46 protein-coding genes, 2 tRNA genes and 3 rRNA genes (2 of these 51 running past the window's edge) are annotated in these 57671 nt (G+C 37.3%); 18 read left to right on the top strand and 33 right to left on the bottom strand.

Annotated elements, in window-relative coordinates:
• Window positions 1-1550, bottom strand: partial view of a S9 family peptidase gene (locus LC814_RS05805; protein ID WP_226065668.1) — the 5' portion only. 592 nt of this gene lie to the left of the window's left edge; 1550 of the gene's 2142 nt are visible here — the first part of the coding sequence; the start codon lies at window positions 1548-1550; the stop codon falls past the left edge of the window.
• A 105-nt stretch (window positions 1551-1655) separates the two neighbouring features.
• Window positions 1656-2372, bottom strand: a complete 717-nt coding sequence (locus LC814_RS05810) for a phosphatase PAP2 family protein (protein WP_226065670.1) — start codon at window positions 2370-2372, stop codon at window positions 1656-1658.
• A 112-nt stretch (window positions 2373-2484) separates the two neighbouring features.
• On the opposite strand from LC814_RS05810, the gene LC814_RS05815 reads away from it, so the two are divergent.
• The gene (locus LC814_RS05815; RefSeq protein ID WP_226065672.1) at window positions 2485-2994 is read left to right on the top strand and encodes a YceI family protein; all 510 of its coding nucleotides are present in this window, start codon (window positions 2485-2487) and stop codon (window positions 2992-2994) included.
• Between the two features lie 72 nt (window positions 2995-3066).
• On the opposite strand, the gene LC814_RS05820 is transcribed toward LC814_RS05815, so the two are convergent.
• Together LC814_RS05820 and LC814_RS05825 are read right to left on the bottom strand one after the other, a co-directional pair.
• Window positions 3067-3669: a hypothetical protein gene (locus LC814_RS05820; RefSeq protein ID WP_226065674.1), complete on the bottom strand. Its 603-nt coding sequence runs from the start codon at window positions 3667-3669 to the stop codon at window positions 3067-3069.
• 21 nt (window positions 3670-3690) lie between these two features.
• Window positions 3691-5319, bottom strand: coding sequence for an acyl-CoA carboxylase subunit beta (locus LC814_RS05825; RefSeq protein ID WP_226065676.1), 1629 nt, complete (start codon window positions 5317-5319; stop codon window positions 3691-3693).
• A 320-nt stretch (window positions 5320-5639) separates the two neighbouring features.
• On the opposite strand from LC814_RS05825, the gene LC814_RS05830 reads away from it, so the two are divergent.
• Together LC814_RS05830 and LC814_RS05835 are read left to right on the top strand one after the other, a co-directional pair.
• Window positions 5640-6536, top strand: a complete 897-nt coding sequence (locus LC814_RS05830; protein ID WP_226065678.1) for a DMT family transporter — start codon at window positions 5640-5642, stop codon at window positions 6534-6536.
• Window positions 6533-7615 (top strand): putative type IX sorting system protein PorV2, encoded by a 1083-nt coding sequence (locus LC814_RS05835; RefSeq protein WP_226065680.1) that lies wholly within the window; start codon window positions 6533-6535, stop codon window positions 7613-7615. Before LC814_RS05830 ends, LC814_RS05835 begins: the two co-directional genes overlap by 4 nt.
• On the opposite strand, the gene uvrC is transcribed toward LC814_RS05835, so the two are convergent.
• The gene (gene uvrC, locus LC814_RS05840) at window positions 7612-9408 is read right to left on the bottom strand and encodes an excinuclease ABC subunit UvrC (protein ID WP_226065682.1); all 1797 of its coding nucleotides are present in this window, start codon (window positions 9406-9408) and stop codon (window positions 7612-7614) included. The genes LC814_RS05835 and uvrC overlap by 4 nt on opposite strands.
• 102 nt (window positions 9409-9510) lie before the next feature.
• A complete protein-coding gene (locus tag LC814_RS05845) occupies window positions 9511-11325 on the bottom strand; it encodes a hypothetical protein (RefSeq protein WP_226065684.1) in 1815 nt (604 codons plus the stop codon).
• Window positions 11326-11516: 191 nt separating this feature from the next.
• On the opposite strand from LC814_RS05845, the gene hutH reads away from it, so the two are divergent.
• Window positions 11517-13016 carry a histidine ammonia-lyase gene (gene hutH / locus LC814_RS05850; protein ID WP_226065686.1) on the top strand — a complete coding sequence of 500 codons (1500 nt, stop codon included), beginning with the start codon at window positions 11517-11519 and terminating at the stop codon, window positions 13014-13016.
• A 58-nt stretch (window positions 13017-13074) separates the two neighbouring features.
• A complete protein-coding gene (locus tag LC814_RS05855) occupies window positions 13075-13641 on the top strand; it encodes a hypothetical protein (protein ID WP_226065688.1) in 567 nt (188 codons plus the stop codon).
• 151 nt (window positions 13642-13792) lie between these two features.
• Here LC814_RS05855 and LC814_RS05860 read toward each other — a convergent pair whose 3' ends face one another.
• The 3 genes from LC814_RS05860 to LC814_RS05870 are packed head-to-tail and all read right to left on the bottom strand — an operon-like array spanning window position 13793 to window position 16330.
• Complete coding sequence (locus LC814_RS05860) at window positions 13793-14791, bottom strand: MlaD family protein (protein ID WP_226065690.1); 999 nt, start codon at window positions 14789-14791, stop codon at window positions 13793-13795.
• Window positions 14792-14795: 4 nt separating this feature from the next.
• Window positions 14796-15545, bottom strand: a complete 750-nt coding sequence (locus tag LC814_RS05865) for an ABC transporter ATP-binding protein (protein WP_226065692.1) — start codon at window positions 15543-15545, stop codon at window positions 14796-14798.
• A gap of 2 nt (window positions 15546-15547) precedes the next feature.
• Complete coding sequence (locus LC814_RS05870) at window positions 15548-16330, bottom strand: MlaE family ABC transporter permease (protein WP_226065694.1); 783 nt, start codon at window positions 16328-16330, stop codon at window positions 15548-15550.
• Window positions 16331-16533: 203 nt separating this feature from the next.
• On the opposite strand from LC814_RS05870, the gene LC814_RS05875 reads away from it, so the two are divergent.
• Window positions 16534-16920 (top strand): hypothetical protein, encoded by a 387-nt coding sequence (locus LC814_RS05875; RefSeq protein ID WP_226065696.1) that lies wholly within the window; start codon window positions 16534-16536, stop codon window positions 16918-16920.
• Between the two features lie 152 nt (window positions 16921-17072).
• On the opposite strand, the gene LC814_RS05880 is transcribed toward LC814_RS05875, so the two are convergent.
• Entirely contained in the window at window positions 17073-17477 is a 405-nt protein-coding gene (locus tag LC814_RS05880; RefSeq protein ID WP_226065698.1) for a hypothetical protein, read from the bottom strand.
• A 361-nt stretch (window positions 17478-17838) separates the two neighbouring features.
• Here LC814_RS05880 and LC814_RS05885 point away from each other — a divergent pair, with 361 nt between their 5' ends.
• Entirely contained in the window at window positions 17839-20274 is a 2436-nt protein-coding gene (locus LC814_RS05885) for a PIG-L family deacetylase (protein WP_226065700.1), read from the top strand.
• A gap of 329 nt (window positions 20275-20603) precedes the next feature.
• Entirely contained in the window at window positions 20604-22268 is a 1665-nt protein-coding gene (locus LC814_RS05890; protein WP_226065702.1) for a sodium:solute symporter family protein, read from the top strand.
• A 49-nt stretch (window positions 22269-22317) separates the two neighbouring features.
• On the opposite strand, the gene LC814_RS05895 is transcribed toward LC814_RS05890, so the two are convergent.
• The 8 genes from LC814_RS05895 to gcvH all read right to left on the bottom strand — a co-directional run bounded on the left by LC814_RS05895 (window position 22318) and on the right by gcvH (window position 30697).
• Complete coding sequence (locus LC814_RS05895) at window positions 22318-23166, bottom strand: DUF2911 domain-containing protein (protein ID WP_226065704.1); 849 nt, start codon at window positions 23164-23166, stop codon at window positions 22318-22320.
• Window positions 23167-23651: 485 nt separating this feature from the next.
• Window positions 23652-23759 (bottom strand): 5S ribosomal RNA (gene rrf / locus LC814_RS05900).
• A gap of 183 nt (window positions 23760-23942) precedes the next feature.
• A 23S ribosomal RNA gene (locus tag LC814_RS05905) occupies window positions 23943-26708 on the bottom strand.
• A 509-nt stretch (window positions 26709-27217) separates the two neighbouring features.
• Window positions 27218-27291 (bottom strand) — tRNA-Ala (locus tag LC814_RS05910).
• A gap of 89 nt (window positions 27292-27380) precedes the next feature.
• Window positions 27381-27454, bottom strand: a tRNA-Ile gene (locus LC814_RS05915).
• Between the two features lie 185 nt (window positions 27455-27639).
• A 16S ribosomal RNA gene (locus LC814_RS05920) occupies window positions 27640-29156 on the bottom strand.
• The 16S, 23S and 5S rRNA genes sit together here with 2 tRNA genes alongside, the layout of an rRNA operon.
• Window positions 29157-29967: 811 nt before the next feature.
• Window positions 29968-30294: a VanZ family protein gene (locus LC814_RS05925; protein ID WP_226065706.1), complete on the bottom strand. Its 327-nt coding sequence runs from the start codon at window positions 30292-30294 to the stop codon at window positions 29968-29970.
• A 25-nt stretch (window positions 30295-30319) separates the two neighbouring features.
• Complete coding sequence (gene gcvH / locus LC814_RS05930) at window positions 30320-30697, bottom strand: glycine cleavage system protein GcvH (protein ID WP_226065708.1); 378 nt, start codon at window positions 30695-30697, stop codon at window positions 30320-30322.
• 225 nt (window positions 30698-30922) lie between these two features.
• Between gcvH and LC814_RS05935 the strand changes: the two genes are divergently transcribed.
• Window positions 30923-32209 (top strand): aldehyde dehydrogenase family protein, encoded by a 1287-nt coding sequence (locus LC814_RS05935; RefSeq protein WP_226065710.1) that lies wholly within the window; start codon window positions 30923-30925, stop codon window positions 32207-32209.
• Window positions 32210-32322: 113 nt separating this feature from the next.
• Window positions 32323-32739 (top strand): FEKKY domain-containing protein, encoded by a 417-nt coding sequence (locus LC814_RS05940; RefSeq protein WP_226065712.1) that lies wholly within the window; start codon window positions 32323-32325, stop codon window positions 32737-32739.
• Here the strand turns inward: LC814_RS05940 and LC814_RS05945 are convergent.
• Together LC814_RS05945 and truA are read right to left on the bottom strand one after the other, a co-directional pair.
• Window positions 32736-34478, bottom strand: coding sequence for an ABC transporter ATP-binding protein (locus LC814_RS05945; RefSeq protein WP_226065714.1), 1743 nt, complete (start codon window positions 34476-34478; stop codon window positions 32736-32738). The two genes, LC814_RS05940 and LC814_RS05945, sit on opposite strands and share 4 nt — an antisense overlap.
• A gap of 91 nt (window positions 34479-34569) precedes the next feature.
• On the bottom strand, window positions 34570-35301 hold the full coding sequence (gene truA, locus LC814_RS05950) for a tRNA pseudouridine(38-40) synthase TruA (protein ID WP_226065715.1): 732 nt from the start codon (window positions 35299-35301) through the stop codon (window positions 34570-34572).
• Between the two features lie 375 nt (window positions 35302-35676).
• Between truA and LC814_RS05955 the strand changes: the two genes are divergently transcribed.
• Entirely contained in the window at window positions 35677-36168 is a 492-nt protein-coding gene (locus LC814_RS05955) for a metallophosphoesterase family protein (protein ID WP_226065716.1), read from the top strand.
• An 11-nt stretch (window positions 36169-36179) separates the two neighbouring features.
• Here LC814_RS05955 and LC814_RS05960 read toward each other — a convergent pair whose 3' ends face one another.
• Both LC814_RS05960 and LC814_RS05965 read right to left on the bottom strand, forming a co-directional pair.
• On the bottom strand, window positions 36180-37064 hold the full coding sequence (locus tag LC814_RS05960; protein ID WP_226065717.1) for a Ppx/GppA phosphatase family protein: 885 nt from the start codon (window positions 37062-37064) through the stop codon (window positions 36180-36182).
• 8 nt (window positions 37065-37072) lie between these two features.
• Entirely contained in the window at window positions 37073-37552 is a 480-nt protein-coding gene (locus LC814_RS05965) for a cytidine deaminase (protein ID WP_226065718.1), read from the bottom strand.
• A 310-nt stretch (window positions 37553-37862) separates the two neighbouring features.
• Here LC814_RS05965 and LC814_RS05970 point away from each other — a divergent pair, with 310 nt between their 5' ends.
• Complete coding sequence (locus LC814_RS05970; RefSeq protein WP_226065719.1) at window positions 37863-38420, top strand: DUF892 family protein; 558 nt, start codon at window positions 37863-37865, stop codon at window positions 38418-38420.
• A 139-nt stretch (window positions 38421-38559) separates the two neighbouring features.
• On the top strand, window positions 38560-39606 hold the full coding sequence (locus tag LC814_RS05975; protein WP_226065772.1) for an NADH:flavin oxidoreductase/NADH oxidase: 1047 nt from the start codon (window positions 38560-38562) through the stop codon (window positions 39604-39606).
• A 75-nt stretch (window positions 39607-39681) separates the two neighbouring features.
• Here the strand turns inward: LC814_RS05975 and hemL are convergent, their stop codons facing one another.
• The 3 genes from hemL to LC814_RS05990 all read right to left on the bottom strand — a co-directional run bounded on the left by hemL (window position 39682) and on the right by LC814_RS05990 (window position 43275).
• Window positions 39682-40965, bottom strand: a complete 1284-nt coding sequence (hemL, locus tag LC814_RS05980) for a glutamate-1-semialdehyde 2,1-aminomutase (RefSeq protein WP_226065720.1) — start codon at window positions 40963-40965, stop codon at window positions 39682-39684.
• A 62-nt stretch (window positions 40966-41027) separates the two neighbouring features.
• A complete protein-coding gene (locus tag LC814_RS05985; protein ID WP_226065721.1) occupies window positions 41028-42077 on the bottom strand; it encodes a glucosaminidase domain-containing protein in 1050 nt (349 codons plus the stop codon).
• Window positions 42078-42369: 292 nt separating this feature from the next.
• Window positions 42370-43275, bottom strand: coding sequence for a 1-aminocyclopropane-1-carboxylate deaminase/D-cysteine desulfhydrase (locus LC814_RS05990; RefSeq protein WP_226065722.1), 906 nt, complete (start codon window positions 43273-43275; stop codon window positions 42370-42372).
• A 112-nt stretch (window positions 43276-43387) separates the two neighbouring features.
• Between LC814_RS05990 and LC814_RS05995 the strand changes: the two genes are divergently transcribed.
• Complete coding sequence (locus LC814_RS05995) at window positions 43388-44128, top strand: hypothetical protein (RefSeq protein WP_226065723.1); 741 nt, start codon at window positions 43388-43390, stop codon at window positions 44126-44128.
• Window positions 44129-44227: 99 nt separating this feature from the next.
• Here LC814_RS05995 and LC814_RS06000 read toward each other — a convergent pair whose 3' ends face one another.
• Window positions 44228-44560 (bottom strand): hypothetical protein, encoded by a 333-nt coding sequence (locus tag LC814_RS06000; protein ID WP_226065773.1) that lies wholly within the window; start codon window positions 44558-44560, stop codon window positions 44228-44230.
• Window positions 44561-44599: 39 nt separating this feature from the next.
• On the opposite strand from LC814_RS06000, the gene LC814_RS06005 reads away from it, so the two are divergent.
• Together LC814_RS06005 and LC814_RS06010 are read left to right on the top strand one after the other, a co-directional pair.
• Window positions 44600-44797 (top strand): C1orf53 family protein, encoded by a 198-nt coding sequence (locus tag LC814_RS06005; RefSeq protein ID WP_226065724.1) that lies wholly within the window; start codon window positions 44600-44602, stop codon window positions 44795-44797.
• Window positions 44798-44846: 49 nt separating this feature from the next.
• Window positions 44847-45380 (top strand): DUF4136 domain-containing protein, encoded by a 534-nt coding sequence (locus LC814_RS06010; protein WP_226065725.1) that lies wholly within the window; start codon window positions 44847-44849, stop codon window positions 45378-45380.
• 296 nt (window positions 45381-45676) lie between these two features.
• Here LC814_RS06010 and pafA read toward each other — a convergent pair whose 3' ends face one another.
• Window positions 45677-47317, bottom strand: coding sequence for an alkaline phosphatase PafA (pafA, locus tag LC814_RS06015; RefSeq protein WP_226065726.1), 1641 nt, complete (start codon window positions 47315-47317; stop codon window positions 45677-45679).
• 278 nt (window positions 47318-47595) lie between these two features.
• Window positions 47596-48522, bottom strand: coding sequence for a malate dehydrogenase (locus LC814_RS06020; protein ID WP_226065727.1), 927 nt, complete (start codon window positions 48520-48522; stop codon window positions 47596-47598).
• Window positions 48523-48823: 301 nt separating this feature from the next.
• On the opposite strand from LC814_RS06020, the gene epsC reads away from it, so the two are divergent.
• Window positions 48824-49639: a serine O-acetyltransferase EpsC gene (epsC, locus tag LC814_RS06025; protein WP_226065728.1), complete on the top strand. Its 816-nt coding sequence runs from the start codon at window positions 48824-48826 to the stop codon at window positions 49637-49639.
• Between the two features lie 57 nt (window positions 49640-49696).
• A complete protein-coding gene (cysK, locus tag LC814_RS06030) occupies window positions 49697-50626 on the top strand; it encodes a cysteine synthase A (RefSeq protein ID WP_226065729.1) in 930 nt (309 codons plus the stop codon).
• Between the two features lie 52 nt (window positions 50627-50678).
• On the opposite strand, the gene LC814_RS06035 is transcribed toward cysK, so the two are convergent.
• From LC814_RS06035 to dnaK, 5 genes are all read right to left on the bottom strand, one after another.
• Entirely contained in the window at window positions 50679-51413 is a 735-nt protein-coding gene (locus LC814_RS06035; RefSeq protein ID WP_226065730.1) for a hypothetical protein, read from the bottom strand.
• A gap of 230 nt (window positions 51414-51643) precedes the next feature.
• Window positions 51644-54415, bottom strand: coding sequence for a T9SS type A sorting domain-containing protein (locus LC814_RS06040; protein WP_226065731.1), 2772 nt, complete (start codon window positions 54413-54415; stop codon window positions 51644-51646).
• 748 nt (window positions 54416-55163) lie between these two features.
• A complete protein-coding gene (locus LC814_RS06045) occupies window positions 55164-55826 on the bottom strand; it encodes a phosphatase PAP2 family protein (RefSeq protein ID WP_226065732.1) in 663 nt (220 codons plus the stop codon).
• 214 nt (window positions 55827-56040) lie between these two features.
• Window positions 56041-57054: a nucleoid-associated protein gene (locus LC814_RS06050; RefSeq protein WP_226065733.1), complete on the bottom strand. Its 1014-nt coding sequence runs from the start codon at window positions 57052-57054 to the stop codon at window positions 56041-56043.
• Window positions 57055-57235: 181 nt separating this feature from the next.
• Window positions 57236-57671, bottom strand: partial view of a molecular chaperone DnaK gene (gene dnaK / locus LC814_RS06055; RefSeq protein WP_226065734.1) — the 3' portion only. 1463 nt of this gene lie beyond the right edge of the window; only the last 436 of its 1899 coding nucleotides appear in the window; its start codon lies off the right edge, out of view — the gene reads right to left on this strand; the stop codon is at window positions 57236-57238.

A 57671-nucleotide genomic window follows, 5' to 3' on the forward strand; every position in this document is an offset into this window, starting at 1 on the left:
TACCACAAATTCCCTGAAGCCGGAAAACTATCGGTTACCAACTGCGCGTGCGGACCATTATACAAATACACAATTACCGGATATTTTTTGTTCGCATCAAAATCGGTTGGCAGAATAATTTTACCGTATAAAGGTGTTCCGTCATCTGCTTTCAAAGTGACATTTTTTATTTCCGGTCTGTCGTAATTTTTTAACGGATTTTCAGCACTCAGAATGTTTCTGGTTTTCAAGGTATTGGTGTTGATAACATTTACGACTCGGGGCGTAGTGGCATTGCTGTAAAAATCATACAGTTGACTACCATCTTTACTCAATATTCCGGTATGCATTCCCACACCTTGGGCAAGTCGCTGGGTTTTAAAATTCGTCCAGTCCACTTTATAAAGATGTCTTTCGAGCGGCGATACTTGTGTAGAAACATAATAAATTTCTTTTTTCTTTTCATTAAATCCGAGCACTTCGGTTACGACCCAATCACCTTTAGTCAGCTGCGCGACCAAACCTTTATCTACATTATAGTGGAAAAGATGATTGTATCCGGTGCGCTGACTTTGCCAGATAAAATCGGTATTTGAATTGGGGAAAAATAATAAGGGATGTTGAGGTTCCACATATTTATCAGACTGTTCCTCGAAAAGTTTTTTGATGAAGTTTCCCGACAGTGCATTATACTGATTCATTTTCATATCATTCTGATCCCGATTTAGCACGCCTACAAAAATAGATTTAGAATCGGGACTCCAAGTTATCGCAGTAAGATACTGTTCGGGGTCCCCTTCGATATTTAAAAATCTCTTGGTATTGCTTTTAATATCGTAAACTCCTAAAGTTACATGGTGAGATGGTGTTCCCGCCATTGGATATTTAATATTTTTATTCACCGCCGGAACCACGCTCCAGTCGATAATCGGATAGTCGCCTACCATAGTTTGATCCATTCTGTAAAAGGCGATTTTAGAATTATCCGGGGAGATAAAAATTCCCTTTTCAATCCCAAATTCCCGTTGATGAACCGCTTGTCCATTTACAATATTCTCCTCACTGTCATCGGTGATTGCAACAATTTTTCCATTGCGGTTGAGGTATAAATTATTTTTAACAGTGTACACAAATCCTTCGTTATCACTGAGCATTTCTATATTCTCCGCTTCCTTATCGATGTTAATCCAATCACGAACTTTCCAATCTTTACCCGAACGTTCCACCCAGAAATAATTGGAATCCTGCGTAAAATATCCTTTGTCTTTGGTGATAAAAGTAATTCGCGGAAAAGTTTTTAATTTTTTGTCAAGATCTAAATTTTTATTCAGCTGATAGAGCGAAACCAATGTGTCGCCTTTATGACTCGCGAGATCCGTAACCATATAGGCGTTTTTTGCCGACTGATAGTAGGATTTGCCATCATCAGCCCAGGAAAACTGCGAAATGTTTTTCACGGCAAGATTGCTTCTTAACCCGTTTACGGCTTCAGCAATAGTAAATTTTTGATTTTGCGCGAAAAGAAAACTTCCAAGAAAAAGAAATAATAAAGAGAGTTTAGCTATTTTCATGTGTTTTTAATAGGGTTTATAAATCAATGATACAATCTGTAGATATATTAAACATTATAGATTGCATTACAGGACGTTAAAATTAATAAATAAAATTGGTATTTTTTAGTTTCTTATTTTTGCCGAACTTTTGTACAGTACAGCCAAAGGATCTTGATCAGATTTGGGTTTATTCCATTGATACTGATGCGTCCAATACGCGACTTTCATTGAAAGAATTCCTAATCCTGCGCCAAAAAGCACATCAGAAATATAATGCTTATTATTTGCCATTCGCATAACGCCCACCGATGTTGCAACGCCATAAGCAACGTAAGGCACCCACTTATGGTTTTTGCCATATTCTATCGAAAGCATCGTTGCACCTGCAAAAGCATTCGCAGTATGGCCTGAAGGAAAAGAATATGCGGTGCCGTCAGGACGCGTTTCTTTAAGAGTTTTCTTAAGGATATACACTAAGCCCAAATTGAGGATCTGTCCTTTAATTAAGATTGCAGTACGGTTTTTCCAGTCCGTTTGCGCTTTCATGCCCAGTGCTTCAAAACCATAAATAGCTACTAAGGGAGAAAATTGAGCGTAATCATCAAGGTGATTTGTAAAACCGAACAGATGCTCGTTTCGCTCTTCTACAACTTCATTTTTTAATGATTCCTGGCCTCGGCCATCAGCAACAATTCCCGATATCATTAAACCTGCGGGAACGTATAATTTTTTATACTGGAAGTCGAAAGGTTTATCTTGGATTACCAAAGTAACCTTTCTCTGCGCCGGACTCAACATTACAAAAAAGCAGTAGACCCAAAAGAAAAGTATTTTTTTCATAAATAAAAGAATGAACAAATCTAAAATTTAAATATTTATTATCCTACATCAACATAATTAGCATGTGAGTAACCTAAATTTGCATTATCATTAACACCAAAAAATATTAAATATGGCAACTCAATGGAATTTAGATCAAAGTCACAGTGAAATCACTTTTAAAGTACGTCACATGATGATTTCTAACGTTAAAGGTTCTTTTACAAACTTTAACGCAACAATGGAAGCGGCAGATGATACCTTTAAAACCGCTAAAGTAAATGCGACTATTCAGACAGATTCTGTGAATACCAATAGTGCAGACAGAGATACGCATTTGAAAAGTGAAGATTTTTTCAACGTAGAAGCAAATCCACAAATTACATTTGAAACTGATTCTTTAAATAACGAAATCACGGGAAATCTTACGATCAATGGCGTTACGAAACCGGTAAAACTTGATGTAGAGTTTGGTGGAATTAACGTAGATCCGTGGGGAAATACAAAAGCAGGTTTTTCATTCGAAGGAAAAATTAAACGTAGTGATTTCGGTTTAAACTGGAATGCAGCCTTGGAAGCAGGTGGCGTTATGGTTTCCGATGACGTGAAAATCGCGGGCGAATTACAGTTCGTTAAAGCATAATTACCAGCTTCTAAAAAAACAAAAGTTCACCTTTTTGAGGTGAACTTTTGTTTTGAGGAATTTTGTATATAATTAATAGGTAATCCAGAAATAGGATTGATAGTCTGTTACAATTCTTCTTGTGCATTGTACTGAACTCACTATTAATTCTACTTTTACAATGGGCATCTGTGCGGAAACTTTAACCTGCGGATTTATTTCCTTTGAGGTCTGTTTTGTACCATCTCCGTAAAAAATGGTCCAATCATAAGAATAGGCATGATTCGTTTCTGATGGTTTAAATACAATTATTCCTTCGGGATTTTTAACAAAACTGAAAGAAGAAACTTCAATTTTACATTTTTCAGAATTGAGGTAAAGTTCTTTTCCAGCGACTACTTCGATGGTTTTCTGGCATTTCAGAACTCCTTCAGCTGATTTTACATTCAAAGATAAAATAGCGTTACCAGGAACTGCTCCTTTGATAATTAAAGAATCACGTTGCGTATTCCCTTCCAAAATAATCTTCTGATCGCCGTGTGCCCATTGGAAACAATCGGTACAGTTTGCAGGTTTTTCGGCAATGGAATAAGCTTGTTTGTCGCCAATCTGCAGTTGTGCCGGTCCTTTAATAGTACATTGTGCCGCCCCAAAAATAAATAGGATCAGCGCAAAAAGAGTGTAAGTTTTTTTCATTTCAAGAGTTTTTAATGAATTTTAAACCTGAATAACTCCAAGATTAAATTTCTCTGTAATAGGTGCGTGATTTGCGGCTTCAATTCCCATAGAAATCCATTTTCTGGTATCGACCGGATTGATGATCGCATCCGTCCACAACCGCGCCGCCGCGTAAGTGGGCTCGGTTTGTTTTTTATATCGTTTCGAAATGGTATCTAAAATTTCCTGATGCTCTTCATCTGAAATTTCTTTCCCTTGTTTTTTTAAGGTTGATTCCTGAATTTGTGCCAATACTTTCGCCGCCTGAGTTCCACCCATTACCGCTAGTTCCGACCAAGGCCAAGCTACGATTAATCGCGGATCATAGGCTTTTCCGCACATGGCATAATTTCCGGCACCATAGGAATTTCCTGTAATTACCGTAAATTTCGGAACTACGGAATTGGCTACTGCATTCACCATTTTCGCTCCATCTTTGATAATACCGCCATGCTCAGATTTACTACCCACCATAAAACCGGTTACATCCTGCAGAAATAAAAGCGGAATTTTTCTCTGGTTACAATTGGCGATGAAACGCGTCGCTTTGTCAGCAGAATCAGAATAGATAACGCCACCAAACTGCATTTCTCCTTTTCCGCTTTTTACCAGCTTTCTTTGATTCGCTACAATTCCTACGCTCCAACCATCGATTCTTGCGGTCGCGCAAATAATGGTTTTACCGTAATCTGCTTTATATTCTTCGTATTCAGATTGATCAACCAAACATTTAATAATGTCAAATGAATCATACTGATCACCTCGCGAAACCGGCATGTGACCGAAAATATTTTCAATGCTTTCTTTGGGTGGAAAACTTTCCGTACGATCGAAACCAGCTTTATCATAATCGCCTATTGATTTCATAATCGTTCTGATTCTGTTCAGCGCATCCTTATCATCTTTAGCTTTGTAATCGGTTACACCGGAAATTTCACAGTGTGTAGTTGCTCCGCCCAAGGTTTCATTATCGATATTTTCGCCGATTGCAGCTTTTACCAAATAACTTCCTGCAAGGAAAATGGATCCTGTCTTATCAACAATCATTGCCTCGTCACTCATAATTGGTAGATAAGCTCCACCAGCTACACAACTTCCCATGACTGCAGAAATCTGAATAATTCCCATAGAACTCATTTTTGCATTGTTCCGGAAAATACGTCCAAAATGCTCTTTATCCGGAAAAATTTCGTCCTGCATTGGCAAGAAAACACCCGCAGAATCGACCAGATAAATAATTGGCAGTCTATTTTCCATTGAGATTTCCTGCGCACGAAGATTTTTTTTCGCTGTAATCGGGAACCATGCGCCAGCTTTTACCGAGGCATCATTGGCAACAACCAAACATTGCTTCCCCGAAACATAACCCATCACAACTACAACACCACCGCTGGGACAACCGCCTTGCTCCTCATACATTTCATATCCGGCAAAGGCTCCAATTTCTATAGAATCAGAATTTTTATCAAGAAGATAGTCGATGCGTTCGCGCGCCGTAAGTTTTCCTTCATCTCGCTGCTTCTGCAATCTTTTTTCGCCACCACCTTTTTTGATTTCACTCAATAAGCTGTTGATAGCGCCTAATTTTAATTTATTCTGATCTTCTCTTTTGTTAAACTCTAAATTCATAAGGTGAAAAAATTTGGTTTAAAGGTAAGATTTTTAATTATAATAGTTGTAAAAAACGAGACTACGAGTGCTGATTTTTAACTCAGTGAACATTTAGCATTTTTTAACATTATAGAAAAAAATAAAGACTAAAAATTTACGTTTACCCTTTAGAAGTTGAAGTTATTCAATTCCTAGTTTTATTTTTTTAATAGTTTATTATTTGAAGGACCCTAAAAGTTGTAGAGATTTTTAGGGTTTTTCGCTTCTGAAATGCATATTTTACGCAAATATCTAAATGGGATTTGTAGCTTTGCAAGAAGTATAAAAAAATAAAAATAGTGGTTCAAAAATCTGCCCTCTTTCGTCTTCATCTTATCGTTTTTTTATGGGGTTTTACCGCAATTTTAGGGAAACTTATTCATGCCGATGCCAGCATTCTGGTCTTCTACCGTATGTTTTTCGCTGCGCTCTTTCTGTTTATTTTCATCCGTTTTTTTAAAAAAGAGAGTTTGAAAATTTCAAAGAAGTTATTTTTGCAGTTAAGCGTTATCGGGGGTTTTATGGCGTTTCACTGGCTCTGTTTTTTTTATTCTATTAAAGTTTCCAATGTTTCAATTGCATTAAGTTGTCTTTCGCTTTCAACGCTCTTTGCGTCTGTTTTAGAACCTTTGATTTTCAAAAGAAAGATTGATGTTTCTGAAGTTATTATGGGCGTAGTTATTTTAATCTGTATGGGATTAATCTTCAAGACCGAATTTCAGTATAAAGAAGGTATTTTTTATGGAATTTTAACAGCTCTTTTCGGAACTATATTCTCTGTATTTAACGGCAAAATATTTGGTAAAACAAGCTCTGGAAATATTATATTTTACGAAATCTTTTCTGGGTGCGCCATTCTCACTGTTCTTTACCTCTTCACCGGTCAACTTTTTCAACTTCACGAAATAAGCATGCGTGACCTTACTTTAGTGCTCATACTGGCAAGTTTTTTTACCGCGTATCCAATGTTAGAATCTGTAAATTTGATGAAGTATATTTCCCCATTTACATTGATTCTCACCGTAAATTTAGAACCAGTTTACGGGATTATCCTTGCTTTTTTTATCTTTGGTGAATCTGAGCAGATGAGTCCAATATTTTATGGCGCTTCTGTGGTTATGATATCTGCGATTATCGTAAATGGGGTGTTAAAGGCTCGAAAAAGTACGGCCGCCAAAAAAGTACAGGATTCATGATAAAAATATTATTTGCTGCGTTTTTGTTTTTCGGATTTATTTCTGAAGCGCAAATCGTGCGGAAATATTCAAATGAATTTCTAAGTATAGGTGCTGGTGCGAGAGGACTCGCAATGGGTGGTGCCGTAATTTCCAGCCAGAATGATGTGTATTCTCCCATGTGGAATCCTGCAGGTTTAATTGGAGTAGAACGTGATTGGCAGGGAGCGGCAATGCATGCTGAATATTTCGAATCTATTGCCAAGTATGATTACCTTGCTTTTGCAAAACCAGTGGATAATAAAGGCGGCGCGTTCGCAATTTCAATTGTTCGTCTCGGTATTGATAACATTTTGAATACCACTCAATTAATTGATCCCGAAGGAAATATTGATTATGACAAAATCACCAGTTTTTCGCAGTCGGATTACGCAGCTTTGGTTTCTTACGCATTTCATCCAGGAGGAGATCAGCGGTTAGATTTTGGTGTGAATGCAAAACTCGTTTATCGAAATGTAGGTAAATTCGCCAGTGGTTATGGTTTTGGATTTGATTTAGGCGCGATTTACCACGCCGACTCAGGCTGGAACTACGGCGCCGTTTTAAAGGATGCCACAACAACCGTAAACTTCTGGACGGTCAATCAAAAAGAACTTTCAGCGGTTGTAAATGGTGAAGAATTTAATCCTGCGCCCAAAGATAAAATGGAGCTTACCATGCCCAAACTTAATTTAGGACTCAGCCGAAATTTCGAACTTAACCGTGATCTGGAACTTCTTCCCGAAGCCGGAATTAATGTAGATTTTGCAAAAACAGCAGCGGTCATTTCAACAGATTTTGCCAGCATAACTCCTTATGCGGGTGCAGAACTGAAATTTCAGGATATGGTGTTTGTGCGTGTTGGTGTGAATAGATTTCAAAACATTACCGATATTGAAAATTTAAAAAGAAAAATTTCCTTCCAACCAAGTGCTGGAATTGGGATTAAATATCAGGGTTTAACATTGGATTATGCCATTACAAATTCAGGAATTGGCGGATCTAATTTCTACTCCAACTTTTTTTCTTTGAAGCTCGACATGGGCGATTTCCGAAACTAAGAGCCGGAATTAAAATATTCCCAGACCATTTTACCTTTCGATTGCCCCAGTATTTCCTCTAAAGTTTCCAAATTAGATTCCTTTACCCTTTTTACCGATTTTAGTTTCTGCAGCAACATTTCAATCGTCTTCACCCCAACACCCGGAATTTCTTCAAGTTCAGATTTGATGGTTGAATTTTTCCGTCGCGTTCGGTGATGTTTTACGCCAAAACGATGGGATTCATCTCGAACTCTTTGTAAAATTTTCAGCGTTTCAGATTTCTTATCCAGATATAATGGAATGGAATCTTCCGGGAAATAAATTTCTTCCAGGCGTTTTGCAATCCCGATTATGGTGATTTTACCATAAAGACCAAGAAGTTTTAAACTTTTTACGGCAGAAGATAATTGGCCTTTTCCACCATCAATTAAAATAAGTTGTGGCAACGGTTCAGCTTCATCTAACAGCCTTTTATAGCGGCGATAAATAACTTCTTCCATGGTTTTATAATCGTCTGGACCCACTACTGTTTTCGGATGAAAAATTCGATAATCTGCTTTGCTTGGTTTTCCATCTTTAAAAACTACACATGCTGAAACTGGATTTGTCCCCTGAATATTTGAATTATCAAAACCTTCAATATGACGCGGTTCTTCAGGCATTCGCAACAACTTTTGCATCTCAGCCATAATTCTGTTCGTGTGTCTTTCCGGATCTATAATTTGAACCTGCTTCAGTTTTTCAATGCGGTATTCTTTCGCATTTTTTTCCGAAAGTTCTACAATTCGCTTTTTGTCGCCCACTTTCGGTACGATCAATTTTACATTCGGAATTTCTAATGTTAAATGAAAAGGAATTAAAATTTCTTTAGAATCAGAATTAAATTTCTGGCGGATTTCAATCATGGCTTCTTCCAACATATCTTCGTCAGATTCTTCCAGAATTTTTTTAATTTCTGTAGTGAAACTCTGTATAATATTTCCGTTCTGAATTTTAAAATAATTAATATAGGCGGCGGTCTCATCACTCGTCATTCCAAAAACATCAACATCATTAATGCTGGGATTTACTACCGTATGTTTTACCTGATAATTATCCAGCAAATCCATCCTTTCTTTCACCATCTGGGCATTTTCAAATTCAAGATTCTCGGCGAAGCTCATCATTTGATTGACCAGATATTCCTTCGCAATACGGAAATCTCCTTTAATAATACCCCGAATAGCTTCAATCTTGCGGTCGTAACTCTCCTTCATTTCCAGCATTTCGCAGGGACCTTCACAATTTTTGATGTGATATTCCAGACAAACACGGTATTTTCCCTCCGCAATTTTAGCGGGAGCCAGATTTAAATTACACGTCCGGATTTTATAAATATGTTTAATGGTATCCAGTAGAAACTTGGCGGGACGCACTTTCGCATAAGGTCCAAAATATTCTGAGCCATCTTTAATTTTATTACGAGTCATGAAAACACGCGGGAAATCTTCATTTTTAATGCAAATCCAGGGATACGTTTTATCATCCTTCAGCATCACATTATAAAAAGGTTGATGCTCTTTGATGAGATTATTTTCGAGCAGAAGCGCGTCGTATTCACTATTTACAACAGTCGTTTCCAAGCGAAAAATTTTAGCTACCATGATTCTGGTGCGGTAACCAGCCTGGTTTTTATTGAAATAAGATAAAACTCTTTTCTTTAAATTTTTCGCCTTTCCGACGTAAAGAAGCTGATTTAATTTGTCATAATACCGATAAACACCTGGGTCTGATGGTAAAGTTTTTAATTGAAGTTCTAAATCCGCATTCATCAGACAAAATTAAGTATTTGCTTCTTAGGAAAAGAAGAGATTTCTGAAAAAGAAAATCAGCCCGCCATGAAGACGAGCTGAATCATAAAATTTATCAGATTATTACGCGGTAATTTTCTCCGGAATTATAAGTGCTGATATCTTTCTTTTGTACTCAGAAAGCTGCGTTTCTATCGTGCGGGAATTTGTCTTAAAGTAGTGGGATTTCGCGAAAAGGTTTTCGTAATAGGAAATTCCATCCAACAAATTAATCTGGAAGTTCTTCCATTTTTTAACCTGCGCATTTGTAAAACTTTCAGAGAATTCTTCCATCTCGTTTTTCAGATAATCCACATATAATTTTAATTCATTAATAAATATATTCGGACGATTATCAGCAGACATCACATTTTTATTTCCGTAAATATGCTGAACCATATCGGCGAGTGAGACTTCTTTATCAAAATAAGCCAGATTAGGTCCGGGACAAATAACCACGCCTTGCTTTTCTCCTTTCACTGAAATGTCTTTTTCCAGATAAGAAGAGTTCCCAAGTCCAACACAAAGACAAGATTTTTCGGTAATGCGGCGCTTTCTATTTTCAAAATCACGGTCGGTAATATCATTTTTTAGAAGATCTAAATCTTTTAATTTGATTTTTTGATATTTACTGGATGCCGTGCAAATTCCTTCCGGGGAAAACTCTTTGCTCAAAGCCAGAAATTTTTTGGGGCAAGAACTGCCCGGTTTATTCCGAAGAATTTTCTCTTTTTTTAAGGCCTCATTTGTTGTTCCTCTCACCGTATTGAAAGGTACGCCCAACGGAGAAATATCGCTCAGGTAAAAATCTTCTTCTTTCGCCTTCGATAATAGTTCACGTGTTTCATGGTCTACCGAAGTCGCTTCGGGAACGAGTAAAAACGGTGAACCCCACCCGATGCTGTCGAGGTTATAATTTTCTAATAAAAACTCATGTTCTTCGGCTGTTCCTACACCACCTTGTGCCGTAATTTTCATGGCCAGCGGTTCGGCCAAAGTTTGGATTTGTTTTTGCTCCAAGGCTTTATCCATCAATTCGTGAGCAGAAGCAATAAGGCTATTTTTCTTTTGTAGAAATTCTTCCATAATGGGTCCTAAAAGCAATCCTTCTGTTGCGAAAGCGTGACCACCACAATTTAAACCAGATTCTACGCGATATTCGGAAACCCAAAGACCTTTTTTAGCTAAGAAATTTCCCTGAATCATTGCAGATCTAAAATCACTTACTTTCAAAATGATTTTCTTTTTTAGAATACCATTTTCATCAGGTAAAAAATCGGCGAAAGTTTCCAGATAACTGTACAACCGTGGATTCATTCCTGCAGACAATACGACAGATGAACTCAGTTTACTGTTGGCAAAACCTCGTAAAGAAACGTGCGCATCATTAAAAATAATGGGCAGTTGAACTTTTTTATTGAAATTATCTTTGTCTACCTTGGTCATGATATTCACATCTATACTTCCCGCACTCAAGTTATTATCCAGAAAACTTTTGATATTTTCTGTAAAATTTTCTTTTTGCTCCCGTAAATTTTGAAGTCCTTTTTTAACGTCAGATTTATTAGGAAGGATAGCGATATACTCATCAAGTTTTTCCCTACTTGTACTCAAATCCTCTTTAAAAGTTTTAAATTTTTCCTGAACAACATACTGAATCATATCGAGATAGGCAGTAATGCGTTTGGCACGGTAATCCTCAGTTTTTGGGGAAATTTCAGAATAATTAATTTCGTTTTTAGTATGATAAAAGCGGTTCATCTTTTCGATGAGTTCATCATCCATAATAGAGATTACAGATGAAATCCCGTAATGTGCCACACGAAGCGGGCTGTCGATGGTGTAGGCAAGTCCCATGACGGGAATGTGAAAATTATGTAGTGTTTTATTTTTATCCATGTTAATGAATTGATTGTTTTTATTTACTTTTTATCAGAATAACCCTCAAAATTAAGGTTATAATTTTTAATTATGCATTGAATAATACATTTAATAGCATTTGTTTATATGACATTTATCACGTCAAACAATGAACTCGTTCTTGCTTGACAGATTCTTAAAAAAGGTGTAATTTTAGGCAAAATCTTAAAATGAAAATCTACGGTATCGATGAATTTACCATCGAAGATATAATCGCCATTTTGGACGATCCCAAAAAGGCACAACTTAACGAAGAAGCAAAGGAAAAAATCTTAAAATCACAGCGAAACGTTCGGGAAATTGTAGAATCCGATCGTACGGTCTACGGCATAAATACAGGTTTTGGACCACTCTGCGATGTCAAAATTTCCGAAGAAGAAACTGCTCTTTTACAACACAATCTAATTATTTCACACGCCGTTGGCGTCGGAAAACCCATAGCAAAAGATTTATCCAGAGTAATGATTATTGCGAAAATCCACGCTTTATCAAAAGGATTTTCAGGAGTTTCTTTAGGCGTTATTGAACGCCTGATTTTAATGCTCGAAAAAGACATTATTCCTGCAGTTCCAGAACAAGGCTCCGTTGGTGCGTCTGGTGATTTAGCACCTTTGGCACATCTGGTTTTGCCTCTTTTAGGATTAGGTAAAGTTTGGCAAGGTGACGAAATCAGAGACGCTGCAGCTGTTCTTGCAGAAAATAATATCGAACCTCTGGAACTCGGTCCAAAAGAAGGTTTAGGTTTAATTAATGGTACACAGTTTATTTTAGCACACGCGATTTTAGGTTTATATAAATTCGACTACTTACTTGACTTAGCAGATTTAACTGCGGCCTTAAGTTTAGAGGCCTATCGTGGCTCAGCGAGTCCTTTCAAAAAAGAACTTCATGACATTCGACCTTTTGTTGGAAGTAAAAAAGTAGCTGCCAGAATGGTGAAATTCCTGAAGGATTCTGAGAATTTGAAAAGCCACGAATATTGCGACCGTGTACAAGATCCTTATTCTATGCGATGTGTACCACAAGTTCATGGCGCAAGCAGAAATGCTTTTGAACATTTAAAAAATTTAACTGAAACTGAGCTGAATTCAGTTACCGACAATCCCATTATTTTAAGTGCTGCAGAATCGATTTCAGGCGGGAATTTCCACGGACAATTATTGGCTTTACCCTTGGATTACGCAACGTTAGCTGCGGCTGAACTTGGTAATATTTCCGATCGAAGAAGTTATCTTTTGCTGGAGGGGAAATATGGTTTACCAAGATTATTGACCGAAAGTTCTGGTTTAAATTCAGGCTTTATGATTCCGCAATATACTTCAGCAGCTTTGGTTACAGAAAATAAGACCTTGTGTTTTCCCGCCTCCGCAGATTCAATTCCTACGAGCTTAGGTCAGGAAGATCATGTGTCGATGGGAAGTATCTCGGGACGAAAATTCAACCAGGTTTTAGGGAATTTAGAAAACATTCTTGCGGTAGAACTTATGTTTGGGGCTCAAGGTTTAGAATTCCGACGTCCCGCAAAATGTGGTAAACATGTCGAAAATGCCTATTCTTTAATTAGAACGAAAGTGGCCAAATTAGAAAACGATCGTTTAATTGGTGAAGATATGCTGGCGATTGCAGAGTTGATCAGAGCGCAGGAGTTTGAGGTGACCTTAACTAAATGATCCTAGTTTCCTGGGACATTTTCCTTTTCTTTCCACAATAAAATGTTTTACCAAAAAAATGAAAAAATTATTAAGTATTTTCCTCTTTGTACCTTTTCTTTTAATTGCTCAAAACTCGCAGCCGTCTGAGGTATTTTGGAATAAACTTCAGTCTCACTGCGGAAAAGCATTTGAAGGAGAAATTATTTCCGGTGGAGTTGCGGGTGACGGATTCACCGGAAAAAAATTAGTCATGCACGTACGAAATTGTGCGCCGAATGATATCAGAATTCCCTTTTTCGTGGGCGATGATAAATCGCGAACGTGGGTTTTGCATAAAAATGAGGCTCAAATTTTAAGGTTGAAACATGATCACCGAAACGCAGATGGTACCGAAGAAAAATCTACGCAGTACGGCGGCACAAGTTCTAATGTTGGTTTAGATAATTTACAGATGTTTCCCGCCGACGCTTATACAGCAGAACTTTTACCGAAAGCTGCGACGAACGTTTGGTGGTTTACCCTAGAAGCAGATCACTTCACTTATAATCTCAGAAGAATCGGAAGTGATCGATTGTTTACGATAAAATTCGATTTAACAAAACCGGTTGCGACGCCTGAAGCACCTTGGGGAACAAAAGATTAATCAGAAACCAAAAAATATTTAAAATAGAAGAGAAATTTATTCGATTAAATTCTAAATAAAGTAAACATTAACAACAAAAAAATAAACTGCAAATCAAGGTCTGCAGTTTATTTTTTTGAATATTTTACATTCTTACTTTCGTCGAGAATACTTATAATTTTAAAGTATCTATTTTCTCTGCTTCTTTTTTCTTTTTCTTTTCTAATTTCCTGAAATAGCCGCGGAATAAGAAATTATGTTTTAGAGCTTCCATATTTTGATTTAATTTATCAGTCGCCTCTTTCACATTAATAACTGTAGAATCTATGTTTTTTACCAAACCTTCGTCTTTAGCGATATAATTTAAGGAGCCTTTTCCATTTTTAATTTCATTCACATAACTATCTAAACTTTTTGACACCTTATTAATATCCTGACTGGATTTCTCCAAATTGGTAAAAACATCCTGAATTTGTTGTCGAGATTTTGGATCACTCAAAAGAACTGCCGCTGCACTTTGATCGTAATTGATTTTAGAAATTACTGCATTCACTTTAGCCATTGCGATATTGGTACCTTCTGCGGTTCTTTTCAGGGCAGATACGGAACGTCGCAGATCATTTTCTAAATCGGCATCACTTAACAATGCACCCAACGGCCCATTTCCTTCGACGACTTTATGGGTAATTTTTGCCAAATCAGAAGTGATCAAAGCGGCACTTTCATTGGTCTTGCCGAAAGTTTCCAATATTTCATCAACGGTAATTTTACTTTTCACAATAATACGATCTCCAGCTGTGACGGGCTTTGCCGCTTCATTTTCTCCGGGAACTAAATTAACGACCATACTTCCCACCAAACCATCTGAAGCAATACTTGCAACCGCATCTTTTTTGATAAATCGTGCAGCTTGCTCATCCACAGACATTTCTACTGTAATTTTTCCTTCGGCAGTCATTTCTATTTTGCTCACCGTTCCGACATTCACGCCAGAATAACGCACATTATTCCCCAGCTGCAATCCGCTTACATCTGCAAAAACAGAATATAATTTGATGCTTTTGCTAAATAAGTGCTGTTGCTTACCTACGAAATAGAGCGCGGTGACAAGTAAAATTGTCCCAACGACTACAAATATTCCGACGCTCATTTTATTGGAGGATTTTGCCATAATTTTAATTTTTAAAGAAAGCCTGAACTTGGGGATCTTCTGATTTTAGAAGTTCTTCATAAGTTCCTTCGGCATAATTAACACCATCTACCAAAAGGATCATTCGATTAGAAATCACTCTTGCACAATCTACATCGTGCGTGATAATGATGGAAGACGTTTTATATTTTTCCTGAATACTTCGCAATAATTCAATGATCTCCTTTGAGGTGATCGGATCTAAACCAGTCGTAGGCTCATCGTACATGAGGATTTTTGGTTTTAGAATCAAAGCTCTGGCGAGCGCTACTCTTCTCTGCATTCCGCCAGAAAGTTCAGCAGGCATTAAATCAATAGTTTGCCCTAAACCTACATCTTCTAAAGCTTCCATCACTAAAACTTCAGTTTCTGCGGAGCTTTCTACTTCGTCGCGGTGTCTTCTTAAAGGAAATTCTAAATTTTCTCGAACCGTCATGGAATCGTATAAAGCGCTGCCCTGAAAAAGAAAACCTATTTCGGTGCGAAGAACATCCAATTCTTTCTGACCCATTTCTGTAATATCTTCCCCGCGAATACTTATACTTCCACCATCAGGTTTCAGTAAACCTACGAGACATTTTACCATGACTGATTTTCCAGCGCCTGATTTTCCCATAATGGTCAAATTCTCACCTTCAAATAATTGAAGATTAAAACCTTTGAGCACCTGATTATCACCAAAACTTTTGGTAATATTTTTTAGTTCCAAAACTGGTTTTCTGTTGTTCTCAGCCATAATTAAATATCAAAAATAATATCGGTTACAAATACGGCAATGAAATCAATTATAAAAACAAGCATCGACGTATACACTACAGCCGCATTAGAAGCTTCACCTACTCCCACTGTTCCTTTCGCACAATTATATCCTTTATAGCAGCCAATTAATCCGATTGCAAAACCAAAGAAAAAAGATTTTATGGTAGCAGGAATAATATCTCCAAAAGATATCGCTTTAAAAACCTGACTAAAATATAAGGTAAAAGACACCTCCGATTTAAGGTTTTCTACAATTGCAGATCCAAATAAAGAGATCGCATCGCCAATAATAATAAGGAGTGGAAGCATTAAAGTTGTCGCCAAAATTCTGGTAACCACTAAATATTTAAAGGGATTCGTTCCGGAAACTTCCATGGCATCAATCTGCTCGGTAACCCTCATTGAACCGAGTTCTGCACCGATTCCGGATCCTATTCTTCCTGCACAAATAAGGGCAATAATTACAGGTCCGATTTCACGAATTATAGAAATACTGATCATGGAGGGAATCCAGGATTCTGCCCCGAACTGCTCTAATGTCGGTCTGGACTGCAGCGTAAATACGAGACCTAAAATAAATCCAGTCACTGAAACCAGCAATAATGATCGGTTCCCAATATTATAGCATTGCCGTATTAATTCTTTAAACTCAAAAGGCGGCAAAAACACTTCGCGAAAGAAACGTCCTGCAAATAGGGTGATGTCTCCAATTTCCGCAAAAAAAGATTTTGTATTATCGAGTAAAGCAGAATTTTTAAACATACAAATGAGTGTTACTCAAATGTAGTCATTATTAAAGCGAATACAATATTATAAAACAAGGTATAAGTCAGGAAATTTCTGAATTTTTAATGTGGACACAATTCTTTTTATCATTAAAAATCAATAGCCACGAAAATAGGGTTGAATCACCCAATATATAATTTAATGAACCACTAAATTTGTATATCATTAAAAACCAAAAAATGAAAACAATTATCAAAATCTTCTTACTTGGTGCTTTCTCGGTTTTACTCAATTGCAAAGAAGCAAAAGATGTGAATCCTATCGATAACACAGCATGGGCCGGAGTTGCTAACATTCCTACGGCTCAAAATATCATTCTTGAATTTACAGGCGAAGACATCAATGTTTTGCTAAAAGATAAAATGGTAGAGCAAATGAAATATACAGTTTCCAATGATACACTGCATATTGAAAAAACGATGGGCGGTTCACCTTGTCCCGTAAAAAGTAAAGGCGTTTACAAATATATTATTAAGGGTGATCAACTGAGTATACAATATATTTCAGATGAATGCAATTCTCGGCAATATAATATGACGGTTTCAAATTTTAAGAAAGTACAATAACCGAAATATGGATTTTTACAGAGAATGTGTTCGTTAAATTAAATTTCAAAAAACAATCTCTAGTTCCATCGCATAAAAAAAAGCCAACCTTTTAAAGGCTGGCTTAATTTCTACTCATTTCAATTTCAGAAATAGTAATGGTCTTCCAGATATTATTCTACCTTATCTTTTACATTATCGGCAGCATCTTTTACATTATCTAATTTCGCTCCTGCTGCGTCCTCAATATTGTCTAGTCTTGTATCTGATCCGTCACTTCGGCCATCTGTAGCGCGAATTGCTTCTCCAGCATTTTTCTTAATCATGTCTAATTTAGCCTGCAATTCGTTAAGTTTAGTTTGCGCTGCATCAGTCAGGACTTGATCTCCTTTTGCAGTTGCATCGTCTAATTCTCTTTGAGCAGCATTTACAGCCTCTTGAGCATTAATAACATCGTCGTTAAGATCCATTTGTGCATCTGCAACATTTTCACCCTCTACATTCACTACATCTGTTGCAACAGCTTCTTCTTTAACTTCTTTACTGCAAGAAACTGCGAATAATAAAGCCGCTCCCAAGGCGGATACGAATAATTTTTTCATTGTTTGATTTTTTAATGTTAAGAGTAAATATACAAATTTTAGAATAAATAGGTAAAATTACAAACAGCCAGATCGTTCTAATCTGTATTAGGTGAGCACTATGCAATACTATCATTGAACATTTATACAAATTCTATTTAATAATTATTAGCGATTTTATGGTCTGAATTGTTAGAAACTATTAATAGTAGTTGACTTATATCAACGCTACACTTTAATTCTAAGTTTCCTCGAAAATATTTAAAAGCAATTACCTTCGACGAACATTTTCGAAAATATTGGCGCTACCACTTATAATTTATATCATTTAGTGAGAAGAACTTTTTATCTTTAGGCCATGATTAAATTTTTCGGTGGCATTTGCCTTTTTATATCACTTATATTTTCAGCACAGTCCGTTACACACAGCTCTTCAGAAATATACGATGATTTGCTTCGGTTGCAAAATAATACAACGGTCATGTATCTCGCTGCGCATCCGGATGATGAAAACACCAGAATTATTTCCTGGTTTACTCATGAAAAACATGTTGATGCAGTTTATCTTTCCTTAACTCGGGGCGATGGCGGACAAAATTTAATCGGTACCGAAAAAGGAGAATTATTAGGATTACTCCGAACTCAAGAACTTTTAGAAGCACGAAAAATTGATAAAGGAAGACAATGGTTTACGCGAGCTTTAGATTTTGGATATTCTAAAACTGCCACAGAAACATTGAAATTCTGGGACAAACAGAAAATATTAGCCGATGTTGTTTGGGCAATCCGGAAAAATAAACCTGAAATTATTATCACCCGTTTTGATCCAAATTCAAACGGTGAAACGCACGGACATCATACTGCTTCGGCACTTTTAGCCATGGAAGCATTTGATTTAGCCGGAGATCCAACTGCATTTCCGGAACAGTTGAAATATGTAAAAGTTTGGCAACCAAAAAGAATGTTTTACAATACAAGCTGGTGGTTTTTTGGCAGTAAAGAAAACTTTGATAAAGCAGATAAAAGTGATTTATTCTCCATCAATGTTGGAAATTACTACCCCACACTCGGAATTTCGAATAACGAAATTTCTGCGAAAAGTAGAAGCAAACATGCTTGTCAAGGTTTTGGAATGGCTTTGGAAAGAGGCTCGGATTTAGAATATTTAAAATTTTTAAAAGGAGACAAACCGAAATCCAATGATATTTTCGAGGGAATAAATCTGTCTTTTGAAAATGGAACTCTTAAAACTCAGATGGATAAAGCTGTTTCTGAATTTAATTATAAAAATCCCCAACTTTCATTAAATAATCTACTTCAAGTCTATAAACTCTTACAAAAAAGTAATGCAGATGATTTAAAATTAAAACAAGTCAAAAATTTAATTTTAAAAACTCAGGGAATTTACTTTGAATGGACGACAAAAAATGCTTTCGGAACAATAAATCAGGAAATTTCAACCAACTTAGAAATTACGAATAGAAGTGATGCAGCAATAAATATTTCGATTTCTGGAAAAGATAACAAAGAAATTTTAGCAAACCAATCTTATAAAGCGACAGAGAAATTGAAGATTGATGATCCGAAAATTTCAAATCCCTACTGGCTTCAGGAAACACCGAAAAATAATTTATATGTGGTTAATAATCCACAAAATATCGGACAACCTGAAATTTTATATCCTGTCAAAAAATCGATTACCATTGATTTTGGTTCTACAAAAATTGATTTCAATATTCCTTTGCAGCAAAAAACAGTCGATCCTTCTATTGGTGAACGATACGAACCGTTTTATATCGTTCCTTCCTTTGTAGCCAATTTTGACCAGGATAATTTCATTTTCAGCAATCAGCCAAAAGAAATAGCGGTTGAAGTAGAAAGTTTCCTTCCAAATTCTACAGCAAAAGTTTCGTTAAAAGGAAGCAAAGACTGGAAAATGTCACCACCACAAACTATTAATTTTAAAGAAATTGGGGAAAAGAAAAAGATACGATTTAAGGTGGAACCAATTTCCAATGATGCCAATTCTACGATAGATGCACTGGTAGAATCAAATGGAAAAACTTATAATCAATCTTTAAACGTTGTCGAATACCCGCACATCGACCGACAAATTTGGATTAAAAATGCGCAGGCAAAAATTCAGAATTTAGATTTGAAAATTCCAGATGTTAAGATCGCTTATTTGAAAGGTTCTGGCGACGAAATCCCTTCCTCACTTCGAGCAATTGGTTTATCTGTTGACGAATTGGATTTAAAAAACTGGAATCCGTCGCTTCTAAAAAATTATGATGTTTTAATTTTAGGGATAAGAATCTATAATACACAGCCCGAAATGGCTTTGATCAATAAGGATATTTGGAAATTTATAGGAAATGGTGGTTTGGTGATCAATCAATACAATACCAATCGCGGTTTATTGACCAATGAAATTGCTCCTTTTAAATTACAGTTAGGAGCTAATCGAATTTCTGAAGAAGATGTAAAACTGAAATTTTTGGTTCCGAATCATCCAGTCTTTAATGTTCCAAATAAAATTACAGAAAAAGACATGGACAATTGGGTTCAGGAAAGAGGATTATATTTCGCGGACGGTTGGGATCAGAATTTAATTCCACTTTTAGAAGGAAATGATACGGGAGAATCTCCACAAAAGGGAATTTTATTGGCGGGAAAATACGGAAAAGGAACTTACGTTTATACGGGTTTATCATTCTTCAGAGAATTACCTGCTGGAGTTCCGGGGGCGTATAAATTGTTTATGAATATCTTGGCTTTGGGAAAAACTAAATAATCTAAAAAATCTCAGACCACAAAGTCACAAAAGTTTAGGTCTGAAAATGCTGTTGAGAAGTACATAAAAGATCATATGGTAATCGCGAAAATCTGCGCCCCGACTTGAGCGGAGCTCTTTTTACTTGGTGGCTGAGCTTGTCGTAGTAGTTGAGCCTGCCGAAACTAAGCCAAGTAAAAAAGCGGGAGCGGAAGACGGATTAAGGCGCCCAAATAAAAATAAAATATGAATCAGGAAAAAGATACGAATTGGAAAAGGCTTTATATTGCCCTCTTGGCCGTCACGGTTTTGATGATTTTTGCCATGTTACTCTTTCAAAACTACTATAAATGAAGAATTTAGATTGGGCAGTTCTCATTTTCGTGCTGTTGTTTATTGTGATTTACGGGATTTATAAATCCAAAAAAGTAAAAACATCGGAATCATTTTTGGGTGGCAAAACCAATCCGTGGTGGATGGTCGGCTTAAGCATTATGGCAACACAAGCAAGTGCCATCACATTCCTATCTACGCCCGGACAAGCGTACCACGACGGTTTGGGCTTTGTGCAATTTTATTTTGGTTTACCCCTTGCGATGGTTATTCTATGCGTTTGGGTACTCCCGAAATTTTTCAAAATGAATGTTTTAACGGCGTATGAATATTTAGAAAAACGATTCGGACTTTCTACCAGGATTTTAACCGCGATTCTATTTTTAATTCAAAGAGGTTTAGCAGCAGGGATTACGATTTTTGCCCCGGCCATTATTCTGTCGACCATTTTGGGTTGGAATCTGATTTTAACCAATATTGTTATTGGAACTTTGGTGACCATTTATACTTTAGTTGGTGGCACAGAAGCGGTGAGTCAGACGCAGAAACAACAGATGTTCGTTATTTTTATCGGGATGTTTTTGGCGTTTTTTCTGATCGTTCAAAAATTACCCTTAGATTTAAATGATGCGTTGCTTTATTCAGGGAAAATGGGAAAGCTTAATGCCGTGAATTTTGAATTTAATTTAAATAACCGCTACAATATTTGGTCTGCGTTTTTGGGCGGGACATTTTTATTCCTGAGTTATTTTGGAACCGATCAAAGTCAGGTTCAAAGATATTTGACTGGAAAGAGTTTGAAAGAAGCGCGACTTGGATTGCTTTTTAATGGCTTGTTCAAAATCCCAATGCAATTCTTTATTCTCTTTATCGGCGTGATGGTTTTCGTTTTCTTTCAGTTCGAAAAGACGCCTTTAAATTTTAATCCACTCTCTCAACAACTTCAAAACAACACAGAATATCAAGCTCTAAATTCTAAATTCGATCAACTTCACGAAGAGAAGAAACAGAAAATTGCAATTTGGAAAACCGATCATTCCGAAAAAGTAATGTCGGAATTAGAGGATCTTCAGGCAAAAGAAGTCGTCATCAGAGAAGATGTAAAAAAGTTAATTGATAAAGAGGCCCCGGCAATTGAATCGAATGACAAAGATTATGTTTTCATCTACTACATCTTAAATTATTTGCCGACCGGAATAGTCGGATTATTAATCGCCGTTATTCTTTCCGCGGCGATGAGTTCTACTTCTTCAGAATTGAATGCTTTGGCCACAACGACCGTGGTAGATATTTATAAAAGGAATTTTGCACCCGATATTTCAGAAAAAAAATATTTGAATGCTTCCAGACTTTTCACCTTAATGTGGGGAATAGTCGCCATTTTCTTTGCAGTAAATGCGAGTCTGTTTGAAAATTTAATTCAGGCAGTTAATATTATTGGTTCCTTATTTTACGGCGTAATTCTAGGCGTTTTTGCAATCGCCTTCCTCTTTCCAAAAATCGGTGGAAAAGCAACGATGTGGAGTATATTGATCGTAGAACCTGTGATTATTCTACTGTACTTTTTAGATGTAAAGGAAATTATTGAGTTAGAATTTTTATGGCTGAATCCTATTGGGTGTTTGTTGATGATAGCGAGTGCGAGTGTACTTCAACCAATGTTTAAGAAAATCGAAATATAAAAAAAGGACACCAATAATTGGTGTCCTCATTTTGAAAATAAATGGTTTGTTATTTCTTACTCCACTTCGCAATATTATCCGCATTCATTTTCACATAATCATCATTGCTCGATTTCTTTGCCAACTCCATTGATTTCTTCGCGGTTTCGATCGCCTCTTTCTTCATTCCATTTGCGGCTTGAATCTCAGATTTCAATTTTAACATATAAAAAACGTCCGGTTGCATTTCATTTGCCTTCGTTGAATATTCCAGGGCCTTCTTTAAATCCATTTTCTCTTGCAAATAGTAACCAGCAGCCTGATTATAATCTCCCGCCTTCGCATCTTTAGAACTTAAGGTCGTATTGATGGATTCCAAAACCTGCTTTTTAGAATCAATTACGATAGGAACTTTCACAATTGTATATTCCCAACTCATGATTAGATTTGCTTTATCCGTTTTAAGATCGCTAAAACCTATCGAGAAAGTTTCTACAGGTATCGGGTTTTTCTCTGACTTCACTTTTGTTGTAACCACCACCTGATCGTCTTTCAATTCCTTTGGTGCACCCCATTGTTCTGTATCCTTATAAAGAATTACTTCCCATTCGTTTGCTGATGGAATAGTGTATAAAGCATACTTACCTGCCGGAACATTAACTCCATTAAAACTCGCATCATCTTTAAAAGTGATATCCGTAGATCCATTGGCACCCGTTCTCCACAATTGATTTATCGGAACCAAATTACCAAAAACTTTGCGATCATTGGCAGAAGGGCGGGAATACTCTACTGTAATTTCAGACAGTCCTACGGTTTGTTTTACAGTAGCAGCAGGGCTGGGCTGTGGTGCTTTAACCTGAGCATTACCAAATGCAAATGCTCCCACTAAAAATAGCGATAAGATATTTTTTTTCATTGTTTATTAATTTAGTATTTACAATCTTTAAATCTACTCCAAATTTTACTTAATTACAACAAAGAGGTAAAACTACTACTTAGAAATATGTACTTCATTAACTTTTCAAGAATGAGCAACATAGCTTTCGCTTGTTACAAAACCTCTCCGGCTGTCCGCTGTATCTTTTTTGCTTACAATATTCTAGTTTAAATAAAACCAGTGATAAGCAAAAAAGGATGTCGCTACCATCCGGGCTATAATTTCTGGCAATCATTTTTACCAAGAAAAATATTTGTACTTGTTTTCTATCGCAATATCGAGTATTCTAATTCGCGAATCAACTATTATCTCTCATCTTTATACTTGGGTCTTAAGTTTTGACTCTCGATTCTAGACTCTTGAATCTTTAATCTTGATTCTTGGATCTTGAATCTTGGCATTTCTCTCAAATTATTGGTCACAAAAAAGCCTCATACAAATAAATGTATGAGGCTTTTAAAAAAGACTGGCGGCGACCTACTCTCCCGCGTTAGCAGTACCATCGGCGCTAGAGGGCTTAACTTCTGTGTTCGGAATGGGAACAGGTGAGCCCCTCTGCTAAAACCACCCTAAAGGCTGTTTTGTACAAAAGGATGTACAGTATATTATTATTTATAAGACTCAAGATGATAGAGCCAAGAGTCAAGACTTTAAATATCTTGGTTCTTGAATCTTGTTTCTTGATTCTGTATAAAAAATCGATAAAAACGTTCACAAAGAGACAACCGTAGTTGCACTATCGAGTACCTTAATTAGGCAATAAATCTACGGGTAATTAGTACTACTCGGCTATGACATTACTGCCTTTACACCTATAGCCTATCAACGTTGTCATCTCCAACGACCCTTAAAAGATGTCTCATCTTGAGGCAGGTTTCGCACTTATATGCTTTCAGTGCTTATCCTTTCCAAACGTAGCTACTCAGCGGTGCTCCTGGCGGAACAACTGATACACCAGAGGTTTGTTCAAATCGGTCCTCTCGTACTAGATTCAAGCCCTCTCAAACATCTAACGCCCGCAATAGATAGAGACCGAACTGTCTCACGACGTTCTGAACCCAGCTCGCGTGCCACTTTAATGGGCGAACAGCCCAACCCTTGGGACCTTCTCCAGCCCCAGGATGTGACGAGCCGACATCGAGGTGCCGAACCTCCCCGTCGATATGAGCTCTTGGGGGAGACTAGCCTGTTATCCCCGGAGTACCTTTTATCCTATGAGCGATGGCCCTTCCATACGGAACCACCGGATCACTATGTCCTGCTTTCGCACCTGATCGACTTGTAGGTCTCACAGTCAAGCACCCTTATGCCATTACACTCTACGCACGGTTACCAAGCGTGCTGAGGGTACCTTTGAAAGCCTCCGTTACTCTTTTGGAGGCGACCACCCCAGTCAAACTACCCACCACGCACTGTTCTTCCGTTAGGAAGTTAGGCTCCAAATAAACAAAGGGTGGTATTTCAACGTTGACTCCACCGACACTAGCGTGCCAGCTTCAAAGTCTCCCACCTATCCTACACATTGTTTATTCAAAGTCAATACGAAGTTATAGTAAAGGTTCACAGGGTCTTTTCGTCCCATTGCGGGTACTCGGCATCTTCACCGAGACTACAATTTCACAGAGCTCATGGTTGAGACAGTGCCCAGATCGTTACACCATTCGTGCAGGTCGGAACTTACCCGACAAGGAATTTCGCTACCTTAGGACCGTTATAGTTACGGCCGCCGTTTACTGGGGCTTCAGTTAATTGCTTCGCCTTGCGGCTAACAACCTTCCTTAACCTTCCAGCACCGGGCAGGTGTCAGACCCTATACATTATCTTTCGATTTAGCAGAGTCCTGTGTTTTTGATAAACAGTCGCCTGGGCCTCTTTTCTGAGGCCAGCATTGCTGCTGGCGTCCCTTCTTCCGAAGTTACGAGACTATTTTGCCTAGTTCCTTAACCATGATTCACTCTAGCACCTTAGGATTCTCTCCTCGACTACCTGTGTCGGTTTTGGTACGGGTTGCTTCACTTCGGCTTTTCTTGGAAGCACTTTCCCTACAACAACTTCGCCCGAAGGCTAGGTCTTGACTATTCCGTCAGTCTCCAGTAAGTACGGCACTCCGTCCCCTTTTTAGTGTGAGCAAGTTAGGGAATATTAACCCTATGTCCATCCACTTCCCCTTTCGGGTTCGCGTTAGGTCCCGACTAACCCTCAGCTGATTAGCATGGCTGAGGAAACCTTAGTCTTTCGGTGAGGGGGTTTCTCGCCCCCTTTATCGTTACTTATGCCTACATTTTCTTTTCTGTCCGCTCCACCAAATCTCACGATCTAGCTTCTGTGCAAACAGAATGCTCCCCTACCAGATATAATTCAAAAATTATAAATCCATAGCTTCGGTACTATACTTATGCCCGATTATTATCCATGCCGAACCGCTCGACTAGTGAGCTGTTACGCACTCTTTAAATGAATGGCTGCTTCCAAGCCAACATCCTAGCTGTCAATGCAGTTCAACCGCGTTATTTCAACTTAGTATAGATTTGGGGACCTTAGCTGTTGGTCCGGGTTCTTTCCCTCTCGGACATGGACCTTAGCACCCATGCCCTCACTGCTGCAGAACATTTATTAGCATTCGGAGTTTGTCAGGAATTGGTAGGTGATGAAACCCCCGCATCCAATCAGTAGCTCTACCTCTAATAAACTATATTGCAACGCTGCACCTAAATGCATTTCGGGGAGTACGAGCTATCTCCCAGTTTGATTGGCCTTTCACCCCTACCCACAAGTCATCCGAAGACTTTTCAACGTCAACCGGTTCGGTCCTCCACTTTGTGTTACCAAAGCTTCAACCTGCCCATGGGTAGATCACAAGGTTTCGCGTCTAATCCTACTAACTAAGCGCCCTATTCAGACTCGCTTTCGCTCCGCCTCCGTACCTGAAGTACTTAAGCTCGCTAGTAAAATTAACTCGTAGGCTCATTATGCAAAAGGCACGCCGTCACCCAACTTGTGGGCTCCGACCGCTTGTAGGCGTACGGTTTCAGGTTCTCTTTCACCCTTCTATTCGAAGTGCTTTTCACCTTTCCTTCACAGTACTTGTTCACTATCGGTCTTTCAGGAGTATTTAGCCTTGGAGGATGGTCCCCCCATATTCAGACAGGATTTCACGTGTCCCGCCCTACTCATTTATCATCTATGTATGCCTTTCAAATACCGGGCTATCACCGTCTTTGGCTGTTCTTTCCAGAACATTCTTCTAAACATATAAAGACTTTTGGGCTAATCCGCTTTCGCTCGCCACTACTTACGGAATCTCTTCGATTTCTTTTCCTCCGGGTACTTAGATGTTTCAGTTCTCCGGGTTTGCTCTCTAATAAATTAGAGTGACTGGTCTTCAACCAGCCGGGTTGCCCCATTCAGACATCTGCGGATCAATTCGTGTGTGCCGATCCCCGCAGCTTTTCGCAGCTTACCACGTCTTTCTTCGCCTCTGAAAGCCTAGGCATCCGCCATACGCCCTTAACGATTTCTTTCCTAATAATATATTAGTTCAGTTTTTTGTCTAACACCTAAGTGTTAAACTAGTTTTATTTAAACTCGGCACTCGAAAGTGCTCGGTTTTCTCTTTGTGATGTTCTTATCGTTAATGTCAATGATCTTATCTCTTCTTGCCCTTCTGATGAACAGATGTGTTTTTGGCTCCATCCGTAACTTTTAAATCAGTCGTTCAAAACTGTGAATAATATAGGTTCGATCCTATCTAAACTTCCTAATCTCTTAGTCCGTCCTGCCTCCTTTCGGCATCATTCTAATCTGTATCGTAAATATCTTCTATTCTTGCTTCTTTTCAGAAGCTTTTCGTCACATTGCTGTAACTTGTTCTCACTGTATCCTAAAATACATTGTACTTGGTACATCGTAATTGATACAATAATGTGGAGAATAAGGGAGTCGAACCCTTGACCTTCCCGATTTTAGTCGGGACGCTCACGCTCCTATCAGCGTAAATCCAGTTTTTATCTCATTGTATTGCTACAATTTGTGGAGAATAAGGGAGTCGAACCCTTGACCTCCTGCGTGCAAGGCAGGCGCTCTAGCCAACTGAGCTAATTCCCCGCTAGTATAGACTCTGAGATTCAAGATGCTAGAAACAAGATTTTAACGTCTTGACTCTTGGCTCTTTTATCTTCCCGTCTTGTTATTAGTAGTCTCGGGCAGGCTCGAACTGCCGACCTCTACATTATCAGTGTAGCGCTCTAACCAGCTGAGCTACGAGACTCTATTTAATTAATAACTATTAATTAATAATTGTTAATTATCTCTCTTCCCTGATTACTAATCCTAGTGGGTGTATGTTTTATAAATATCAACCAAATAAAGAAAAACTAAAGCTAACTTTGAGCAAGTGCTCTGGTACTTGCGTACCGTTTTGTTTGTTTATACTCTCCTAACGAAGAGTCTCAAAAATGAGATGTTCCAGCCGCACCTTCCGGTACGGCTACCTTGTTACGACTTAGCCCTAGTTACTTGTTTTACCCTAGGCAGCTCCTTTTACGGTCACCGACTTCAGGTACCCCAAACTTCCATGGCTTGACGGGCGGTGTGTACAAGGCCCGGGAACGTATTCACCGCGCCATGGCTGATGCGCGATTACTAGCGATTCCAGCTTCATAGAGTCGAGTTGCAGACTCCAATCCGAACTGAGACCGGCTTTCGAGATTTGCATCACATCGCTGTGTAGCTGCCCTCTGTACCGGCCATTGTATTACGTGTGTGGCCCAAGACGTAAGGGCCGTGATGATTTGACGTCATCCCCACCTTCCTCTCTACTTGCGTAGGCAGTCTCACTAGAGTCCTCAACTGAATGTTAGCAACTAGTGACAGGGGTTGCGCTCGTTGCAGGACTTAACCTAACACCTCACGGCACGAGCTGACGACAACCATGCAGCACCTTGAAAATTGCCCGAAGGAGAGTCTATTTCTAAACCTGTCAATTCCCATTTAAGTCTTGGTAAGGTTCCTCGCGTATCATCGAATTAAACCACATAATCCACCGCTTGTGCGGGCCCCCGTCAATTCCTTTGAGTTTCAATCTTGCGATCGTACTCCCCAGGTGGCTAACTTATCACTTTCGCTTGGTCTCTGAAGCTTGCGCCCCAAAAACGAGTTAGCATCGTTTACGGCGTGGACTACCAGGGTATCTAATCCTGTTCGCTCCCCACGCTTTCGTCCCTCAGCGTCAGTTAAATCATGGTAACCTGCCTTCGCAATTGGTGTTCTAAGTAATATCTATGCATTTCACCGCTACACTACTTATTCCAGCTACCTCTAATTTACTCAAGACCGACAGTATCAACGGCAGTTTCATAGTTAAGCTATGAGATTTCACCACTGACTTATCGGTCCGCCTACGGACCCTTTAAACCCAATAAATCCGGATAACGCTTGCACCCTCCGTATTACCGCGGCTGCTGGCACGGAGTTAGCCGGTGCTTATTCGTATAGTACCTTCAGCTTTCTACACGTAGAAAGGTTTATTCCTATACAAAAGAAGTTTACAATCCATAGGACCGTCATCCTTCACGCGGGATGGCTGGATCAGGCTCTCACCCATTGTCCAATATTCCTCACTGCTGCCTCCCGTAGGAGTCTGGTCCGTGTCTCAGTACCAGTGTGGGGGATCTCCCTCTCAGGACCCCTAAAGATCATTGACTTGGTGAGCCGTTACCTCACCAACTATCTAATCTTGCGCGTGCCCATCTCTATCCACCGGAGTTTTCAATATTAAATGATGCCATTCAATATATTATGGAGTATTAATCTTCCTTTCGAAAGGCTATTCTCCTGATAAAGGTAGGTTGCACACGTGTTACGCACCCGTACGCCGCTCTCTAGTTTCCGAAGAAACTATACCGCTCGGCTTGCATGTGTTAGGCCTCCCGCTAGCGTTCATCCTGAGCCAGGATCAAACTCTCCATTGTATGTTTGTCTGACTCACTCAAAGCTATTGACGCTCTAATTTTTCCTTACTTTTTTGGTTGTTATTTGTATGTCAATGATCTCTTTCTCTTCTCGCTTTATTTCCGAAAACTAATCTGTCATTGTTTCCGAATTGCGAGTGCAAAAGTATAAAGTTTATTTTAATTGACCAAATGTTTTTGGAGAAATTTTAAAAGTTTTTTTCCAACTCCCAAAATCTAATCCCTAACAATTCAATCTGCTCCTACTTCGCTCCCCGTCTCTCTCGATTTGGGATTGCAAAGATAAGAACCTTTTTTTAATTCACAAGCTTTTTCTGAAATAAATTGTAAAACTTTCGTCCCAAATCAAAATCCTCAATTACCTGTCTCTCTACTTCGCTACTCTGTTTTAGAGTGGTGCAAATATACTAACACACTCTACATCTTGCAACTCTTTTTATAATTATTTTAAACATGTGTATAATTACACCCACTAACTTACTATCACACACCTATTTATTATCCAAATTAAGTTATTAACATTATCGCTTCACAACACCTTTCTAACTTTAAAACCTTAATCCAACCGTTAATCAAGTCTTTTTAACCTTTAAGTAACATTAAAATAAGCCGGAATTCTTCCTAAAGAAAGAGAAGGAGATATATCGAGAAATATCTTAAAAAATATTCCTGAAAAGTCTTCAAACTAATATCGACGAAGATATTCAAGTAAGAAAACCGCGAAATTAAAATTAATTATAAAGGAAAAAATTTCCTTCTATATATAGGTAATTTAAATGATGAAGTGAAAAAGTTTTGAAAAGGTGGCAATTTAAAAGGAAACCTTTTGGAGTTTTTTAAAAACTACATATCCCAAAAGAACGCCCACAGTATCTGCAACTACGTCTAGAAATTCCAAAGAACGGCCAAATGCCATCTCATCCTGAAGAATTTCTGTAAGAAGCCCATATGCAATCATGATTTGAATAAAGTAGAGAAACTTTATCCGCGGAAATGCGCTCATAAAGCAAAACCCAAGAAGGGCAAAAATACTCAGATGTAGAATTTTATCAATTCCCTGAAACATAAAAGGATATTCCAGATTTTCTACGCCTGGTTTGAGCAGCATAAAAGTAAGAAATGCCCAGTAAATGGGCAAAATCTTACTAAATATTTTTGAAATCTTATCCAAGTGAAGCTTGATATTCTTCTGCAGTTAACAATTCAGACCGATCAGCATCTTCTACTAATTCAAGTTTAATAATCCAACCTGCGCCATAAGGATCGGTGTTCAGCAACTCAGGCTGATCTTCAAGGTCGCTGTTGAAAGCAGATACCGTTCCAGTTAGTGGCAAGAAAAGATCAGATACCGTTTTCACTGCTTCTACACTTCCGAATACATCTCCTGCGGAAAGTTCATCGTCAACGGAGTCAACATCTACAAATACGATATCGCCCAATTCGCCTTGTGCAAAATCTGTAATCCCGATGGTAGCGGTGTTACCTTCAATCCTAACCCATTCGTGGTCTTTGGTGTACTTTAATTCAGCCGGTGCATTCATTCTGTTAATTTTTATTGCTCAAAAATAATTAAAATATTGCGATCCTCAAAGTATATGAGGCATTTAATAATCATGTTTTCAACATATGCTTAAATAGCCTGATCAAAGTTCTAATTTTTTGAAATAATCATGATTGGAGAATTCAATGTTTCTTTCACGTCCATTTTCTTAAATTTGTAGAACGACTTAAAAAAAAGAAGTCCACCTTTAATATATATAGACAACATGAACATCAACAATAAATTAAATACTGCACAGAAAACCTTCGAAATCTGGAAAAACGTTTCATTTAAAGATAAACAGAAACTGCTAAAAAAACTGGCCAAAGTATTGGATAAGGACGCGGAAACTTTTGGAAAACTCATCACCAAGGAAATGAACAAACCGATTACGCAGTCTGTCGCAGAAATCAATAAATGCGCACTCATGGTTCGGTATTACGCGGAAGCCGAAAACGTGCTACAATCTGAAAAAATTGAGACTGAATTTAGAATTTCCGAAATTCAGTACGTTCCCAAAGGCGTCATTTTAGGGGTCATGCCTTGGAATTTTCCTTTTTGGCAAGCGCTACGATTTGCGATTCCTGCAATTTTAGCGGGAAATACGGTCGTTTTGAAGCATGCTTCCATTTGTTTTGGAAGCGGAAAGGCGATTGAAGATATTTTTCTGAAAGCTGGATTCCCACAAGGGGTTTTCCAAAACCTAGAAATTGGTCACGCAGAAGTCAAAACCGTTTTAAAAAACCCGATTATTAGAGGAGTAAGTTTAACGGGTAGTGAAAAAGCAGGCAGTAAAGTCGCATCTATAGCAGGTAAAAACATTAAAAAATCCTTATTAGAATTAGGCGGTAGTGACGCCTTTATTATTTTAGATGACGCCAATTTTGAAGATGCTGCAGAAAGCGGTGCAAAATCACGGCTGGCAAATTGTGGTCAAGCATGTAATGCAGCGAAAAGATTCATCATTCAGAAAAACATCGAAAAGGAATTCTTGCCGATCTTCATCAAAGAATATCAAAAATTTGTCGCTGGCGATCCATTTAACAAAAAAACCAATATTGCTGGAATGGCGCGCCCAGATCTGGCTGATGATTTGGAAAAACAATATAATAGAGCATTGCAAGAAGGTGCTGAAATTATTTTACCCCTAGAACGAATTTCAGATAATGAATTCGTACCAGGTTTAATTAAAGTAAAAGAGGGGAACCCCATTTTAAAAGAAGAACTTTTCGGTCCGCTCGGCATGGTAATGATTGCAAAAGATGACGAGCACGCTGTAAAATTAGCGAATGCTATACCTTTTGGTTTATCAGATTCGGTCTGGACAAAAGATAAAAAAAGACAGCAATATTTCATTGAAAATTTGGACGCCGGAACCATCAGTGTGAATAAAAGTTCAAGTTCTGATCCCAGACTTCCGTTTGGTGGAACAAAAAGCTCTGGTTATGGAACTGAACTTTCTCTGGTAGCGCTAAAGGAGTTTGTGAATGTGCGAACCGTTGTCGGAAATTAAACAAGCTTTTAATAAAATGAAAAATCCGTTCAAAGATGAGCGGATTTATTTATCGATACTGCAGGCGAGATTTAACTTTTCTAATAATTTAACCTCTACTTTAAAACAGTTCCATGAAAGCAGGCACTTTTCTATCTTCTTTTATTATTTTATTTTTAATCTCTTGCACTTCGAAAACTCCTGATTTTTTAGTAATCAATGACCTCAATTCAAGTTTGGATCAATTGTCAACTTCGGAGGGAAAAGATTTAAAAGCTGGAGATTTCCTCATGTATGCAACAGAGAAAAATTTAGAATTTCTTCTGAAAGAAAAGAGAGCTTCTTTTGTCGTTTTTGGCTTAGCGACTAATGATTATTCCGATTTTGAGAATAAATATGGCATCAAAGTAAAAACTGAAAACTGTGTTATTTCTCCGGGAATTTCCCAAATTGCTACAGAAAACAACAAGTTAATTTCAGATTATCTCACTAGTAAGTATAAAGATGAATGGAAAACGGATTTGAATTTCGTTCCTTTCGGTCTGGATTAACTCGCCGCTTTTTCCACTTTAAGTTGTGATCTATAAAGTGTAGAATAATATCCGTTTTGAGAAAGTAGATCTTCATGTTTGCCTTCTTCCACAATTTTGCCGTGATCCATCACGATGATTTTATCAGCGTTTACAATGGTTGAAAGACGATGGGCAATAATAATAGAAGTTCTGTTTTTTGTAATCTTCTCCGTCGCGCGCTGAATTAATTTTTCACTTTCATGATCAATCGAGGACGTCGCTTCATCAAGAATTAATATTTTTGGATCAGAAAGATAAGCTCTTAAAAAAGAAAGCAATTGCCTTTGACCAAGAGAAATCGAGGAACCTCTTTCGCGCACAACGTAATCGTAACCGCCAGGTAGACTTTCTATAAATTCATCAACTTCAATATCCTTTGCGACTCGCTTTATTTTTTCTAATGTTACCGACTCATCACCAAACGCGAGATTCTCGAAGATACTTCCATGAAACAAAAAGACGTCTTGCAAAACCACTCCGATATGACTTCGCAAATTGTAAAGTTCATATTGTTTTAAATCGACACCATCCAAACAAATTTTACCAGAATTAATATCGTAAAGTCTCGTTATTAAGCTAATAATTGTCGATTTTCCAGCACCAGTTGCGCCAACAATTGCTACAGTTTCGCCGGGATTTACTTTAAAACTGATTCCTTTTAAAACTTCCTGTTTTTCATCGTAAGAGAAGTGAACATTTTTAAATTCTATTTTTCCCTCAAAATGAGATTTGGCAATTGTTCCATGATTAGTCATGGCAAAATCCTCATCCATCACGCCCAGCACTCTTTCTGCGCCAACAATTCCTCTTTGAATATTATTAAAACGATCTGCAATCTGGCGCAGCGGACGAATTAACATTGAGATATATTGAATAAAAGCAATCACAGCCCCAGCTTTAATGGTAATAAAACCACCATATAATAGGATAAAGCCTATAAACAGCGAAGAAATAAGTTCAACAACCGGAAAGAAAAGTGAAAATATAAAAACGGTTTTTAATAACGCACTTTTCAGGGTGATATTAATATCGTCAAACTTTTTAAATTCCGCCTGTTGACGGTTAAAAACCTGCACCAAAGACATTCCCGAAAGTCGTTCCTGTACAAAAGAGTTTTGGTTGGCCGTCCAGGTTCGTTCGTCACCGAAAGCTTTTTTCAATCTTTTCTGAAAAAATCTGGTAATAAAAACCATCAGCGGAAGAATCACCAAGGAAATATAGCTTAAATGAACATCAACCTGAAACATCATGATCAAGACGAAAACAATGCGCAGAATATCTCCAAAAACCATCAAAAAACCATCAGTATAAACCGTCGCAATAGTTTCTACATCGCCAACAGCTCGCGTCACCAATTGTCCGATCGCGGTTTTATCAAAAAAAGAAGTTCGGAAATAAATCAGTTTATGATACAATCTTTCCCGTATATCACGGATTACATTCTGGGAAATATAATTGGAAAAATAGACGAGAAAAAAGTTTAGAAATGTTTCGCCGAAAACCAAAGCCACCAGAATATAAATGTGCTTCATCATCAAATCCTTGTCACGAAGTTGAATAATATCGGTATCAACAATCTGCATCGTCAAATACGGGCGATAAGTAGAAATAATAGACAAAACAATGGAAATAATAAGCGTCACAATAAACCACGATCGAAATTTCATTCCGATTACGAATAGCCGTTTAATTATATCCCAAGTCGATTGTTTCTTCATATTCTATTTAAAATTCCGCTGCAAAAATACGGAATTTTGCAAAGATGTGCAGTGCACAAAAATTGAGTTTAGATATTGCGGTGATTGATATTTAGAAATCGTAACCTACATCTACCAAAAATAAACCTTGTGGCGGCGCAGAAGTTCCCGCAGAATTTCGGTTTTTGTCTCCGATAATCCGCTGCAAATCTTGCGGTTCTAATTTTCCATTTCCGATTTCGACCATTGTTCCAACAATTGCACGAACCATATTCCGTAAAAATCGATCTGCAGAAATAGTGAATATTAATTGCGAACCAGTCTGCTCCCAATTGGCTTTGTAGATTTTACAATAATTGGTTTTGGTATTGGTATGAAGTTTAGAAAAACTCGTAAAATCTTCGTAGGTGAGAAGAATTTCGCACGCAGCGTTCATTCGATTCACATCTAAATCACGCTTCCAAATCTGCCAGGACGAATCTTGGGTGAATGGATTTTTCTCTAAATCAATGTAATATTCATATGTACGAAACGTTGCATCAAACCGTGCGTGAAAATTTTCTCTTACCGGGAATATTCTTTTGATCGCAATATCTTGCGGCAAAAAACTATTCAGTTGATAAATTAAATTTTCCCCCAGATTTTTTTCAGTATCGAAATGCGCAAATATTTTCTTCGCATGAACGCCGGTATCAGTCCTCCCGGCTCCTGTAATTTTAATTTCTTCGCGAAGAATTGTCGATAACGCATTTTCTAAAACTTCCTGTACAGAAATTTCATGAGGCTGAATCTGATAGCCAAAATAATTTTTACCCAAATACGAAAAGTCGATACAATACCTCATCACGTGCAAATTTACTGAATTTTTGGGAGCATCAAATGTTCGATTGTTGCCAAGTTCAGTCCGGCTTTCCGTTTCAATCTTTTTTGCCTCGTTTTTAAACGAGACAAAAAAGGATTTCCTCTACAATCCGGGCTAAAACATCAAGCGGTTTTTCTTTCCCTATTATTTATTAATATCCAAAAAAATGCAAATCTAATTTTGATATTTATACTCCCACAGATTAAGAAAATCGGCGAGAGAACATTAAATATAAAAAAACACCGATAAATTATGCTGAACAAAACCTTTATCACTTTGCTTTTTTACTATTTTCTTTTTTACAGGAAGCAGTAAACTTTGATTTGTAGGTAAAAATAAAAGTAAGAAATTTACAGCATGAAAATATTGCTCCTCTCCGACTCACATTCTTACATCGACGATCGGATTTTAGAATACGCAACAAACGCAGATGAAATTTGGCATTGCGGAGATTTCGGAAATCTTGAGGTTATTGAGAAAATAGAGAAAATAAAACCTCTACGCGGCGTTTACGGCAATATCGACGGCACAGAAATCCGAAAAATATTTCCCGAAATTTTACGCTTCAAATGTGAAGATGTAGAAGTTTTGATGATTCATATCGGCGGTTATCCAAACAAGTACACACCATTAGCTAGAAAAGAAATCTCCGAAAAAGCGCCGAAACTATTTATTTCAGGACATTCCCATATTTTAAAAGCGATGTATGATCAGAAAAATAGTTTACTTCATCTTAATCCTGGTGCGATGGGAAAAGTCGGCTGGCACCAAATGCGAACGATGATGCGTTTTGAAATTAATGGCGACCAAATCGAAAATTTAGAAGTGATCGAACTGGGAAAAAAGTAATATTTAAATATTTACTTCTTTTGGAGACCGTCATAAATACTGTGAATCAAACCATCTGCAACAGATATTTTCGGCACAAATATTTTGTCAATATCACTCCAACTCATTACATTATTGAAAATTTGCAAAGCCGGAACCAAAACATCGGCGCGGTCTTCCCGCAGATTAAACTTGCTCATGCGCTCGGCAACAGACAAGTCATTCATTTCTTTATAATATTTTTTCAGATAAGCGCTGGACATTGGTTTGCCATCCTTCGTTTTGCTCATCGAAAATATCTTATTAATATTTCCGCCTGATCCAATGGCTACAACCGGCTTTTTACTATTAATATTTTTTCGGATTTCCTCCTTCATTTCCTTCCATAAATCTTCAGTAACCAAACCGTTCAGCAAGCGAATCGTTCCGATATTGAAAGATTTCTCATACGCCATCAGACCATTTTCGTAGAACATAAGCTCTGTGGAACCGCCGCCCACATCAATATAAAGATAGGCGGAGTTTTTATCGAGTGCATCGGCGACATGGTTTTCAAAAACCAAACCTGCTTCCTCATCTCCAGAAATAATCTCGATGTCAATACCCGAAGATTTCTTGACTTTCCCAATAATTTCAGGACCGTTCTTCGCATCTCGCATTGCACTGGTCGCACAAGCCCGAAAATGCTCGACTTTATAAATTTTCATTAGATTGCTGAAAACTGTCATCGAATCCATAATCATCTGCTCTCGCTCTTTGCCGATTTCACCTTTGGTAAAAACATCCATTCCCAGACGCAGTGGAATACGCAAAAGATTAAGTTTCGTGAACTGTGGTTTTCCTTTTTTAGGTTCCGTTACTTCATTTATAAGCAGGCGCGCTGCATTACTTCCGATGTCGATAGCGGCAATTCTCATGGTTTTATTTAAAGATATGAGGAATCAAAAGAAAAGGGCAAGAGTTCCCGAATAGATTTTGTTTTGTAAATGGCTCCACCAAGAGAGGCAAAATAAATCTCGATCTCTTCATTTTGCTTGGCTTCATATTCCAAAATAGATTGTCGGCATGCTCCACAAGGCGGAATCGGAACAGATGAAGTTGCATTTCGAGGCGCACCAATAACGAAAAGTTTTTTGATTTTGACGTCTGGATAATTTGCTCCGGTATAAAAAATGGTTGTTCTTTCGGCACATAAGCCTGAAGGATACGCTGCATTTTCCTGATTGCTGCCGGTTATAATCTCACCATTCTCCAGTAAAATTGCACAACCAACGGTAAAATCAGAGTACGGCGCGTACGCTAAATCACGAAACTTCATTGCTTTATCGAATAGCATCTTCTCCATTTCATCGAGATGATCATAACTTTCAATAGATTCAAACTTTATAGTATGTTCTTTTTGCATGTATTAAAAATAGGAAAGTAAAGATAGCTGATTTTTTTAAAAACCATTGAATCTCCATGTAATATATACCTGCTAATTTTTCTGCTGCAGTTTGGCAGAACGCATTAGTATAATTATTCTGCCGTGAATTCAAAATTGATTTAGATAAATAGTATAAACAAGGATATTTAACACCTGGAATTAGAGTTTTCTTATGAGTACAATCATAGAAATAAACCGTGAAAAGACTCCCTTTTTTACAAATCTCTTATCGTAGTTTTACCTTTGGAATATTCAGTTTTTACCTTTCCAAAATAGTACAATGATCGCCATGAAAAATATTGATAAACCGATTCGTTCTTTATCAAATAATAAAATTTTAAAATCCCAATCTGAACTGGAAATTTTTTTTATTCACTCTTTACAGGAGATGTACGAAGCGGAATGCGTGATAGAAGAGGAATTCGGTAAAATTGAAAATAAAATACTTTCACCAAATTTACATGATATTCTCAAACGTCATTTTGCAATTCACCTCAGACATATGGTTAGAATGCGGAAAATCTTTCAGCTGGAAGGTGAAACTGTCACACGTAAAAAATGTGAAAGCATCAACGCAATTCTCTCCGAAGCAATCAGCCACCTCTATCTTTTTTCTGATGATATTGCAAATTGGGAAATCGCCTTAATTCTTGTTTCTCAAAAATTAGCACATTTAAAAATTGCATCCTACAGCGGATTAGCTCATTTAGCAATTAAGCTGAAACATTATGAAGCTGCTACACTGTTTGCGATTTGCGTACAAGAGGAAGAAGAATTCATCGTAAATAATTTAAATGGAATTATCAATGAATTTTTAGCATCTCATATCGATGGCTACAAAAAATAAATAGTACGATTTTTAAAAATTATTTATAAAGAGGTTTTCGTTTTGAGGGTCTCTTTACCGTATATCGATATTATAAATGACAAGCGATCAAATTTCAACTTCACTTTTTGTAAATTTGACGTCTTAAAAAAAGTTTATGATATTATATTCCCCTATAAAATTTAGAAATCTCGAATTAAAGAACCGTTGGGTAATGTCCCCGATGTGTATGTACTCTTGCGATCAAGGCGTTCCGAATGATTTTCATTTTGTGCATTATGCGAGCCGCGCCCAAGGCGGAACAGGTTTGCTGATCGTAGAAGCAACTGGAGTTGTGCCGGACGGAAGAATTACGCACAAGTGCACGGGACTTTGGAACGATGAACAAACGCAAGGTTTTAAAATAATTGTAGATTTTATACATCAGAATTCTGAAAGCAAAATCGGAATTCAACTAGGACACGCGGGAAGAAAAGCCTCAACCTGGGTTGGTAAGCAGCTTTCTTTGGAAGATGGTTGGGAAACTGTCGCGCCTTCAAAAATTCCTTATGCCGAAGGAGAGCGAATTCCACATGAATTGACAATTCCAGAAATTAAAAAGTTAGTTGAGGATTTTAAAGATGCTACGAGAAGATCTTTGGAAGCTGGCTTTGATTTAATAGAAATTCACGCAGCACACGGCTATTTGATTCACCAGTTTATGTCTCCATTATCAAATGTAAGAACTGATGAATATGGCGGAAGTTTTGAAAATAGAATCCGATTTCTTATAGAAATTGTAGATGCTGCAAATGAACTTTTGGATGAAAATCACCCTTTATTCGTGAGGATTTCTGGAACTGAATACGCAGAAAATGGTTGGGATATTGATGACAGCGTAAAACTTGCAGAAGTTTTAAAGAGCAAAAACGTCGATTTGATCGATGTTTCCAGCGGAGGAAATATTGCTGGTACCAAGATCACTTTGTTTGATGGATACCAAGTTCCATTAGCCGCGCAAATTAAAAAAGAAACCGGAATGAAAACCGGCGCTGTTGGATTGATAAAATCTGCAGAATTGGCAGAAGAAATTTTGGAAAAAGAAGAAGCTGACTTGATTTTCGTCGCTCGTGAAATTTTAAGAAATCCCTACTTGGCTATTCAAGGTTCCTTCGAAGCAAAAGACGAATGTGATTTTCCACATCAATACGACAGAGCACGAATATAAAAATTTGGCACTCAAAATAGAAAAGCCAGTTCGAAATGAACTGGCTTTTTTGGCTTATAAAATAATATATAAATATTAAGAATATTCAAACTGTTGAATCACGTCTAATGTTTTATCGATTTCCTTTTCTTTTATCGCATCAGAAATAAACCAGGTTTCGTAACCGCTCGGTGGCAAATAAATTCCCTTCGCCAATAACTGATGAAAGAAATTATTAAAAAGTGCATGGTTTGCATTGGCAGCTTCATCAAAATTTGAAACCGCATTGATGTGGAAAAACACACTCATCATCGCACCTTTTCGGTTGATTCGATGTTCGATGCTTTTAGAATTCAAAATTTTTCCAATTTCAAAATCTAAAGTTTCGGTCGTCTTATTCAGGTTTTCGTAAAAACTATTATCATTTTTAATGATTTGTAAAGTCGTTAATCCGGCGCGCATCGCCAATGGATTTCCGCTTAATGTTCCGGCTTGGTAAACTGCTCCTTTCGGCGCAAGATGATCCATGATTTCATTTCGTCCGGCAAAAGCACCCACAGGAAGTCCGCCACCAATCACTTTTCCGAAGGTGACTAAATCAGCTTTCACATTATATAATTCCTGAGCGCCACCAAATGCCAAACGGAAACCCGTCATAACTTCATCAAAAATTAAAAGCGCTCCGTTTTCATCACAAAGTTTTCTCAGTTTTTGTAGGAAATTATTTTCCGGTAAAACGCAACCCATATTTCCGGCAACAGGTTCGATAATAACTGCAGCAATTTCACCTTGATTGTGACGGAATAAATCTTCTACTTGTTCAATATCATTATATTTTGCGTTCAAAGTATCGTGCGCTGTTCCGGGCGTTACACCAGGAGAACTAGGATTTCCAAAAGTTGCAGCTCCACTACCCGCTTTAATTAAAAAAGAATCGGAATGCCCATGATAACAACCTTCGAATTTGATGAATTTATTTCTTCCGGTAAAACCCCGAGCCAAACGAATGGCGCTCATACAGGCTTCTGTGCCTGAAGAAACCATTCTAATCTGGTCGATATTTGGAACATTTTCTACAATAAATTTTGCGATTTCAGTTTCCAGCTCGGTTGGTGTTCCGTAAGAAAAACCTTTTTCTGCCTGCTTTTTAATGGCTTCTAAAACTTCGGGATGTGTATGTCCGAGAATTGCGGGACCCCAAGAATTGATATAATCGATGTACTGGTTATCGTCGGCATCAGTAAGGTAAGCACCTTTTGCAGCTTTCATAAAAATAGGAACGCCACCTACGGATTTAAAGGCACGAACGGGAGAATTCACGCCGCCCGGGATATATTTGTAAGCTTCGTCAAATAAAGCTGAACTTCTTTGGTAATTCATGAGTGATAATAATGAGTGATGACAAATAATAAAAGTTTAACCTTTACAGTCTAACTTCCTTCCTATTTCTTTGGTTTTTTGCTTTGTAGATAAATAACTTGCCCAACTTTCGGCTGTCTGCCAAAGTCCATTCGATTTTTCGAATACAATTTTTTTACTTTAATTCCGAATTTTTGGGAAATATCGTGCATCGATTCGCCAGATTGTGCTTTGTAGGTAGCAACATTTCCAGAGGAAGATTTCGATTCTAAAAATAAAATGTCATTTCTACGCAACCGATTTCCGTCGAGTTCGTTCCATTTCATTAAACGACTTTCTGAAACACCAAATTTCTTTGAAATGGCTTCAAGACTAATATCATCAGGAATAATGACAAATTTCTTACCGCCATTCGGGTGACTTTTAATTAAAATAGATTTTAAAGTTTCTGCTTTCGAAACAATATCATTTACATTTTTTTGCTGTTTTGCATAAGAAACTTGTTCGTATGGAACTTTTACCGTTACAGGTTTAGTAGTGGCCCGGCTCTGATCCATTTGCGCCATAAAAATACGGTCGTTTTTCAAATCTGGATACATTTTTAAAACAGCATAAAGAACTTCTTTAGAATTTGTTTTGTCGAATTCGTAGAGTTTATTTTTTTCAATTTTATCGATTAGTATATAGGCATAACGTGGATTTGTGGCATAACCAGCTTTTTTCAAACCGTGAGCCCAGGCTTTATAATCCATCATATCGAGCTTGAAAAGATTCACGTAATATTGACGGTATGCCAAGAACTTCGAATGATCTTCATAGGAATCACGGGGATCGTCATACACGCGAAAACATTCATTTGGCGCATCGTCCGTGTGTTTCATTGTTTTGCCCGTCCAGTCTTCTTTACATTTAATTCCAAAATGATTATTTCCCTGCTGAGCCAAGCGACTTTGTCCGCCGCCAGTTTCCAAAAGTCCTTGTGCTAAAGTAATCGACGCGGGGATTTTATATTTTTCCATTTCTTCTACGGCGTAAGAAGCAAATTTCTGGATATATTGCTCATCTGTCTTCCAGGTTTGAGCGTGAAACTTTGCTATAATTAGGAGTGCCAAAGCAAAAAATACTTTCTTCATATATTAATTTTAATGATTTAAAAAACAGTAGTTTTTTCGATCATATTTATTTGATAAACAGTTATATTTTATTTTTTAATCTCATCTAAAGGAGGCAAAAAATATTTCTATAAACTGCTTTTTTTAAGGCGCAGAGGTTTTGATCTGAAGATCAAATTTTCTGTCGTTCGCTGATTCTGCCGAGGCGCAGAGTTAATATAATTATTAATCTGCTTAATCTTTAAAATCTGCGAAAGAATCCTTCTGTCTCAGCTTCCACAATGATCACTTCAATCTTTAATGACTGTTTAGTTTAAAATCTTATCAATTCTCGATTCTGTTTTTTCAATAATTCGTTGGCTCCGAAGATTCCCTGCAAACCGCCCGTATGAAAAGCCAGAATTTTAGCGCCATTCGGAAAATAATCCTCTTCAATCCCCTTTAAAAGATGACGCATCATTTTTCCAGTATAAATTGGATCCAGTTGAATGTCATATCTCTCTTTGAAATCATTGATAAAACGAATATTTTGGTCACTTATTTTGCCGTAACCTCCATCGTGCGCTTCAAAAAGTGTAAAATTATTTCTGTTTGAAAGTTCTAAAACCGTACTATTCAAGGAAATATCATCCACCACCTTAAAACCTAAAACCTTTTGATTCTTCTCTGCAAATTTAGAAATTCCAGCGATTGTTCCGCCAGTTCCTACTGCGGTGCAAAGATAATCAAAACTTTTTGTTTCCTCAGCGAGCATAAACTGAATACCGTCGACTGCCTGATCGTTCGTTCCTCCTTCGGGTATAATTAAAGCATCAGTGAATTCTTTTTGTAAAATCTTTGTTAAAGCATCTTTGTCTTTGTATGCTGAACGGGTTACAAAACGAAAGTCCATCCCATTTTCGTGCGCAAGTTTTAAGGTGGGATTCAGTTGCCATTTGTATTGAATTTCCTCTCCACGAATAATTCCCAGAGATTTCAAATTGTATTCTTTCCCTAAAGCCGCAGTTGCGGCAATATGATTGGAGAATGCGCCACCAAAAGTAATAATGAAGGGATTTATTGGGTTTTGTTTTAAATAGGAATTGATATTATAAAAGAGTTTCCAGTATTTGTTCCCTGAAATGTGCGGATGAATGAGATCTTCTCTTTTCAGAAAAAGCTGAATATTTTTCTGAAGAGGAATTTCGGTGAGGGGAATTGAAAAGTTGGGGATTTTCATTGGGTGCAAAGTTCGGGAAATAATTGCTGTTTTAATTTTTAACGTAATTTAAATTTTTATGATTATTCCTACTAAATTAATTATATTAGAGATAAGTGGTAATAATTAAATTATGAAACAAACAAATAAATTAGAACTTATCATCAATAACTTATATAAAAGTCCCAACGATTCAAATTTATTTGGTGAGGAGATAAGTAAACTTCTCAAAAGTTGTACTCGAATTTCTCTAAAATTATTTCCAAAAGATTTTAATTTTAAAAAAAAATACGAAGTCTTTCAAAAAGCAGTATGCATTCTTTCTGAAAAAGGATGGTATGTCGAATATGGAATGACTTTTTCAAATGTTACTTTCGCTGCAAGTTTAATCGAAAACAATAAAGTTGAAGACGCAGATCTATTTTTGAAAAACTATTTTGACAATGAAATAGATAATATTCAAAAAATAATCACGAGCAGATCTCCAGAAAGAGCACATGTACTAAATGCTTCCCTTAACGCTCATCGCAAATTAGAATTTTATTTGTCCACACCAGTTTTTTTCGCACAAGCAGAAGGGATTTGTCTCGATTTAACAAATTACAGATTTTTCTCTTCACAAAAAGGACAACCAAAAACTAAAAAATATTTTAACTCATTTAAAGGAACTGAAATATTAAGCGACCTTTTAAAACCACTCATTAAAATTGATGTGAATAGAAATTTTCAAATAGAAAATCAACCTGATGGTCAAAATAGACATGATGTATTACACGGACAAAGTAGTGATTATGGAGAAAATTCGATTAATAGCTATAAAGCATTGTCTCTTCTTATTTACATTTCAGATATTGTTTATAGCTCAATAAATTAAAATATCTACTGCGCCCCGACTTGAACGGAGCTCTTTTTGTGGAACGAAGTGCAACAAAAAAGCGGGAGTGGAAGGCGGAAAAAGGCGCCCAAATGAAAGTTAATCCAAAATATATTTCCAAAAACTCCAGATTTTTCGGGAGTCGAGATAGTTTAAATCGTTTTCCATGGCATACGCTTCTCTTTCAAAGGAAATTGATTTGTAGGCGAGAAAGGAATCTTTCAGCTTGAAATAAAGATAATAATATTCAACCACATACCACACGTAAAAGAAAATCACCAACAATTCTGCTTGCTGGCGTAAATGGATTTTTTCATGGTTCAGAAGTATTTGATCCGTTCGGTATTCGGGCTTGCGAAGAATGATGAAAGGAAAAAGAGTGATCCCTGAAATTTTTGTATTTTTGAGAAGTCGTTGCCAAATGAGGATCATCAAACAAAGATATTAATTTCGACCCTTCTGATTTAACTTATGTACCAGAAAATTATCAAAGAACACGAAGACTTTTACTATAATGAACAAGGTTATAAAGTTTTTACGGAAGCCTATCACTTAAAACGCGGTTATTGCTGCAAAAGTGGTTGCAAACATTGTCCTTACGGTTACGATAAAAAGACAGACACTTTTAAAAAAATAGCAAAACCGGAAATAAAGAAGACTGCAGAATGATTGATGAAGTAGTTTAAAAAAAATTTACAAACAAAATAATATACATATCATGAGCAAAAAATATATCTTACTTTTATTGGCATCTGCTACTTTGGGACTGACTTCTTGCAGCCCTTTTCAGGTGAAATCTGATTATGCAGAAACTGCAAATTTCAATATGTACAAAACGTATAAATTACGCATTGATGATTTGAAATTAAACGATATTGATAAAGACCGTGTTTTGAACGAAGTCTCACGACAACTACAAACTAAAGGTTTAAGCGTTTCGGAAACACCCGATTTGATTGTGAATGTGAAAGCAAATCACAAAAAAGTACAGGACATTCAATCGTCCAGACCTTATGGAATGTACGGTTGGGGCGGACCTTTCGGTTACGGTTTTGGTGTAAATAGAACTTGGACTTCAAATTATAATCAAGGCGCCTTAGTTCTTGATATGATTGATGCGAGAACGCAGAAGTTGGTTTGGCAAGGAAGCGGAACAGGAATTTCTGTAGATTCACCGAAATCTAAGCAAAAACAAATTCCAGAAATTGTAGCGGAAATCATGGCAAACTATCCGCCAAATAAAATGAAATAATTTTTTAAAGACTATTGAAGACTGCAGAAATGCAGTCTTTTTTTTTATCAATTTTTTGAACCAGAAGAATTGTAGAATTTCTAAAGCACAAGTCACATGAGTTTTTAGAAAACAATTTTGTGATTTTGACGAAGAAAGAATCTCCTCATTTGATTTAGATATTTTATATTTTTATTCTTTTGTCGTGAAACAAAAGAAGCTGCGGCCAATTAAATTCCCGCGTAATTAGCAAGTAATGATTTTATATAAAAAAACCGCTCGGAAGCGGTTTTTATTTATAGAAGTTCCTCCTAAAATTATTTTCCAATCACTTCAATGATCGGATTTCCCACATTCCCACTTGGAAACTGAACCCTTAATAATGCGGACAAAGTTGGTGCAATATCGGTCATATTATATTCTTTGTTGCTTTCTCCTGATTTAATTCCCCAACCCATAAAAATTAAAGGAATATGAGAATCATAAGAATTCCACGCGCCATGTGTAGTTCCTAATTTTGAATACGTTGGCAACCAAGAATCATGATAAATTACTTGAATATCGCCACTTCTTTGCCAGGTATATCCATTCACAATTCGCGTTCTCACTGGTTCTGGAATAGTAGCTGAACCCGCTTTTTTCATATCAACAGCGAACAAGACTGATTTATCTTTGTTCAATATATCAATTAAATACTGTTTCACCTGGTCGGCGTCTAATTTATTGTCGGTCATTAATTTATCATCCAAATAAACTTGATTATTGGTCACTTTTGCAACCAGATTATCAACATTGAATTTAGATTTTAATAGGGTATTAAATTCTTTATTGTCTTCGCCATAAAATCCGGTTGGCATTTTATGTTCTTCCATGAAACCTTCTGCGTGCGCACCTCCATGATCTGCTGAAAGGAAAACCGTATACTGATCTTTTCCAACTGTTTGATCTAAATATTTGAAAAACTCGGCCATATCACGGTCTAATCTCAAATACACGTCTTCTACTTCGATCGCGTTAGGACCAAAACGGTGTCCGGCATAGTCGGTAGAAGCCAGGTTAACCACCAGAAAATCAGTAATTGCGTCGGCACCTAACTGCTCGCCTTTAATTGCGGCCTCTGCAGCTTTCATGGTCAAGGTATTTCCAAAAGGAGTGGATCGAATAACGTCTCGTTTTGCCTGATAATCTGCTGCAAGATTGTTATACGGAAAAGTAGGCGTTTTTGCACTGCCTAAAAGTCCTTCCCACGGCGAATTATCTGGAGAACTTTCGGTATATTGAGCTATCGGAAGTAACGTATTCCAGCCATTTTTCACCAATTGTTCTGGCATTTTTTGATTATTAAAATCATTGACCCATTTTGGCAATTCATTCATATAGTAGGAACTGGTGATAAAATTACCTGTAGTATCATCAAACCAATAAGCGCCGGTTGGATTATGTCCCGCCGGAAGAATTGAGGCGCGGTCTTTTAAAGAAACTCCAACTACTTTCGACTTAAAGTTCGTTGCTAACATTAATTCGTCGGTAATGGTTGTTGACCATAAATTTTTGGGTGAATGACTTCCTGATTTTACACTTTCTGTTCCGACCGGTTTTACACTTTCGTCCGTTGTGCAATACACATTTTTTCCCGTGGTTTTATCAAACCAGTCGTTGCCAGCAATACCGTGAATCGCTGGGACGGAGCCCGTGTAGATTGTGGTATGACCAACTGCTGTATAAGTCGGTATATAATTTATATGAACGTTGTTTAAAGAATAGCCCTCTTTCAGTAACCTTTTGAAACCATCATTCTGGTATTTCTCATAATACCGATAAAGAAAGTCCCATCGCATTTGATCCACCACCAAACCCACTACGAGTTTTGGTCTTTCGACTTGTGATGATTTATTTTTCTGGGCATTGAATCCAGAGCACAATACGGCTAAAAGAACGACGCTTAATTTTTTGAACATATTTTGGTAATTAATATTTTGTACGATGAAAGTGAAACACAAATTTAAGGATTAATTCTAAAGGAAAGAATGCTGACAGAGGTTTGATGCTTGTTCAGCTTTCGGAAAAAACGAGAATGATATTATAGCCCCGATCGCAGCGACATCCCCCGAATCGCGCAAGCGATGAGGGGATATAGCGGAGAGCGGGATGGATCTTAAAAGAATAATAGATCGTGAAGCTTCAAAAAAAAACGCACCTTCGAAAAGATGCGTTTCTATTTATATGGGGAAATTATTTAGAATTTCAGATCGCCATTTACATCACGAACTGCTTTTGCAGCGGTTGCGAATTTTTCTTTTTCAGGATCTGTTAGGCTGATCTCCACAATTTTCTCAACGCCATTGGCACCGATAATTGCCGGAACTCCCAAGCAAATGTCAGTTTCGCCGTATTCACCATCCAACATTAGGGAGCAAGGAATCATTTTTTTATGGTCGCAAAGAATGGCCTGAACCATCACCGAAACCGCTGCGCCCGGCGCGTACCAAGCTGAAGTTCCTAATAATTTGGTCAGCGTTGCACCACCAACTTTGGTTTCTTCGGCAACGTGATTTTGTTTTTCTTCGCTTAAGAATTCAGTTACGGGAACGCCATTTCTGGTTGCTTTGCTCATCAAAGGAAGCATTCCTGTATCGCTGTGAGCCGCGATCACCATTCCATCAACATCAGAAATAGGACATTCTAAAGCTTCTGCCAATCTGTATTTGAAACGTGCAGAATCTAAAGCGCCACCCATACCGATAATTTGATTTTTTGGAAGTCCAGATGTTTTGTGAACCAAGTAAGCCATGGTATCCATCGGGTTTGAAACCACAATAATGATAACGTCTGGCGAATGTTTTACCAAGTTGGCAGTCACGTCTTTCACGATTCCCGCATTGATTCCGATAAGTTCTTCGCGCGTCATTCCAGGTTTTCTTGGAATTCCAGATGTAATTACGGCAACTTTAGATCCGGCAGTTTTGCTGTAATCTCCTGTTGTTCCGGTAATTTTGGTATCGAAACCATTCAGAGAAGCGGTTTGCATTAAGTCCATGGCTTTCCCTTCGGCAAAACCTTCTTTAATGTCAACCAAAACAACTTCTGCTGCGAAATTTTTCATGGCAATGTATTCTGCGCAACTTGCACCTACGGCTCCTGCTCCAACTACGGTAACTTTCATATTATTTTATTTATTGATTTTTAATGGTCATATGGAAACTTGCGTTTTCATATTTATCTTTTTAATGATTTTAAAAGTAATTTTAATGCGAACCTAAACTAAGTTTTATCTGAATTACTTAAGAATTCAAATTTACGAAATGTTAAAGTTTTGACCAATTTTGTCCTTCATTAAGTTTCAATAAAAGTCTGCGGTATAAAAACAATTTATAGATTGGATGGTGATGATTGTTATTTATTACCCTAAATCAAGAGAAGTTCATTAAATTATATCCTAAATTTGTTTCAAATTAAAGTTCGACATGGGTTTTGCTACACGACTTCACGAAGGTTATTCTAATAGGAAATATGATATCGATAAGAAAAAAATCGAGCATTTCATCGAGCGGTTTTTTCGTTTTATCTTTTTTCTGGAATACCAAAGATGTTCGGAATACAGTGATATCGAGCTGCGTTTGAATAATTTCAAAAGTGAATTCAATGAAATCCTGTTTTCCGTAACCGATGAAAAAGAAAGCGCAGAAACTGAACTATTTTTTAAAAGTTTCCCCAAGATTTACAAGTCTCTGGAAAATGACGCGAAAGCGATTTTCGATAATGATCCCGCGGCGAAAAGTACCGAAGAGGTCATGTTTTCTTATCCGGGATTTTTCGCAATTGCCGTTTACCGTTTTGCACATGAACTTTATAAAAACAAAATTCCACTCATCCCAAGAATATGGACGGAATTTGCGCACAGCAAAACGGGCATCGATATTAATCCGGGCGCGCAAATTGGCGAGCACTTTTTTATTGATCATGGCACCGGAATTGTGATTGGAGAAACTACAATCATTGGAAACCACGTAAAACTATATCAAGGCGTAACGCTGGGTGCACATTCGGTCACAAAAAATTTAGCCAATGTGAAAAGACATCCAACTATTGAAGATGGCGTCGTTATATATGCGAATGCCACCATACTTGGCGGTGATACGGTCATTGGAGAACATTCCGTCATTGGTGGAAATGTGTGGATCACAGAAAGCGTTCCCCCGAATTCGGTCGTTTTCCACAAAGGACAAGTCACGGTGAAAAATAAATTTCCCGCAAATGAACCCATCGTTTTTAGCATTTAAAAAATTAAATTACATTCGAAATCCCGATAAAAATATTAAATCTTTAAAATACAATTTATGAAACTGAATAATATATTAGAAGCCATAGGAAATACTCCTCTTGTGAAACTGAGTAAAATTTTTCCGGACCATGAGGTTTGGATGAAACTGGAAAAACAAAATCCCGGCGGAAGCATTAAAGATCGGATTGCATTGGCCATGATCGATAAAGCTGAAAAAGAAGGTAAAATCAATAAAGACACCGTAATTATTGAACCGACTTCGGGAAATACAGGAGTGGGCTTGGCAATGGTTTGTGCCGTAAAGGGTTATAAATTAGTATTGGTAATGCCAGAAAGTATGAGCGTGGAAAGGCGTAAACTCATGAGTTCGTACGGCGCTTCTTTCGTATTGACGCCGAAAGAAAAAGGAACTTCTGGTGCAATTGCCAAAGCGATGGAAATGGCCGACGAAATTGAAAACTCCTGGGTTCCACAACAATTTGAAAACGAAGCCAATCCAGAAATTCATGCGAAAACGACTGCACAGGAAATTTTAAATGATTTCCCAGAAGGTGTTGATTACCTGATTACCGGTGTTGGAACTGGTGGTCACATTACAGGTGTTACGGAAGTTTTAAAAGAGAAATTTCCCAATCTAAAAAGTTTTGCAGTGGAACCGAAAGATTCACCGGTGATTTCGGGCGGCGCTCCGGGACCGCATCCGTTGCAGGGAATTGGTGCTGGCTTTGTGCCAAAAGTTCTGAACACCGAAATATTAGATGGCACGATTGAAGTGGAAAAAGAGGAAGCTTTTGAATTCACAAAAAGACTCGCAAGGGAAGAAGGAATTTTAGCTGGAATTTCCACGGGATCTTCGCTCGCCGCAGTGAATAAAAAACTGGCCGATATTTCAAAAGGTGCAACAATACTCACCTTTAATTATGATACGGGCGAAAGATACTGGTCGGTAGAAGGACTTTTTGAAGAAAACCACTACAAATGCTAAAAATAAAACCTTTTAAAAATACACCTAAAAATCCTGCATGAAGCAGGATTTTTTATTGATATAATTTTTGACATTTTTTACAAACGTAGGTTTTGCGTTTCACTTTGCCCATTTCTTCGATGATCAATTCCGATTTATCTTTTGGACAGATTTTCTTGCCATAGATGATGGCTGCTTCTTTCACACCATCAGTTTTCAGGAGACTCAAAAATTCTTCGCCATAATCAACCACCATTTTCAGGAGGAAAATAAGCTTTTTTTCAGGAATCGCTTTAACGATACTTTCCGGATGAATTTTCGCGTGGTATAAAGTTTCGATTCTGATAATATTTCCGACGCCGGCGAAAAGTTTTTGATCCATCAAAACATCACCAATCATTTCATCAGCATGGTTCGTTTGCAATTCCTTGATGATAAATTCTGGATCGAATTCGGATTTTAAAATATCGGTTTTAAAATTGAAATGATCACTCGGTTTACCTTCGTACAATTTGGTCTTCGCAACATAAAAGTTGATTTCATCGGAGGCAAAATGAAGTGCAAAACTGGCATTTACTTTTTTACGCTTGTTGACCAGCATGCTTCCAAACAAGCCCAAATGAACGCCGACAAAGAAATCCTGGAAAACAAAAAGTAAATTTTTGCCATACGTATCAATATCCAGAAGTTTAATATTTTCGATTTTCGATTTATCCATTTCACCATAACCGGAGGCTTGGGAAACCATTTTTCCTTTGTAGCGTTGCAGCTTATTCTTTAAAAATAATATGGATGGTCCTTCTGGCATTGTATTTAGTTTTATACGAAACTGAAAATCAACTTTGAATATAAAATCAGAATTAAAATGATTTATTGGTAATTCCGAGTACGGTTTCGAATTTACGAAATACAGAAATTGTGAGCAACAAAAGATTAGTTTATGTTATGAAGAAGTATCTACCGACAGAATAATCTTACACAATAGCTATAAAAAAAAGACTGCCTTGGTAGACAGTCTTCATTTTATGAAATTAATATTTATTTTTTAATGATCAGTTTAATGGTTTTTTCAGTAGTTGAAGTTTTAACTTTCACTAGATATAAACCACCTACCAGATTGCCATTACTTACATTCAAACTGGCTTTATTGCCATTTCGTGTAACTTTACTGCTGTAATCTCCGATTAATTTACCTGTTAGATCGTAAACCTGTACAAGTACTGGGCTATCACGGTCAGCATCGAATTTGAGGTTGAATTCTCCATTTGAAGGATTCGGATACAGCGTAACCTGGCTGGCTACTTCCGGCACTATCGGATTTGCGATTGCGGCAACTGCAGTAATTGTTTTCGCTGCACCTGGGCAAGGACAAGTTAATAGACCGTTATCTATTTTACCACCATCGTAATTGTTGTTAATAGCATCTACGATCGAATTCATCTCTGAAGGAGAGTACATAGATGGTAAACCACCAAGAACTTTGTTTGCTTCAGCTAGAACTTGATAAACTGTCCAATCTTTAAATGTTCCTGAAACCACGATCATATCACCTAAAAGGGTTGATGATGGAGAGAAACTGGCGACATATTCATCAAATCTCACATTTAAAGTTAATGCTACCACCTGACCTGCTAAAACATTAGAATATGTTCCACCTGGATCTACTAATGTACCTGGATTCAATGCTCGTGGAGTACTTCCACTTGGCAAGAAATCTTCTACAGCTTTCGCAGTTGTAAGTTTCAAGAAGCTTGAACCTGCACCGACTGTTAAACCAGATGGGAATGCTCCTGCAAAATATTGGTTTCTAAAAGTTCCCCAATTTTTACCTGCAGCTTTTGCACCCCAGCCACCTTGTGTTACGGTTGTAAATTTACCACAATCGAAAGTTTTCACTTCACCACTTGCAGTTGCAATACAGCCGTTTTTGTCTGTTACTGTTACTGTAAATTTCCCGCTTGGTAACATTGCGGATGACCCAGTTGAGCCATCAGACCACAAGTACTTATATTCAGGAGTTCCTCCTTGTACTGTCACGCTAACATTGGTTGTTCCATTACCGCATACTAGTGCCGGCGTTGAAAGTTTTAAAGTTAATAGATCTGGTTGAATAATCGTACCATTTGCGGTAGCTGTACAACCGTTATCATCTGTTATAGTTACACTGTAAGAACCAGCAACGTAAACTGATGTCTCCCCAGTTCCATCATTAGACCAAGCGTAAGTATATGGAGCTGTTCCACCAGTTATTGTAACGCTCGCTGTTGAATTGCCACCGTTACATAAAATTTCTGTAGAATGTAATTTAGCTGACAATAAATCTGGTTGTGTAATGATAACATCTTCAGTTATTGAACATCCATTATCATCAGTTATTACTACACTGTATGTACCTGCGCCTAAACTTACTGAAGCTGTTGTTGATTTTGCGGCATCATTCCATAGATAATAATATTCAGGAGTTCCACCACTTGGTGTTACTGTTACTGTAGATTTTTCACCGTAACATTTTATTGGATCTCTAGATATTTCAACTTCTAATTTAGTTGGTTGTTCAGTGATCTCAACAGTTTTAGTTACTGTACATAAATTAGCATCTGTAATAACTACACTGTAAGAACCAATTCCTAAGTTTACTGATGCTGTTGTTGAATTTGCGGCATCATTCCACAGATAATTATATTCAGGAGTTCCACCACTTGCTGTAACGGTTACTTCAGAGGTTCCACCATAGCATTTTATTGGATCTTTAGATATTTCAGCTGTTAATTGATCTGGTTGTGTAATGATAACATTCATAGTTATTGAACATCCATTTTTATCAGTTATTACTACACTGTAAGAACCTGCGCCTAAACTTACTGAAGCTGTTTCTGAATTATCCACATCGTTCCAAAGATACTTATATGGAAGAGTTCCACCACTTGGTGTTACTGTTACATCGGATTTGCCACCGTAACAATCTATTGGTGTTTGTTTTGATATTTTGGCTTCTAATTGATCTGGTTGACCAATCGTAATTGTTTCGCTTGAGGAACAATTACCATCTGTAACTGTGAAGGTGTAAGTACCTGCACCTTTAGGAAAGTCACCAGTCCCCACTGTAGCAGAAGAGCCGCCAGTTGCTGTAACATGAACAATTGTAGTTTCACCGAAACAGTTTATTGGGTCGTACTTTACAACAATTTGTAGAGCACAGCATTTCAAATATCCCAAATCTCTATTTCCTTCATCATAATTTTCATTAATTGCTGTTGCTGCTTGGTTAAATTGTGTAGCGGAATAGGCGGAAACGCCACAGCCGCCCATAAAATTATTGGCTAATACCAAAAATTGATTTACTGTCATTCCTTCAAAAGCACCACTTGTAAAAATATATTCGCCTAAAGGAATGGTTGGAGATGAAAAGTTGGTATCATAATTATCAAAACCTACAGCCAGCATTACAGAAATCAATTGTCCTGCTAAGGTGTTGGAATAGGTTGACCCAGGATTCGTATAATTACTATCCAGAGCAGATGGAGTTCCACCGGAAGGCAGAAAATCGGTAACTGCTGCTGGAGATGTTAATTGTAATTTATAACCAGTTTCGCAACCTAAAGATAAACCTTCAGGAAAAGCTCCTGCAAAACTACCATAAAGATAACTTACATGAGGATTATCTAAATTAGGAGCACCCCAACCTCCCTGCGTGAGGGTATAGCCCTGACAATTATTGGTCTGGGCAGAAAAATTAGTACTGATTAGAAAAAGCAACAAAATTAAACTGAAGAGTTGTTGTATTTTCTTAAAATAAATTTGTGTTTTCATTTGTATTAAATTTATAAATGAAGTAAATTATAAAGCATTGAAGCTCAAAAATTTTATAGGGGAATTAGGTAACTCTATAATTTTGTGGATTGCAGTAGAAAATGTAAGTATCGACCAACGATAATATAATTTCAACTTCAAGAATTGGGATCCCGACCAATTATTCACCACAATGAGCAACTTTTTTTCATCCAAAATTTTATTATTTAAAATCTAAGATGTAAGGAAGAGCCTTCAAACTTCATTGTTCGAAATAAATAAAAGCAAAATGTAGAACGTGTGAACCCTTAGAAGGATTAGAAACCGTAAAAAATTTCGTCAATCAGTTTTTTGAAATTGAAAAAATAGGATATGGATTTGGAATCCTGTGGAAGAGTAGCGTTTATTAATTTCAACAATGTAACAAACTACTAGAATAAAAGTGGCGGGGCCAACTTTAAGACGAATAAAATAAATTTTGAATTTTCATGCATTGGTGTTTTTGTGTTATTAGTAAGCCAAAGGTAGAAACTTAAAACATTAATTAAATAGTTAATACACCCTTTTTCATCTAATGGTTTTTAGCTAATTCCATCGTTAACTTAATTTTTTTCTCTATTTAACATAATAGAATAAAAAAAGACACCAAAATCATTGAATATATATTTTCTACAGGAAAATTTACATTTTTAAATTTGTGCAATTAGGGGAAATAAATTCGGAAGAAAATGTATTTTTAATTACGAATACACCATTTTTAATGACACCATCATTTTATAGGATACCATCTTCTAAAAGTATATATGATGAGAAAAAGCCAGGAATATCCCAAACAAAATCCGCCCACCACATCACTCGGATAATGTACCCGTAAATAGACGCGACTGAAACCAATAGTCAGAGAAAGCAAAACCAGAAAAATCATGGCGATATATTTCCAGACTTTCGGCAAATCTGTTAACCAGATAAAATAGGCCAACGTGCCATACAATATAAAGCTGAATGTTGCATGACCACTGGGAAAACTAAAACTCTCTTCCTTATTCAAAAGTGGATAAGGCGGGCGAGGTCTGGCAAAAAACATTTTCATTGCATAAATGAGCAATAAGCCGCCAACTCCCGCAACAAAGGTAAAAGCAGCTTTTCTGTAAAATTTAAAAAGAAGTAAAATAACAATAAGAACCGGATAGGCAATTTTCATGAGCGCCACCGAAGAAAACTGCGTGATGACAGACATAAAGTCTGTGAGACCCTGGCGAATAATAAATTCTTTAAAAAATTTGAATACTGTAAAATCAATAGTTTCTTCTTTTTCAAGGACAATTTCATCAGTGATTATAAAAAAAACCAAAAGTGCCACCACAAAAAATAAAAGTGATAGCAGAAGTTTCGCAGAATTATTATTGTAATAATTTTTGATAAATTTAAACATGAGAAAAGGTAGATATTAGGAACAGATTTAAGAAGGCTATTAATAGTGTACTCATATCTAAAGTTTTAAATATTTCCCGAAAGAATTTCAAATAAAAAAATTCTTCGCAATAATATCTTTTCGATTTTTATAATATCCTGGAAACATAAAAATGTGAGTACATTCGATAACAACATTTAAAAATTAAAATTAAATATTCTAATTCAAAAACTCCTTATTTTTCTTCATCAAAATAAAGACGGTAATATTTTCCTTTTTCGTCACTTCCCTGCTCGATCATTTTACGGTCGCCATGAACATAAATATGGAAATTTTTATCCAATTTAATAACGCTTTTAAAACCCCGACTTTGTTTTTTCACAGCAGCTTCATTAATGGCAAAATCTTCTGAAATAGAAACCTGCATTTCCTGCTCATAATCCGACTTGTAATTACCGAAACTTTCGATCACATTTTCGTCTTGCAAAACTTCTTTGGTAAATTCGTCGTAATCAAACTTCTCTTTTTCTTTGAAGAAATTGATGGATTTGTTTAAAAAATCGGCTTGGTCAGCTTTTGTAGTTTCGAATTCCTGCGGAAGCTGCTTTGTAATAAATTCTTTATAAACCGAAAGTGTTTCCTGCGTATGGAAATATTCGTCGTCGCGTTGTTTTACTTCCAAAAAATCTTCAAACCAGTAAAACTGATCGCCATTCTTATTGTTATCGATCACCGAAACTGCATAGCCAGATTCTTTGAAGTTGTTATAAATAATGCAACCTTTATCCAGTTTAGCGAGTCCGATTCCGTAATCTTTTTCAATTTCAAAAGTTTCGCCTTGCGGAAAAATTTTCAGGAAAGGATTTTTGTTTTCAGTTTTAAAAATACCGATAGAATCTATTTTTACGCCGTCTTTTTCTTCGCCTTCAAAATAAGCGATGAACAATTCACCAGCTTGAACCCGCGGATTTTCGGTAATACCATAAAGATGTTCGGCAATATTTTCAGATTCATAAATAAACTTACTTTGATCTTCAAATATTTCTGAAACAGAACTGAAAACCGGATTATTCACCAAATAGGTATCGCTGTAAAACTGAAACTGCTCTTCGGATTTGAACGATTTTAAAAAGAAATCTTCCAACATTTCGGTCATTGCTTCTTCCAGCGGATATTCGGCTTGGGAGAGAATTAGCGATTCCTGATTGATTTTATTTCCGACTTTATGAATGATAAGTTTGGTGAGCATAGGTAAAAAAATTTTTGGATTGCGAAGGTAAGTTTTTAGGAATGAGAAGGCAATAAAATTTTAATTCTTGATTTCCCTTTATTTCTTTTCACTCTTTCAGCACATAAAAAAATTCCCCAAGTTTTCACTCGGGGAATTTGTAGAGAAATGGTTTATGCTAACCGCAGTACCATTAATTTAATTACTTAACTTCTTCGAAGTCAGCATCTTGAACATCGTCAGCACCTTCGGTACCTTCAGGATTTCCTTGTGCTGGATCGGTACCTGGCTGTCCTTGGTTTCCTGCGGCATACATTTCTTCGGAAGCTGCCATCCAAGCTGCATCTAAAGCTTCGGTTTTGGTTTTTACGCTGTCCATGTCTTTCGCTTCAAAAGCAGTTTTCAATTCTGCATGAGCAGCTTCAACAGCCGCTTTTTTGTCAGCAGACAATTTATCACCAAACTCTTTCAATTGTTTTTCTGTTTGGAAAATCAATCCGTCAGCTTTATTGAAGATCTCAACTTCTTCTTTTTTCTTAGCATCTGAGGCTGCATTTTCTTCAGCTTCACGTTTCATTTTTGCAATTTCCTCTTCAGAAAGTCCTGAACTTGCCTGAATTTTAATAGACTGCTCTTTT

Origin of the sequence: Kaistella polysaccharea, from assembly GCF_020410745.1 — a bacterium.
GTDB classification, from domain to species: domain Bacteria; phylum Bacteroidota; class Bacteroidia; order Flavobacteriales; family Weeksellaceae; genus Kaistella; species Kaistella polysaccharea.

Coding starts and splice junctions, on each gene's coding strand:
- hemL (WP_226065720.1), bottom strand. CDS start 40,965: ATGAATTACCAAAGAAGTTCAGCTTTATTTGACGAAGCTTACAAATAT.
- LC814_RS06000 (WP_226065773.1), bottom strand. CDS start 44,560: ATGATCCTCATTTGGCAACGACTTCTCAAAAATACAAAAATTTCAGGG.
- LC814_RS05860 (WP_226065690.1), bottom strand. CDS start 14,791: ATGGCAAAATCCTCCAATAAAATGAGCGTCGGAATATTTGTAGTCGTT.
- LC814_RS05945 (WP_226065714.1), bottom strand. CDS start 34,478: ATGAAGAAACAATCGACTTGGGATATAATTAAACGGCTATTCGTAATC.
- LC814_RS05935 (WP_226065710.1), top strand. CDS start 30,923: ATGAACATCAACAATAAATTAAATACTGCACAGAAAACCTTCGAAATC.
- LC814_RS05995 (WP_226065723.1), top strand. CDS start 43,388: ATGAAACAAACAAATAAATTAGAACTTATCATCAATAACTTATATAAA.
- LC814_RS05810 (WP_226065670.1), bottom strand. CDS start 2,372: ATGAAAAAAATACTTTTCTTTTGGGTCTACTGCTTTTTTGTAATGTTG.
- LC814_RS05875 (WP_226065696.1), top strand. CDS start 16,534: ATGAAAACAATTATCAAAATCTTCTTACTTGGTGCTTTCTCGGTTTTA.
- uvrC (WP_226065682.1), bottom strand. CDS start 9,408: ATGAATGCGGATTTAGAACTTCAATTAAAAACTTTACCATCAGACCCA.
- hutH (WP_226065686.1), top strand. CDS start 11,517: ATGAAAATCTACGGTATCGATGAATTTACCATCGAAGATATAATCGCC.
- LC814_RS05835 (WP_226065680.1), top strand. CDS start 6,533: ATGATAAAAATATTATTTGCTGCGTTTTTGTTTTTCGGATTTATTTCT.
- cysK (WP_226065729.1), top strand. CDS start 49,697: ATGAAACTGAATAATATATTAGAAGCCATAGGAAATACTCCTCTTGTG.
- LC814_RS06035 (WP_226065730.1), bottom strand. CDS start 51,413: ATGCCAGAAGGACCATCCATATTATTTTTAAAGAATAAGCTGCAACGC.
- LC814_RS05940 (WP_226065712.1), top strand. CDS start 32,323: ATGAAAGCAGGCACTTTTCTATCTTCTTTTATTATTTTATTTTTAATC.
- LC814_RS05845 (WP_226065684.1), bottom strand. CDS start 11,325: ATGGATAAAAATAAAACACTACATAATTTTCACATTCCCGTCATGGGA.
- LC814_RS05960 (WP_226065717.1), bottom strand. CDS start 37,064: ATGAGAATTGCCGCTATCGACATCGGAAGTAATGCAGCGCGCCTGCTT.
- LC814_RS06020 (WP_226065727.1), bottom strand. CDS start 48,522: ATGAAAGTTACCGTAGTTGGAGCAGGAGCCGTAGGTGCAAGTTGCGCA.
- LC814_RS05965 (WP_226065718.1), bottom strand. CDS start 37,552: ATGCAAAAAGAACATACTATAAAGTTTGAATCTATTGAAAGTTATGAT.
- LC814_RS06050 (WP_226065733.1), bottom strand. CDS start 57,054: ATGCTCACCAAACTTATCATTCATAAAGTCGGAAATAAAATCAATCAG.
- gcvH (WP_226065708.1), bottom strand. CDS start 30,697: ATGAATGCACCGGCTGAATTAAAGTACACCAAAGACCACGAATGGGTT.
- LC814_RS05885 (WP_226065700.1), top strand. CDS start 17,839: ATGATTAAATTTTTCGGTGGCATTTGCCTTTTTATATCACTTATATTT.
- epsC (WP_226065728.1), top strand. CDS start 48,824: ATGGGTTTTGCTACACGACTTCACGAAGGTTATTCTAATAGGAAATAT.
- LC814_RS05970 (WP_226065719.1), top strand. CDS start 37,863: ATGAAAAATATTGATAAACCGATTCGTTCTTTATCAAATAATAAAATT.
- LC814_RS05955 (WP_226065716.1), top strand. CDS start 35,677: ATGAAAATATTGCTCCTCTCCGACTCACATTCTTACATCGACGATCGG.
- LC814_RS06040 (WP_226065731.1), bottom strand. CDS start 54,415: ATGAAAACACAAATTTATTTTAAGAAAATACAACAACTCTTCAGTTTA.
- LC814_RS05825 (WP_226065676.1), bottom strand. CDS start 5,319: ATGAATTTAGAGTTTAACAAAAGAGAAGATCAGAATAAATTAAAATTA.
- LC814_RS05890 (WP_226065702.1), top strand. CDS start 20,604: ATGAAGAATTTAGATTGGGCAGTTCTCATTTTCGTGCTGTTGTTTATT.
- LC814_RS05870 (WP_226065694.1), bottom strand. CDS start 16,330: ATGTTTAAAAATTCTGCTTTACTCGATAATACAAAATCTTTTTTTGCG.
- LC814_RS05895 (WP_226065704.1), bottom strand. CDS start 23,166: ATGAAAAAAAATATCTTATCGCTATTTTTAGTGGGAGCATTTGCATTT.
- LC814_RS05985 (WP_226065721.1), bottom strand. CDS start 42,077: ATGAAGAAAGTATTTTTTGCTTTGGCACTCCTAATTATAGCAAAGTTT.
- truA (WP_226065715.1), bottom strand. CDS start 35,301: ATGAGGTATTGTATCGACTTTTCGTATTTGGGTAAAAATTATTTTGGC.
- LC814_RS05820 (WP_226065674.1), bottom strand. CDS start 3,669: ATGAAAAAAACTTACACTCTTTTTGCGCTGATCCTATTTATTTTTGGG.
- pafA (WP_226065726.1), bottom strand. CDS start 47,317: ATGTTCAAAAAATTAAGCGTCGTTCTTTTAGCCGTATTGTGCTCTGGA.
- LC814_RS05855 (WP_226065688.1), top strand. CDS start 13,075: ATGAAAAAATTATTAAGTATTTTCCTCTTTGTACCTTTTCTTTTAATT.
- LC814_RS05990 (WP_226065722.1), bottom strand. CDS start 43,275: ATGAAAATCCCCAACTTTTCAATTCCCCTCACCGAAATTCCTCTTCAG.
- LC814_RS06010 (WP_226065725.1), top strand. CDS start 44,847: ATGAGCAAAAAATATATCTTACTTTTATTGGCATCTGCTACTTTGGGA.
- LC814_RS05865 (WP_226065692.1), bottom strand. CDS start 15,545: ATGGCTGAGAACAACAGAAAACCAGTTTTGGAACTAAAAAATATTACC.
- LC814_RS06045 (WP_226065732.1), bottom strand. CDS start 55,826: ATGTTTAAATTTATCAAAAATTATTACAATAATAATTCTGCGAAACTT.
- LC814_RS06005 (WP_226065724.1), top strand. CDS start 44,600: ATGTACCAGAAAATTATCAAAGAACACGAAGACTTTTACTATAATGAA.
- LC814_RS05815 (WP_226065672.1), top strand. CDS start 2,485: ATGGCAACTCAATGGAATTTAGATCAAAGTCACAGTGAAATCACTTTT.